This is a genomic window from Rhodomicrobium sp. Az07 (genome assembly GCF_018619475.1).
GTDB lineage: Bacteria > Pseudomonadota > Alphaproteobacteria > Rhizobiales > Rhodomicrobiaceae > Rhodomicrobium.
Window position 1 is genome coordinate 1 of sequence record NZ_JAHFZG010000023.1, and the last position, 41,035, is coordinate 41,035.

40 protein-coding genes, 2 tRNA genes and 2 pseudogenes are annotated in these 41,035 nt (G+C 61.4%); 19 read left to right on the forward strand and 25 right to left on the reverse strand.

Annotation, left to right across the window (positions count from 1 at the left end; genetic code table 11):
- Nucleotides 1-155: 155 nt before the first annotated feature.
- Nucleotides 156-548, reverse strand: a complete 393-nt coding sequence (locus KKP04_RS14050) for a hypothetical protein (protein WP_215032892.1) — start codon at nucleotides 546-548, stop codon at nucleotides 156-158.
- A gap of 251 nt (nucleotides 549-799) precedes the next feature.
- Here KKP04_RS14050 and KKP04_RS14055 point away from each other — a divergent pair.
- Nucleotides 800-873 (forward strand) — tRNA-Gln (locus KKP04_RS14055).
- Between the two features lie 59 nt (nucleotides 874-932).
- On the opposite strand, the gene KKP04_RS15615 is transcribed toward KKP04_RS14055, so the two are convergent.
- Nucleotides 933-1,088, reverse strand: a complete 156-nt coding sequence (locus tag KKP04_RS15615) for a hypothetical protein (RefSeq protein ID WP_251134132.1) — start codon at nucleotides 1,086-1,088, stop codon at nucleotides 933-935.
- Between the two features lie 172 nt (nucleotides 1,089-1,260).
- Nucleotides 1,261-1,665, reverse strand: a complete 405-nt coding sequence (locus KKP04_RS14065) for a helix-turn-helix transcriptional regulator (RefSeq protein ID WP_215032895.1) — start codon at nucleotides 1,663-1,665, stop codon at nucleotides 1,261-1,263.
- A gap of 258 nt (nucleotides 1,666-1,923) precedes the next feature.
- Here KKP04_RS14065 and KKP04_RS14070 point away from each other — a divergent pair, with 258 nt between their 5' ends.
- The 3 genes from KKP04_RS14070 to KKP04_RS14080 all read left to right on the forward strand — a co-directional run bounded on the left by KKP04_RS14070 (nucleotide 1,924) and on the right by KKP04_RS14080 (nucleotide 4,762).
- On the forward strand, nucleotides 1,924-2,811 hold the full coding sequence (locus KKP04_RS14070; protein WP_215032900.1) for an MBL fold metallo-hydrolase: 888 nt from the start codon (nucleotides 1,924-1,926) through the stop codon (nucleotides 2,809-2,811).
- 109 nt (nucleotides 2,812-2,920) lie between these two features.
- A complete protein-coding gene (locus KKP04_RS14075) occupies nucleotides 2,921-3,712 on the forward strand; it encodes a sulfite exporter TauE/SafE family protein (protein WP_215032903.1) in 792 nt (263 codons plus the stop codon).
- Nucleotides 3,713-3,754: 42 nt separating this feature from the next.
- Nucleotides 3,755-4,762, forward strand: coding sequence for a YeiH family protein (locus tag KKP04_RS14080; RefSeq protein ID WP_215032906.1), 1,008 nt, complete (start codon nucleotides 3,755-3,757; stop codon nucleotides 4,760-4,762).
- Between the two features lie 144 nt (nucleotides 4,763-4,906).
- Here KKP04_RS14080 and KKP04_RS14085 read toward each other — a convergent pair whose 3' ends face one another.
- Nucleotides 4,907-5,221: a transporter gene (locus tag KKP04_RS14085; RefSeq protein ID WP_371818818.1), complete on the reverse strand. Its 315-nt coding sequence runs from the start codon at nucleotides 5,219-5,221 to the stop codon at nucleotides 4,907-4,909.
- Nucleotides 5,222-5,349: 128 nt separating this feature from the next.
- A complete protein-coding gene (locus KKP04_RS15990) occupies nucleotides 5,350-5,466 on the reverse strand; it encodes a hypothetical protein (RefSeq protein WP_371818822.1) in 117 nt (38 codons plus the stop codon).
- A 206-nt stretch (nucleotides 5,467-5,672) separates the two neighbouring features.
- On the opposite strand from KKP04_RS15990, the gene KKP04_RS14090 reads away from it, so the two are divergent.
- The gene (locus tag KKP04_RS14090) at nucleotides 5,673-6,206 is read left to right on the forward strand and encodes a Crp/Fnr family transcriptional regulator (RefSeq protein WP_371818823.1); all 534 of its coding nucleotides are present in this window, start codon (nucleotides 5,673-5,675) and stop codon (nucleotides 6,204-6,206) included.
- Nucleotides 6,207-6,234: 28 nt separating this feature from the next.
- On the opposite strand, the gene KKP04_RS14095 is transcribed toward KKP04_RS14090, so the two are convergent.
- From KKP04_RS14095 to dsrA, 14 genes are all read right to left on the reverse strand, one after another.
- A complete protein-coding gene (locus KKP04_RS14095) occupies nucleotides 6,235-6,582 on the reverse strand; it encodes a transporter (protein ID WP_215032915.1) in 348 nt (115 codons plus the stop codon).
- A gap of 52 nt (nucleotides 6,583-6,634) precedes the next feature.
- Complete coding sequence (locus tag KKP04_RS14100; RefSeq protein ID WP_215032918.1) at nucleotides 6,635-8,065, reverse strand: cobyrinate a,c-diamide synthase; 1,431 nt, start codon at nucleotides 8,063-8,065, stop codon at nucleotides 6,635-6,637.
- Nucleotides 8,065-9,258: an NrfD/PsrC family molybdoenzyme membrane anchor subunit gene (nrfD, locus tag KKP04_RS14105; protein ID WP_215032921.1), complete on the reverse strand. Its 1,194-nt coding sequence runs from the start codon at nucleotides 9,256-9,258 to the stop codon at nucleotides 8,065-8,067. The genes KKP04_RS14100 and nrfD overlap by 1 nt, the downstream gene beginning before the upstream one ends.
- A 21-nt stretch (nucleotides 9,259-9,279) precedes the next feature.
- Nucleotides 9,280-10,020: a sulfate reduction electron transfer complex DsrMKJOP subunit DsrO gene (gene dsrO / locus KKP04_RS14110; protein WP_215032923.1), complete on the reverse strand. Its 741-nt coding sequence runs from the start codon at nucleotides 10,018-10,020 to the stop codon at nucleotides 9,280-9,282.
- Complete coding sequence (locus KKP04_RS14115; protein WP_215032926.1) at nucleotides 10,017-10,475, reverse strand: hypothetical protein; 459 nt, start codon at nucleotides 10,473-10,475, stop codon at nucleotides 10,017-10,019. The genes dsrO and KKP04_RS14115 overlap by 4 nt, the downstream gene beginning before the upstream one ends.
- A gap of 6 nt (nucleotides 10,476-10,481) precedes the next feature.
- Nucleotides 10,482-12,437, reverse strand: coding sequence for an NAD(P)-binding protein (locus KKP04_RS14120; protein ID WP_215032928.1), 1,956 nt, complete (start codon nucleotides 12,435-12,437; stop codon nucleotides 10,482-10,484).
- Nucleotides 12,437-14,056: a sulfate reduction electron transfer complex DsrMKJOP subunit DsrK gene (dsrK, locus tag KKP04_RS14125; RefSeq protein ID WP_215032931.1), complete on the reverse strand. Its 1,620-nt coding sequence runs from the start codon at nucleotides 14,054-14,056 to the stop codon at nucleotides 12,437-12,439. Before dsrK ends, KKP04_RS14120 begins: the two co-directional genes overlap by 1 nt.
- A 10-nt stretch (nucleotides 14,057-14,066) precedes the next feature.
- Nucleotides 14,067-14,798, reverse strand: coding sequence for a respiratory nitrate reductase subunit gamma (locus KKP04_RS14130; protein ID WP_215032933.1), 732 nt, complete (start codon nucleotides 14,796-14,798; stop codon nucleotides 14,067-14,069).
- A 239-nt stretch (nucleotides 14,799-15,037) separates the two neighbouring features.
- Entirely contained in the window at nucleotides 15,038-15,376 is a 339-nt protein-coding gene (locus KKP04_RS14135; RefSeq protein WP_215032936.1) for a TusE/DsrC/DsvC family sulfur relay protein, read from the reverse strand.
- 31 nt (nucleotides 15,377-15,407) lie between these two features.
- Nucleotides 15,408-15,716, reverse strand: a complete 309-nt coding sequence (gene tusB, locus KKP04_RS14140; protein ID WP_215032939.1) for a sulfurtransferase complex subunit TusB — start codon at nucleotides 15,714-15,716, stop codon at nucleotides 15,408-15,410.
- A 10-nt stretch (nucleotides 15,717-15,726) separates the two neighbouring features.
- Nucleotides 15,727-16,134, reverse strand: coding sequence for a sulfurtransferase complex subunit TusC (gene tusC / locus KKP04_RS14145; RefSeq protein ID WP_215032942.1), 408 nt, complete (start codon nucleotides 16,132-16,134; stop codon nucleotides 15,727-15,729).
- A gap of 9 nt (nucleotides 16,135-16,143) precedes the next feature.
- Complete coding sequence (gene tusD, locus KKP04_RS14150; protein WP_215032945.1) at nucleotides 16,144-16,536, reverse strand: sulfurtransferase complex subunit TusD; 393 nt, start codon at nucleotides 16,534-16,536, stop codon at nucleotides 16,144-16,146.
- Nucleotides 16,537-16,549: 13 nt separating this feature from the next.
- A complete protein-coding gene (gene dsrB, locus KKP04_RS14155; protein WP_251134133.1) occupies nucleotides 16,550-17,554 on the reverse strand; it encodes a dissimilatory-type sulfite reductase subunit beta in 1,005 nt (334 codons plus the stop codon).
- 143 nt (nucleotides 17,555-17,697) lie between these two features.
- Nucleotides 17,698-18,993 carry a dissimilatory-type sulfite reductase subunit alpha gene (gene dsrA, locus KKP04_RS14160; RefSeq protein ID WP_215032951.1) on the reverse strand — a complete coding sequence of 432 codons (1,296 nt, stop codon included), beginning with the start codon at nucleotides 18,991-18,993 and terminating at the stop codon, nucleotides 17,698-17,700.
- Between the two features lie 276 nt (nucleotides 18,994-19,269).
- On the opposite strand from dsrA, the gene KKP04_RS14165 reads away from it, so the two are divergent.
- From KKP04_RS14165 to KKP04_RS14190, 6 genes are all read left to right on the forward strand, one after another.
- Complete coding sequence (locus tag KKP04_RS14165) at nucleotides 19,270-19,470, forward strand: sulfur relay protein DsrC (RefSeq protein WP_215032954.1); 201 nt, start codon at nucleotides 19,270-19,272, stop codon at nucleotides 19,468-19,470.
- 2 nt (nucleotides 19,471-19,472) lie between these two features.
- The gene (locus tag KKP04_RS14170; RefSeq protein WP_215032957.1) at nucleotides 19,473-19,700 is read left to right on the forward strand and encodes a hypothetical protein; all 228 of its coding nucleotides are present in this window, start codon (nucleotides 19,473-19,475) and stop codon (nucleotides 19,698-19,700) included.
- Nucleotides 19,701-19,703: 3 nt separating this feature from the next.
- Nucleotides 19,704-21,155, forward strand: a complete 1,452-nt coding sequence (gene cysG, locus KKP04_RS14175) for a siroheme synthase CysG (RefSeq protein WP_215032960.1) — start codon at nucleotides 19,704-19,706, stop codon at nucleotides 21,153-21,155.
- 155 nt (nucleotides 21,156-21,310) lie between these two features.
- Nucleotides 21,311-22,588 carry an NAD(P)/FAD-dependent oxidoreductase gene (locus KKP04_RS14180; RefSeq protein ID WP_215032963.1) on the forward strand — a complete coding sequence of 426 codons (1,278 nt, stop codon included), beginning with the start codon at nucleotides 21,311-21,313 and terminating at the stop codon, nucleotides 22,586-22,588.
- 103 nt (nucleotides 22,589-22,691) lie between these two features.
- Entirely contained in the window at nucleotides 22,692-23,210 is a 519-nt protein-coding gene (locus KKP04_RS14185) for a DsrE/DsrF/DrsH-like family protein (protein ID WP_215032966.1), read from the forward strand.
- A gap of 163 nt (nucleotides 23,211-23,373) precedes the next feature.
- Complete coding sequence (locus KKP04_RS14190) at nucleotides 23,374-23,601, forward strand: sulfurtransferase TusA family protein (RefSeq protein ID WP_215032969.1); 228 nt, start codon at nucleotides 23,374-23,376, stop codon at nucleotides 23,599-23,601.
- A 20-nt stretch (nucleotides 23,602-23,621) separates the two neighbouring features.
- Here the strand turns inward: KKP04_RS14190 and KKP04_RS15995 are convergent, their stop codons facing one another.
- Nucleotides 23,622-23,843 carry a hypothetical protein gene (locus KKP04_RS15995; RefSeq protein ID WP_215032972.1) on the reverse strand — a complete coding sequence of 74 codons (222 nt, stop codon included), beginning with the start codon at nucleotides 23,841-23,843 and terminating at the stop codon, nucleotides 23,622-23,624.
- A gap of 127 nt (nucleotides 23,844-23,970) precedes the next feature.
- Here KKP04_RS15995 and KKP04_RS14200 point away from each other — a divergent pair.
- Nucleotides 23,971-24,055 (forward strand) — tRNA-Tyr (locus tag KKP04_RS14200).
- Nucleotides 24,056-24,124: 69 nt separating this feature from the next.
- Here the strand turns inward: KKP04_RS14200 and KKP04_RS14205 are convergent.
- The gene (locus KKP04_RS14205) at nucleotides 24,125-25,324 is read right to left on the reverse strand and encodes an acetyl-CoA C-acyltransferase (RefSeq protein ID WP_215032975.1); all 1,200 of its coding nucleotides are present in this window, start codon (nucleotides 25,322-25,324) and stop codon (nucleotides 24,125-24,127) included.
- A 195-nt stretch (nucleotides 25,325-25,519) separates the two neighbouring features.
- On the opposite strand from KKP04_RS14205, the gene KKP04_RS14210 reads away from it, so the two are divergent.
- The 7 genes and pseudogenes from KKP04_RS14210 (at nucleotide 25,520) to KKP04_RS14240 (ending at nucleotide 33,922) form a co-directional block, all read left to right on the forward strand.
- Entirely contained in the window at nucleotides 25,520-26,188 is a 669-nt protein-coding gene (locus KKP04_RS14210) for a glutathione S-transferase family protein (RefSeq protein ID WP_215032977.1), read from the forward strand.
- Between the two features lie 157 nt (nucleotides 26,189-26,345).
- The gene (locus KKP04_RS14215; RefSeq protein ID WP_215032979.1) at nucleotides 26,346-27,041 is read left to right on the forward strand and encodes a hypothetical protein; all 696 of its coding nucleotides are present in this window, start codon (nucleotides 26,346-26,348) and stop codon (nucleotides 27,039-27,041) included.
- 350 nt (nucleotides 27,042-27,391) lie between these two features.
- Complete coding sequence (locus KKP04_RS14220) at nucleotides 27,392-28,510, forward strand: Hsp70 family protein (protein WP_215032982.1); 1,119 nt, start codon at nucleotides 27,392-27,394, stop codon at nucleotides 28,508-28,510.
- 67 nt (nucleotides 28,511-28,577) lie between these two features.
- Nucleotides 28,578-28,817, forward strand: a pseudogene (locus KKP04_RS14225) (ATP-binding cassette domain-containing protein); the annotation flags it as partial.
- Between the two features lie 43 nt (nucleotides 28,818-28,860).
- Nucleotides 28,861-29,808: a TIR domain-containing protein gene (locus KKP04_RS14230; protein ID WP_215032988.1), complete on the forward strand. Its 948-nt coding sequence runs from the start codon at nucleotides 28,861-28,863 to the stop codon at nucleotides 29,806-29,808.
- Nucleotides 29,809-29,815: 7 nt separating this feature from the next.
- Nucleotides 29,816-32,764: an excinuclease ABC subunit UvrA gene (uvrA, locus tag KKP04_RS14235; RefSeq protein ID WP_215032991.1), complete on the forward strand. Its 2,949-nt coding sequence runs from the start codon at nucleotides 29,816-29,818 to the stop codon at nucleotides 32,762-32,764.
- Between the two features lie 426 nt (nucleotides 32,765-33,190).
- Nucleotides 33,191-33,922, forward strand: a complete 732-nt coding sequence (locus tag KKP04_RS14240; protein WP_371818820.1) for a hypothetical protein — start codon at nucleotides 33,191-33,193, stop codon at nucleotides 33,920-33,922.
- Between the two features lie 33 nt (nucleotides 33,923-33,955).
- Here the strand turns inward: KKP04_RS14240 and KKP04_RS14245 are convergent, their stop codons facing one another.
- The 4 genes and pseudogenes from KKP04_RS14245 to KKP04_RS14260 form a co-directional block, all read right to left on the reverse strand.
- Nucleotides 33,956-35,752 carry a tetratricopeptide repeat protein gene (locus tag KKP04_RS14245; RefSeq protein WP_215032997.1) on the reverse strand — a complete coding sequence of 599 codons (1,797 nt, stop codon included), beginning with the start codon at nucleotides 35,750-35,752 and terminating at the stop codon, nucleotides 33,956-33,958.
- A 5-nt stretch (nucleotides 35,753-35,757) separates the two neighbouring features.
- Nucleotides 35,758-37,164, reverse strand: coding sequence for an HlyD family type I secretion periplasmic adaptor subunit (locus KKP04_RS14250; protein ID WP_215033000.1), 1,407 nt, complete (start codon nucleotides 37,162-37,164; stop codon nucleotides 35,758-35,760).
- Nucleotides 37,127-39,421 (reverse strand): peptidase domain-containing ABC transporter, encoded by a 2,295-nt coding sequence (locus KKP04_RS14255; protein ID WP_215033003.1) that lies wholly within the window; start codon nucleotides 39,419-39,421, stop codon nucleotides 37,127-37,129. The genes KKP04_RS14250 and KKP04_RS14255 overlap by 38 nt, the downstream gene beginning before the upstream one ends.
- 90 nt (nucleotides 39,422-39,511) lie before the next feature.
- Nucleotides 39,512-41,035 (reverse strand): annotated as a pseudogene (locus KKP04_RS14260) (hypothetical protein); the annotation flags it as partial.

Consider the following 41,035-nt stretch of genomic DNA (forward strand, 5'->3'; position numbering starts at 1 on the left):
CTGCTCGCCGCCTGAGACCGAGGAACGACGGCCCGGCAGGGCACACAGCCCCGGAAATTCTCGGAAACGGAAGATCCTTCCCGTCGGCCGACTATTTCAGCGGCCTGTTAGGGATTATCGGTTTTCGACGCCCGGGACGCTTGATCGGTCGATCATCAGTGCTTCGAGAACAGATCCCGAAACTTGCAAAGCGTCGTCGTGATGTCGAAGCGCTGATCCGGCAAGGCCTCGCCCGCAAGGATGCGGTTCAGCGCGGCGGCCGGATCGGTTTCGCCCGTCAGAAGCACATCGGCGCCGCGCTTTTTCATGCGCCGCACGAAGCCATCGCCCGCGCTGCCCGCGACAACCACCTCGACGCCGTCCAGCGGGTGCGGCGCATCATCCTCGAAATAATGCAAGATTTCGCTGTTTGTAAGCTGGATGTGCTTCGGCGCGGGCAGAGGATCGCCCGCCTTCACCGACGAAAGATCGTAAAGCAGCCAGAACCGCGATTGCCCCGCATGTCCGGCGACGCTTTGCCAGTCTTTCGTTGCGATTGCGATTTTCATGCTGCGCCCCCGTCTCCCGAAATATCCCGCGTTGTATATCGCATTATCGGAACGTTGCCCGCATTTTGCAAAGCCAACACGCGTGCGGGTTCTTTCGACATCGCGAGAGGCTTGCGGAGCGAGCGGAAAGGCGGCATCCGGCCGGTCGATCCTGAGCGTTCCTTGGCGGCCGGACGCGCAACAAAGACTTGCGAAGCGGCGAAAACTGCTCCATTGTCCGGCCCTGATCAGCGGACGGTGCCGTCCGCTGTTGGGGAATAGTTTAATGGTAGAACAGCGGACTCTGACTCCGCTAGTCTTGGTTCGAATCCAGGTTCCCCAGCCACTTGATTTTACTACGCTTTTCTCCTTTTAGAGTGAGAACATCACGAGGCGGTCGGGCGCTCAGTCGGGGAAACTCGTTCTCTTTTCGAGCTTCCTGGTAGCGGCTTCGCCCAGCGTAGGATCGCGCGCGAGATAGTGCGAATCGAGGATCGTGCGCACGTCTCGAAGCGAATGCCCGGTGAGAGTCGCAATCTCCGGGACGGACGCGCCAGCCATGGCAAGCGCGTGACAGCGGTCGCGCGAAGGTCATGAAATGTAAGGTCGATAATCCCGGCTTTTTTGACGGCTTTCCTCCATGACGAACGAAAGTGGATCGCGGCGTTCGGCCCGTTCCGGCTCGGCGGACTCGCCGCCATGCCGGTTTGCCTGCGGCCGAGGGTAGCGGCCGCTATTCGCGCCAGTCTCGCGGACTTTTGCGCTCCTGACCGGGGCCTTTGCAAAAAATCTCGTAGAGAAGAGCGATCACGCGCTTTATGTCCTCGTCCGCGATGCTGTAGTAGACCGTTTTCCCGTCCCTCCTCGTGGTCACGAGGCCATCCAGCCTGAGACGCGCGAGCTGTTGGGAAATGGTGGGTTGACGGAGCGACAGCGAATTTTCCAGGTCTGTCACCGAGCGCTCTCCTTCCGTGAGGAGGCAGAGAAGAAGCAGCCTCGTCTCGTGTGAGAGAGCCTTCAGAAAATCGGTGGCGAGACGCGCGTTTCGCATCATGTCGTCGAGCTTGGGCGGACCGTCGGCGCTCTCCCCCAACTTGCCCCCCGAATCGACCGGGATCGTAGCGTCTTCGCTTTTCATGGAATGTGGTCCGCGCTCAATTTTCATCTGTTCTAATCAGCCTGACATAGGTATATATGAATATGATGTCCTTTTGGAACCCTAGTGACCAAAAGGCAATTGCATCCACGAGCGGCTCGTTTCGAGCTTCGCGAGGCACGAAGGCACATCCGCCGCGAATCCGACCATTGGCGATGCCGACCGCAATAGCAATAGGCGCAGCAATATTTGTGCCTGAGCCGCAGAAACGCAAAGCACAAGCAGTCAGGAGGAAAAGGAATGCACTCCTATCCCGTCGACATCACGCAAAAGCCCAGCGTCGAACCTTTCTTCGATGCCGAAACGAATACGATCAGCTATGTCGTTCGCGATCCTGCCTCGAACGACTGCGCCGTCATCGATGCTGTCATGGATTTCGACTACTCTGCGGGGCGGCTCGGCTTCAAATCCGCGGACAGGATCGTCGATTTTATCCGGGCGCAGGGCTTGCGGTTGGAGTGGCTGATCGAAACCCATGCCCACGCCGACCATCTCTCCGCCGCGCCATATATTCAGCAGAAGCTCGGCGGCAAGATCGCCATCGGCGAGAACATCCGCGAAGTCCAGGAGGTGTTCGGCAGGCTCTTCAATGAAGGCGTGGAGTTTCGCCGCGACGGGAGCCAGTTCGACCGCCTCTTCAAGGACGGCGACACTTATAAAATCGGAACGCTCAATGCGTTCGCGATGTCAACGCCGGGGCACACACCGGCCTGCATGACCCATGTGATCGGCGACGCCGCTTTCGTGGGCGACACATTGTTCATGCCGGACGGCGGCACGGCGCGCGCCGATTTTCCCGGTGGCGATCCGAGGCAACTCTTCCGCTCGATCAAGAAGGTGCTCAACCTTCCGCCCGAGATGCGTTTGTTCATGTGCCACGATTATGCCCCGAACGGCCGGGCGATCCGCTGGGAAACAACGGTGGCCGAAGAACGCGCGAAGAATATCCATGTTCGCGACGGTGTCACCGAAGATGAATTCGTCGAGATGCGAACCGCTCGCGACAAGACCCTCGGCATGCCCAAGCTGATCATCCCATCGATCCAGGTCAACATCCGCGGCGGACGTATGCCCGAGCCCCAGGCCGATGGAAAACCCTTCCTGAAGGTACCCATAAACGCGCTCTGAAAAGGTGACTGGCCGAGGTTACAACGCACAAGTTCGGGGATGAAACAGCGGTGAAGACGCAAACCTACGCGGTGACGCCCGCAGGCACCTGCCCGCCGAAGTCGGCATCATGATTTCTGACATTCTGGCCTTTGGATCGGGCGCGCTTGTCGGCTTCGTCCTCGGACTCATCGGCGGCGGCGGGTCGGTGCTGGCTGTGCCGCTGCTCGTCTATGTCGTCGGCGTGAAGTCGCCCCATATCGCCATCGGAACGAGCGCAATTGCGGTTGCGTTGAGCGCCCTCTTCAATCTCGTCCAGCATGCCCGCGCGCGAAACGTGAAATGGCAATGCGCCAGCGTTTTCGCCGTCGCCGGGGTCGCCGGTGCATTTCTCGGCTCAAGCATCGGCAAAGCCTTCGACGGTCAGAAGCTTCTTCTGCTTTTTGGTATCGTCATGATCGTGATCGCCGTCTTCATGGCCGTCAAGAAAGGAACCTTGGGAAACCCCAACGTGAAACTCACGAGCGCGTCGGCACAAAGGCTGCTCCCCCGGCTCTCATCCTATGGTTTTGGCGTTGGAACCGTTTCAGGCTTTTTCGGCATAGGCGGCGGCTTCCTTGTTGTGCCGGGCATCATGGCGGCCACCGATATGCCGATGCTTGTGGCGGTAGGATCTTCGCTTGTGTCGGTAACGGCATTCGGCCTCACGACGGCGGCCAACTACGCGGCCTCCGGCCTGATCGATTGGGCGCTCGCCGCGGTGTTCATCGGTGGCGGGATCGCCGGGGGCTTCTTCGGACGTCGTGCGGCTGTGCGCCTTTCGGGGGAAAAGCAAAAACTGAGGCTCGTCTTCGCGGGAATCGTCGCTGCGGTCGGCGTTTACGTCGTCGCGCGCGGGGTGATGAACATCGCCGACGCATGATGGCTGCACGCGGATTCGAACCTGAAACCTGGGGGGAGAGACATGTTTGGAAAAGCGTGGAACGACGGCCGCGCAGCTTTTGAAATATATGCGCCGGGCCTCATGTTGAGCATCGTTATAGCGATGGCGGCGACCTTCATCTCCATCGGTTATGGCGGCCCGACAATTCTGTTCGCCCTTCTCCTCGGCATGGCTTTCAATTTCGTTTCGCAGGACGCCCGTTATGCGCCCGGGCTACAATTCGCCGCGAAGGAAATCCTGCGCATCGGCGTAGCGCTTCTCGGTGCGCGCATTACCGCCACGCAAATCACGGGGCTTGGGTGGTCAACCCTTGGCGGGGTTACCGCGGCCGTCGTGCTTACCATCATTTTTGGTCTTCTCGCCGCCCCGATCGCGGGCATGACGAGGCGCTTCGGCGTCCTGACCGCAGGGGCGGTTGCCATTTGCGGAGCGTCGGCCGCGGCTGCAATCGCTGCCGTGTTACGTCGCGACGAGAACCACGAGCGCGACATGGCTTTCACCATCATCGCCGTCACGACGCTCAGCACGGTCTGCATGGTGCTTTACCCGCTCATCACGAAATTTCTTCATTTCGACCACGCCGATTCCGGCGTTTTCCTCGGCGGCACGATTCATGACGTGGCCCAGGTTGTCGGCGCGGGCTACAGCGTCTCGCCCGAGACGGGAGACGTGGCAACGATTGTCAAGCTGCTGCGTGTCTCTCTCTTGCTGCCTGTGGTGATTGTCATCACCCTCGTCGAGCGCCAGACCAGCGGAACCGCCGGCGGGGGACGCACCAAGCTGATCCCGAACTTCCTGCTGGTCTTCATCGCGATCGTGACGCTCAACAGCTTCGGACTAGTCCCAAGCTCCGTTCAATCCGAGATGAGCGACGCGTCTCGCTGGTGCATCGTGATTTCCATCGCGGCACTCGGCATCAAGACGTCGCTGGCGGCGCTTGCAGAAGTGGGGCACCGTGCCATCTTCCTTATGGTGCTGGAGACGGCTTTCATCGCTTTCCTGGTGATGGCGCTGGTAAGGCTTGGTTAGGATGAGCCGCTTCTTCGACAACGGCCTGTTGGATCGGTACGAGTGATCTGATTGCATGGCAATCAGATCGATAAAAAGGTCTCTTCTTTGAAGTTTAGAGACGGATTCACCGATCAGGTTGGGTCAACCCGATCGGATCCGGCTCTAGTAGGTAGGCCGCATCGATCCGATAATTCGCATCGCGAAGCCGGGCAAAAGGAATGCGAGCCCCACCATCCAGAAAGGCCTGCTTTTGAATTCGAGCAGCGAGGCCTCCTCGGTGATGCGGGGCTCCAGACCCACAACCATCCACAGCACCTGACAAATGAGAAAAAACGCGCCGAGGACGAGAAGAAGGCGGCCGGAAAAGCGCAACAGGCGCGTCCCCCAGCCTTTGAAAACCCATATTGCCAAACCCAGACAGCCTGAGAGAAGCAACACGCCTCCCATATAGCCCAGCGGCAACAGGAACGGCGTCACATATGACACCGCATCAAGCATGGCTTGCTTCAAAGCGTTTCCTCCGCATTTTTTTTGCTATCGTGCCCAGTAAAATCGCGGAGTGACAACTCTTCTTTCGTTCCACGAGTGTCGGTGGCGAGGCTGTTTCAGCCGTGGTGCGTTTCGTTTGTTGACTGCAAATCCGGTAGTGCAATTATCATCCGCCAGCATTGCGAATGCGCAATCCGGCGGCGGCAAGCGGCATCAGAGCCGCTGAAAAGGATCGTGTGACGCTCGTGGGTTTCGTGACTTGAACCGAATTACATCCGCAGAGGCCTGGACAGGCGTTGCCGATTGCCTGAACTGCAACATTCGGCAGTCGGTTCTCTTTGCGGGCCTGGACGAAGCCGATTTCCGCGACCTTCACCGACCAGTCGACCAACTCCAGTTCGCAGCGGGAGAAATCGTCTACCGCGCAGGCGATGATGGTGTGTCGCTTTTCACCATTCGAACGGGGCTTGTTAAGCTGACGCACTACCTGCCGGACGGCAGCCAGCGCATTGTTCGCCTCCTGAGCAAAACCGATGTCATCGGGTTGGAATGCATGCTCGGCGATGTCTATCAGCATTCGGCCATCGCCTTGCAGGCCACCGAAGTCTGCCGGTTGCCGGTCAGCAGCGTAAAAAGGCTTTCGCTTGGCAACTCACGGCTTTTTCATACCGTGATGGCGCATTGGTATCGCGCCCTCAGTGACGCCGACCGCTGGATTACCGAGCTTTCGACCGGAACGGCGCGGGACCGCGTGATACGGCTTCTGCTTTGGCTTTCGGAACGTGAACCCGGCAATTCGTGCAGTTTGTTCAGCCGGGAAGACCTGGGCGCAGTGCTGGGGCTGACCACCGAAACAGCGAGCCGATCGATGGCGGAACTGAAACGTCAGGGTCTGATCCGCGAACACAGCCTCAACCGGTTTTCGTTCGATATCATCGCGCTTCGCCGTATCGTTGAAACGCGTATGCGGTAGTTCCACCACCGCCGGGGGCGCGGCCCTGTCAGTGGGTCGGCCGAAGCGCTCCGACGAGCCGCATCACGAAGCCGGGGAAGAACAAGACAAGGCCGATCAACCAGAACGGCTTGTTGTTGATCTCGAACCAGGCTTCCCGGAAATCGACGCTGGGGTCCAGCCCAAGAGCCATTGCCGCAATTTGAGAGACCAGGAAAAACACACCGAGCAGGATCAGCAAGCGCCCCGTGAGCCGTAACAAGCCCGTTCCCCTGTGGGTGACGACCCAGATCAGGAAGGCGATGAATCCGACGACGAGCAGAACGCCACCCACATAGGCAACCGGCGTCATGTACTGAATCACTTGTGTCGCTATATCGATCATCGTTTGTTTCATTGCATTCCTCCCGCGTCCTTTTTTGTAAACCAGGCTTTGTATCCGGTTCGAGTCAGGGGTGCATCGGCATCGTTTCCCCCGCATAGTCGGATTTCCAGCGAACCGCCGGTTCGAGCCGGGATCTTGCGAAAGCCACGAACCTCTTGACCCATGGGTTGCTCGGGCTCGATCGCAGATGACTGAAGCTCGCGAGAAGGTTTCCGATCACGATACCGTCGCGGCCGCCGCCTAGTCCCTCGCCCCGCTTCATTCGGTAGGCGAACCGCTGCCCGCTGCTCATGTTTTCGAGGGCGGCATAATGGAACTCATGGCCCGGAATGTTCGCGCGCGGTGAGGCTCCGAGCGGTGTCCAGAGCGCATCGGGCGTCTCATTCAGGATCACCAGGCCGCGCCCCTGAGGGCGGTCATGCATGACGGCGTCGGCCGGGATGACACCCACCATTTCATGCGAGACGCCCTTCCACCGGATGGATCGCGCCAGATACATCATGCCGCCGCATTCCGCATAGGCTGGAAGCCCCGCACGAATGCGGCGCGCGATGTCGGCGCGAAGCTCGGCATTGGCTTCGAGTCCGGCCGCCTGCGTCTCGGGAAAGCCGCCGCCGATGAAGAGGCCGTCCGCATCGGGGAGTCGCCTGTCGGACAGCGTGTCGAAAAAGCAGAGCTTCGCACCGGCGCGCTCGAAAGCCTCCAGATCGTCGGCATAATAGAAGCCGAAAGCGCTGTCTCTGGCGATGGCGATTCGAACGGGCGGCTCCGCCCTTCTTTCGCGCACATCGAGGAAGTTCGCGGGCGACGCGGGCGCGCGCTCTGCAATCGCGATGATCCGGTCCACGTCGACGCCATCTTCGACGGCGGTTCTCAGCCTGGCGATAACGCCGCGAAGTTCCGCGGTCTCGGACGGCGTCATGAGCCCGAGATGGCGCTCGGCGATCGCGAAGTCCTTGTTGCGAGGAAGAGCGCCAAGCACGGGAATATCGGTGTAGTGCTCGATCGCCTGCCGCAGTTTGTCCTGCTGGCGCGCGGTTCCCACCTTGTTGAGAATGACGCCCTCGATGGCCACGGCGCGGTCGAAAGCCTGATAGCCGAGAACAAGCGGCGCCACGCCTCGCGTCATGCCGAGCGCATCGATGACAAGTATGACTGGCGCCGCCAGAAGCTTCGCGAGCGCGGCGCCGCAGTCTTTCCCGTCAAGATCGATGCCGTCATGCAACCCCTTGTTACTCTCGATCAGCGCGAGATCGGAGGCGGACTCGCGGGCCGCGGCAGAGCTGAGGATTTCAGCCGTCGTATGCGTGTTGAAGTCGAGGTTGTAGCAAGGCCTGCCGCTTGCGTGGGCAAGCCACATCGGGTCGATATAGTCGGGCCCCTTCTTGAAGGTCTGAACGGAAAGGCCGCGCGCGGCGAGAGCGGCGGCAAGCCCGACGGAGAGGGTTGTCTTGCCTGACGACTTATGCGCCGCCGCTATGAGAACCCGCGCCATCAGACGCTCGCCGGGCGCGGAAGAAATGGCAAAAGTTTCAGCGCAACGCCGGTCAGAACCATTGCCAGCGAAACCCCGCTCAAGCCGAGCAGCACTTCCGGCAGAGACGGCCAATATTGCGCGACCGCGCCGTCATGGAAGGAGCTTGAAACCTCCATGCCGGGGAAGAGGGAAAGCGGGAAAGCCTGTCCGCCGATGATGGTGAAGTACATTTGCGCCACCCCTCCGATGAGGAAAAGCGGCGCGGCAATGGCGACCGAGCGCCAGGCATGACGCCCCGATCCGAAGACAAGAATGGCGAGCGGCAGGAGAAGGCCGATCCCTATTTGTCCGATCCAGAAGACAAGCGTATAGATGCCGCCGTCACGCAGCAGGAAAGCTTCCACGTCGCGAGTGCCGGGCGCGTAAAGCTTGGTCAGGTGAAGGACCGCCGTGAAATAGAGGACCGAGAGCGCGAAGAGAATGAACAGGCCGCGGAACTTGCCGAGCATGTCCTCGCTGATGAGTTCGTGTCGAACTTCCCGGCTCATGGTCAGAAGAACGAGCACCGTGAACGCCAGCCCATAAAGAAACGACGCCGCGATGAACAGAACCGGCATGATCGCGGACGAATAGGCGTCGCGCGCGATCAGGAAGCCGAAGATGGCGCCGGTTCCCGTTGTCAGGGCAAAGCGCCAGAAGAAGGCGAAACCGCCCACGATCCGTGTGGGCATCGAAAAGCGGGAGACGCGCCGGTCCATCATCACGAAGAGGTAAAGGGCGACCACCGCGATGAAGCCCGTGTACAGATAGATATTCCAGGCGAAGATCGAGCGGAAATTGTATGTGGTCATTGCCACGATCAGGCGATCCGGCCGCCCGAGATCCAGCACCAGCACGGCAAGGCCGCCGAGGAGCAAGGCGACTGCCAGAACGCCGGAAAGCCTGGCATAGGGCTTGTAGGCGAGCTTGTTGAAGACCGACGAGAACGAAGCCACGTTCAGCGCCCCCGAAGCCGCGACGATCAGGAAAACCGCGAAGACGTGCGGAGTGCCCCAGACGATCTGGTTCGACATGCCGGTGACCACGTGGCCGTGATGTTCCATGTAGAGCGCCGCGCCGAGACCCGCCGCGATGACAAGCACGTGCAGGCCAAGCAGCCCCCAGAAGAAGGCGCTGTGATCGGTAAGCTTCTGATATGCGATCTTTGCCATGCCCAACCTTGCCGTGGCTCTTCAGATGTTCGCGTAATAGATGCCGGTGTTGCAGCGCAGATCCTCGCGGATGCGCGTCGTGCGATAGGTCGCGATGCGCTTTGCGATCTCGCTCGACGGATCGCCGAGGTCGCCGAACAGCATCGCCCCGCCTGCCGCCTGACATGCCTCGACACAATGCGGGATACCCCCGGCGTCGATGCGATGGACGCACAGCGTGCAACCCTCGACCGTGCCCTTGCCGCGCGGCGCATCGGGCTTCGGATTCTCGACCGGCTCATGCACGAAGGACCGTGCCTTGTAAGGGCAGGCCATCATGCAATAGCGGCAGCCGATGCAGATGTGACGGTCGACGAGCACAATGCCATCCGCGCGCTTGAAGGACGCGCCCGTGGGGCAAACGTCGACGCATGGCGCGTTCGCGCAGTGCTGGCACATGACGGGGACGGAGAAGCCCGCGCCGGTTTCCGGGTTCTTCGCGGACACCTTGCGGACCCACTGCGGGTCTGTCTCGGGATGACCCGTGTCTTTCCACCCGAATGCCGCCGAGCAGGCGTCTATGCAGGCCGAGCAGCCATCCTTGCATCGGGCGGCATCGATCAGGAGGCCCCAGCGCACTTTTGCCGAAGCGGGCGCGGTTTCGGCGGCCGCCGCGTCGCCCATCGCATAGAGCGTGACGCCGGGCGCGAGCAGCGTCGCCGCCATGCCCGCAGCGCTCCTCAGGAAGGTCCGACGGCTTTCGTCTGTGGCTTTCACGCTCATGGTCGCTCCTTCTGGAAGAAGGCCGCCAGACCGGAAAGGCCGGAACGCGATCCTTCCGCACCCTTGACCTTCTCGTCCGGCCGCGAAGCATGGCACTGGAAGCAGTCGATGGAGACAGCAGCGTAATCGTGGCAGCTTCGGCAGAAGTGCCGGGAATCGCCATGGCTCACCGGTTGGCCATCGGCGCCCTTGACGGCATGACAGCCGACGCATCCCGCAAGGCCGAACGGCTTTCCGCGCACGCCCTCATGCACGGTCTCGTCGCGCTGATGCTTCATCAGGTCCATGTGATTGCGCCGCATGACATCGGTGGACGCTACGCAATGCTCGCCCTTGCCCTTCGGAGGATGCGGCATAAGCCCCTCCGCGAAGGCGGAGCCGCTCACCATGGCGAACAGGAGCAGCGCCAGGACGCATTCCGGGATGACGCGACGGAGAGTGCCGGAAGCGGTCATCGGCGGCTACTCCCCCAGTCCCATTTGAATGTAGCCGGTCGGGCAGACATCCTGGCAGATGTGGCAGCCCACGCATTTCGTGTAATCCGTTGCGACATAGCGGCCGACCGCGCGCTCCTTCTTCGGGACGCGGTCGATTGCCTTCTGCGGGCAGTAGATCAGGCAGGCGTCGCATTCGAAGCAAAGGCCGCAGCTCATGCAGCGCTCGCCTTCGGCCTTCGCCTGCGCCTCGGTAAAGGCAACGATGCGCTCCTCGAAATCTCCGATCACCCCGTCGGCATCGACATGGCGCTCGCTGCGCTTGTTGCGCGGCGAGTTTGCAAAGTGCCCTTTAAATAGCGCTGTGTGCGGGATGACCTGCGTCGCCGAGCGGTCTTCGTAATTGTGGAGCGCGAACTTCGCTTCCGATGTGCCGCGCGTCGCTTTGTGGTCGTAGGGCTGCGGGTCGAGGCCGCGTCCGTGAAGCTCGTTCAGCAAGTTGAAGTGATGCACGTCGACCTTGGGCCGCTTGTCCTGGGGATTGCCCGCAAGGAAGTACGTGATCGTCTCCGCCGCGATGCGCGCGTGCCCGATGGCTGTCGTGAGAAGATTGGGGCGCACGACGTCGCCGCCGGCGAAGTGCTTGTCCGTGCCCTTCACCTTGAAGACGGCGTCGATGGCGATGGCGTTCTTTCCGCTGTTGAGCCGCTCCAGACCCTCGGCAAGGTCGGCCATCTGGCCGATGGCGGAAATCACCATATCGCAGCTGATATCGAACTCCGTGCCTTCGACGGGGATCGGCGTCGTCCCCTTCATGGTGCACTGACACATCCTGATGGCCGTGGCACGCCCCGCTTCATCCGCCAGGATTTCGAGCGGCATGACGCCCCCGCGAATGTCGATGCCTTCCCTCAGCGCATCTTCACGCTCGCGGGCGGCCGCCGTCATCTGATCGAGCGGGAAAAGCGAGGTCAGCACCGCCTGCACGCCCTCGCGCCGGATCGTTCCGGCAACATCGTGCGCGGTGTGTCCCAGCGTCTGCGTTGGCGGAATGTCATGCTCCGCTTGCTGGGTGATATGGCCCAGGCGGCGCGCAACTGACGCCACGTCGATCGAGGTATCGCCGCCGCCGATGACGACGATGCGCCTTGCCGTCGAGAACACCCAGCCGCGATTGAAGGCGTCGAGGAACTCCACGCCGGTCAGGCAATTTTCCGCGCCCCAGCCCGGCACGGGTATTCCGCGCCCCTTCTGCGCGCCAATCGCCCAGAAGATGGCGTCAAAACCGGCTTCCAGCTCGTCGATGCCGATGTCGCGGCCCACCGTCGTCTTGAGCCGAACCTGGACGCCGAGATCGAGAATGCGGCCAATCTCGGCGTCCAGCTTGTCGCGCGGCGTCCGATAGCCGGGGATGCCGTAGCGCATCATGCCGCCAAGCTGATCGTTCGCCTCGAACAGCGTGACCGCGTGGCCATTCCGTCGCAGGAAATAGGCCGCCGACAGACCGGCCGGGCCGCCGCCGATGACGGCAATCTTCTTCCCGGTATCGGGTCCGGCGGCCGGCGCTTTCAAACCGTGCTCGACGGCCCAGTCGCCGACATATTGCTCGACGCCGTTGATGCCGACATAGTCGTCCACCTCGTTGCGGTTGCAGCCGTCCTCGCAGGGCGCCGGGCAGACGCGGCCCATCACGGAAGGAAACGGGTTCGCCTCCATCATCCGCTGGAACGCATATTCCTGCCACGGCATGCCCGCGACCGGCGGCTTGTCCATGCCGCGCGCGATGGCGAGCCAGCCCCTGATGTCGTGCCCGGAGGGGCAACTGCCCTGGCAAGGCGGTGTGCGATGGACATAGGTCGGGCACTTGTAGGTGTGGTCGGCCTGAAAGATTTTTTGCGACAGATCCGGCCAGTTCCACATGCTTTCGCCGGTCTTGAAACGGCGGAACGTCTGCTGTTCCGGGGCTTCATTTCCTCGATCCATCACGCTTCCTCCTGCGCATTTGCTGCTTGTGCGGGTTCGGCGGTTTCCGCTGGCACAGCGACCGCTGGGACCGGCTCGGCTTGTTCATCCGCCTCGTTGGCTTCTTCGTCCTGCTTCGAACCGGTCAGCACGATGGCGTTCGAAACCATCTGATGCACGCTGACGATCGCCTCCATGTCGAAGCCGAACTTCGGGAGCACTTTTGAAAACTGCGCCTTGCAGATGGCGCAAATGGCCGCCATGTGCGTCACGCCATGCTCGTCCGCGACTTCGCGGAGCGCCTTCATGCGAGGCGAGGCGCCCTTTATGCGCAAGTCCATAAGCTCGTCCGTCAACAGTCCGCCGCCACCGCCGCAGCAGAGCGTCGCCTCGCGGATCGTGTCGGGGTCCATGTCGTAGTAGTGATTGCAGGACGCGCGCAGGATCGCGCGCGGAATCTCGAACTGGCCGCCCGGCACATCGCCCATGCGCGAAGCGCGCGCGACATTGCAGCTGTCGTGGAAGGTCAGTCGGATATGATCGTTCTTCGACTTGTCGAGCGTGAGCTTGCCCTGCCGGATCAGATCGTGGGTGAACTCGCAGATGTGCTGCGGAACCGGATAGCGCCGGTCGAGGAAATCGAACGGACCCGCGAGCGTATCGAGAAAATTATACGCGACGCGCCAGGCATGCCCGCATTCGCCGAACACGATCCGCTTCACCTTGAGATCGCGGGCGGCATCTGCGATGCGCTGCGCGACCTTCTGCATGGTCTCGTGAGAGCCGATGAACATGCCGAAATTCGCGGCCTCCGACGCGTGCGAGCTGAACGTCCATGAGACGCCGGACTCGTGCAGCACCTTGGCGTAGCCGATCAGCCCTTCCATGTGCGGCGAGGCGAAGAAGTCGGCGCTCGGAGTCACGAGAAGGATGTCGGCGCCCTCCTCATCGAGCGGCAACCGCACGGGGACGCCCGTGTCCTCCTCAATCTCCTCCTCAAGGCTCGCGAGCGTCGCTTTCAGCGCCTTGGGCGGCAAGCCGAGATTATTTCCGACCTTGAAGACCTTGCCGATGATTTCGTTGCAATATTTCTGTCCCATGCCGATGTGGTCCATGATCTCGCGCGCGGCCATGGAAATTTCGGCGGTGTCGATCCCGAACGGGCAATACACCGAGCAGCGGCGGCATTGGGAGCACTGATGGAAGTAGGTGTACCACTCGTCGAGGACTTCCCGGGTGAGGTCTTCCGCGCCGACGAGCGATGGCGCGATCCTGCCCGAAAGCGTGAAATGACGGCGGTAGACCTTGCGCATCAGGTTCTGGCGCGCGACCGGCATGTTGTTCGGATCGCCGGTGCCGAGGAAGTAGTGGCACTTGTCGGTGCAGGCGCCGCAGCGCACGCAGCCATCGAGATAGAAACGCAGCGCGCGGTTGTTCCTGACGAGGTCGCCAAGCTTCGCAATCGCCTTTTCCTGCCAGTTCTCGACAAGCTCACCGGGAAAGCCGAGCGCTGTCTGATGCGCGGCTGACGCGGGGAAAGGTTTGCTGTTCGCCATCGCTCCGATGGCCAGCGACGGGCACTCCAGCGGGTCTGGATGCAGCGGGCGCTCGGCCGAGTCTTCAGTTGTCAGGCGATCCACGGCGTGCCCCCTAAGCCTTGCTGACTGCGGTTCGATCCGGCGCGACAGGCGCGTAGCGCCGCTCGCGCGGATCATCGGTCTGATTGCGCGACGGGCTGAAGAAAACGCCCGGCGCATGCAGCAGCTTCGAAAATGGAAAGACGATCATCAGCACAGCGGCGAGCGCGAGATGCGCGAGCAGAAGCGGATCCGACGGGAGCGGGCTCGGCTCAAAGGACATGAGCCCGAGGAAGAAGCCTTTCACCAACACGATGTCGGTGTGCTCGACGAACTTCATCCCGAGCCCGGTCGCACCAAGGGCAAGAAGCAGAAGCAGGATCAGGTGGTCGAAGGCGTCGCTGATATAGCGCATGCGAGCGATGGCGACGCGGCGGACCCACAACGCGAAAAGCGCGGCGACCATGGCGAACCCGGCATAGACGCCGAAGGGCTGGAGGAGCGCGACCGGCGGCCAGACGGGTTCCATGAAATAGCGCAGGTGACGAAGCAGAACGAGAGCCAGCGAAACGTGAAAGACCCAGCCGAATAACCAGATCCACTTGCTGGATTTGAAGAGGCTCTCGAAGACCGTCACCTCTCGCAGCACGCGGAACGCCGCTCCCGCTCGCGTGACGGGCGCGGGCGTCGTGGGAACTTTCAACGGAACGGGCGTCCTGGCGTATTGCCAAAGGCGCAGAGCGAGCCCACCGGCGAAAATCGCCGCCGCACTGTAAAACAAGACCGCGTAGATCGTGGTTTGCACGCCAATCCGTCCCCGGTTCCCAGCTTCATGGCTGGTTATCTACTGTCCTTGTCGGCGCAGTTCATCGTTATGGCCGAGCTTGCCCGGCCACCCGTTTGAGTGTGCGCCCCTTGTTCGATGAGGTGCCGCCTCGATGGCGGCCATGGCAAAAGCTCCACTCGCTTCAGTAAGGTGCTAGTGGTCCTTTGCTTCCGTCATTTGCCCATGAGGGCAGGTAAGCCAATGACGGAATCGGAACACTAGATGCAGCCCGTGGGCTTCGGCAGGCCGCCGATCTTGCATGCCTGTTTCGCCGGGCCGTAAGGAAAAAGCTCGTAGAGGTATTTCTGGTCGCCCTTGTCGGGACCGAACTTCTTCTTCATTTCCTTGACGAGGATGCGAATGGCGGGCGCGATCTGGTATTCCTCGTAGTATTCACGCAGGAAATCGATGACTTCCCAGTGCTCGGGAGTCAGTTCGATATTCTCGGTTTTCGCGATAAGCAGCGCGAGATCCCTGTTCCAGACGGTAATGTCCGTGAGATAACCTTCCTCGTCGTGGTCCGCGACGATGTCGCCAACTTTGTATTGCATGCTCATGAGCTTCTCCGTTCAATTATCGGGTTCGGGTTCAAAGCCAGGCGACGGTGCGCGCGTGCTGTGCGACGAGGTCGACAAAGCCGCCGTAATCGACGCGCTGAATGCCTTCGATCATGTCCTCCGGCCTTATGCCGCGGGCGTCCAGATCGGACGCGAGCGCATAGACGCCGCCGCTGGCGAGCGCCGCCTGCACCATGGCCGTCGCGGACGATCCCTTCCGTGCCCCGACGACGCCGTCCTCGATCATCAGCAAGGCATCGCCGGGTGAGAGATGGCCGACGCAGCTTTGCAGCGCGTTCCGCTCGAAGGGAGTTTTGTTCACCGTGTGCAGTGTGGACATCAGTTCCCCCTCAGAAGCTCAAGACGACGTCTTGCTGGGCGATAAGGGCCGCCATCTCGGCGCGGCTTACTGGAATGATCGAGGGCTTTTCGGCGTAGTCCTCGGCCTCGTCTTCGTAGGTGATGGGCATGAGATCCTCGACCGTGAGCCCGCGCTCCGCCAGCGATTCGCGCTCGACATAAAACTTGCGGACGTCATAATCGCCGAGCGCCTTGAATGTGCGCGAGAAGTTCTTCATGCTGGCGGCGGCCGTATCCTGCCCCGCCATCAGTTGGAACACGCCGTCATCGAGGAAGGCGAGGCTGACATCCTGCTCGAAGGCTGCGCCGATCAGCACGACCTCAAGCGCCTCCAGCGCGTAGATTGTCCCGTAGGGCGCCTTGCGGTTGACGTAGAGAAACTTCTTTTTCTGGGCCATGGCGTCCCCCTAATCCCCGAACACGACGAGACGGTCGGCCTCGATGCCTGCTTCGATCAACTGACCGAGCCCCGAAATGCGAAATCCCGGCGCGAGGTTGCTCGCGTCCTTGCCGTGCCGCCTGGCCTCGTCCGCGTCGAGAATGCCGCGCCGCTGTGCCGCCGCGATGCAGACCACCAGATCGAGCCCGTGCTTCTCGCCAAGCTCGCTCCAAAGCTTCTGCAAATTCCGGTCGTCTTGCGGCGGTACGGTCAGCCGCGTGCCGTTATTGACGCCGTCGTGGTAGAAGAAGACGCGGGTGATCCCGTGCCCCTTTTCCAGCGCGGCCTTCGTGAAATGGTAGGCCGTGTCAGACGCCTGATGCGTGTACGGGCCTTCGTTGACGACGATTGCAAGCTGCACGTTACTCTCCCGCCTAGAAATGCACGTGGGCTGACATGTTCATGGTCTTGCGGGAGCCGGTCCACGTGTCGAGGTGGTGCTTCGTGAAAGCGAAGCCCGTCAGCTCGAAGAAGCGCGGCCAGCCGATGCGGTCGATCCACTCGCCCATGCGCTCCCAATCCTTCGCGTTGTCCTTGTACGCGTAGAGGATCTTGCGAACGACTTCGGCAACCTCGGGCCAGCGAGGCGCGTTGTTCGGAAGGTTCGCGACGACGAGCTTGTGAAAGCTGGGTTTCGAGCGGGCGTTGGAATGCTTGCCGCCAACCCACACCGCGATCTTGGTGGAGTCCGCGCCGTTGATCTGCATGGGCGGGCAAGGCGGATAACAGGCGCCGCAGCACACGCATTTCTGCTCATCGACTTCGAGCGAGGGCTTGCCGTTGACCATGGCCGGGCGGATGGCCGCCACGGGGCAGCGCGCGACCACAGCCGGGCGCTCGCAAATCTTCGAAACCAGATCGTGATTGATCTTCGGAGGCTTCGTGTACTGCACGTTGATGGAGATGTCGCCCTGACCGCCGCAGTTGATCTGGCAGCAGGAGGTCGTGATCTTCACGCGGTTCGGCATTTCCTCGCGGATGAACTCCTCATACATCATGTCCATCAGGCTCTTTACGACGCCGGATGCATCGGTGCCGGGGATGTCGCAATGAAGCCAGCCCTGCGTATGCGAGATCATCGAGACTGAGTTGCCGGTGCCGCCCACGGGAAAGCCCGCCGCAGTCAGCGCTTCGATCAGCGGCTCGACCTTATCCGCTGAACTGACCATGAACTCGATGTTGCTGCGCGTCGTGAAGCGCACATAGCCCTCCGCGAAGGTGTCGGCTATTTCGCACAGCTTGCGGACGCTGAAGACGTCCATCTGGCGCTGGGTTCCCGCCTTCACGGTCCAGATTTCGTCGCCGCTCCAGGCCACATGACGAAGGACGCCTGGGCGCGGCCGGTCGTGCCAGGACCAGTTGCCGTAGTTTTTTTTCATGACCGGATGCATGAAGGGAAACGGATCCGGTACGCCCGATTCGACGGGGCGGCGAGGTTGTGCAGGGGCATTCATCGACGAAGTCTCCGCGAAATCAAATTTAGCCTGTGGAAGCGCGCGTTGCTTTACGCCGCGCTTGCCGCTTACTCAGCCGCGACGGTCAAACCGGCTTCTTTCGCCTTGCGCTCGAAATACTTCTCGGCTTCGTCGGTGAAGTCGTCCGTGCGCACGTAGCAGGACGTGCGCGGGTGATTGACCATGTTCGGATCGGGGTCGACGCCGATGGCTTCGAGGAACGCGGGCAGCCCGATGCGGTCCATGCATTCGCCGATGCGCTCATGTTCGAGCGCATTTTCCATGAAGAAGTCGATCAGTCGGCGGCCGAACTCGACAAGCTTCTCGAAGTCCTCATCCGCCTCCAGCTTCATGAACGGAACGATCATGGTGCCCATGAGGTCGCCGACCTTCAGCGCGCGCTTGCCGCCGATCAGGATCGACACGCCGCGGTCGTCGCCGGGATGCAGCGCCTTCGTCATCACGTTCAGGCAGTGCATGCAGCGCACGCAGGACTTGTTGTCGACATCGAGCGTGTCGTCGTCGTTCAGGCTCAGGGCGCGCGTGGGACACATGGCGATGACGCTGTCGATGACGTATTTGCGGCCGTGGCCGACCACGAAGGCTTTCACCTCGTCCTGATTCACCTTCATGGCGTCGCGCCAGGTTCCGATAACGGCGAAATCGGAACGGTGGATGGCATTCACGCAATCGTTCGCGCAACCTGAGAACTTGAACTTGAACTTATAGGGCAAGGCGGGCCGGTGCATCTCGTCGAGGAACTCGTTGATGACCGAGCGATGCGCCTTCACTTCGTCGTAGCAGGACTTTTCGCAGCGCGCATGACCGACGCAGCTCATCGAGGTGCGAAGCGCCGGGCCTGCGCCGCCGAGGTCGAGCCCCATCTCGTTGAATTCGTCGAACGCTTTCTGTGTGTTTTCGGTCGAGCACCCCTGAAACATGATGTCGCCGCTCTGCCCGTGGAAGGCGATGAGGCCCGAACCGTGCTTCTCCCAGACGTCGCACATCTGACGAAGGAGGTCGGTCGTGTAGTGGTAGCCCGCTGGAGGCTGAATGCGGAGCGTGTGAAACTCTTTCGAGGCCGGAAACTTTTCGGCCACTTCCGAAAAGCGGGGAATGACGCCGCCGCCATAGCCGAAAACCGAAACGGTTCCGCCCTTCCAGAAGCCCATGCGCTTTTCGTAGGAATGTTCGAGCTGCCCGAGAAGGTCGTTCATCATGGGAGCGTAGGATTTGCCCTCCGCATCACGCAAGCGCTTCAGGCCGGTCACAAAACTCGGCCACGGGCCCGTTTCAAGCTCGTCCAGAAGCGGCGTCGCGTGCTTTTCGGGCTCCGCTGCCTTCGGCGCATCGTTGCTCGTCATTCAGCCTCCCATTTCAATCTGTCAGGCGCGGATCGACGGGTTTTTGCCCGCCCTTGCCTGCGATCGGTTGTTTTGTTCCAAAAACTGGTCTTTGGAGCGAATTTTTATCAAGCTAGCATACTCATTCTGTAATGACAATAATTCATATCTGTGAATACGATGATATGTTCGTGGAGTTAGCCGGCTCCCACTGGGCGGGAAGCGAGCCCACCGAGCGCAAACGGCACGGGAGTGGCTTCGGCCCGTCGGCGCTCTTTGAGAGAAAGGCAGCAAGACATGATTCAAATCAGCGACCTGATCATCGCGCATCCCGAAATCGCGTCTTTCGGCGAGCTTGAGGAGCTTGTGAAAGACGCGGCGCGCCAGGGCACCATCCACCTCGCCTTCGACCTCAAGCCGGAATATCCGGACACGCCCCGGAACTGGCAGGACCGGCTCGAAGCGGCGTTCCTGTCGATTGTCGGCAGCGGGAGATAGCGATGCAGGGCGAAACGAAAGAACGTCTCGAAACGCTCTCGGCGCCCTACGGCCGAGAGGTGCGCCTCGACGACGTGCGCTTCGAAAGCGGCATGCGCCTGTTGCGCGTGACCATCCGGGAAGGGACGCGAATCACCGTCCTCGATCTCGATCCGGGTACGGCGCTTGCGTGGGCAGGCGCCATGGCGCAGTGGGCCGCACACGCAACCGGCCCCAAAGAGAAAGCTTAAGCCGTGGAACAGCTTCCGATTTTCCTTCAGATCAAAGGCAGGTCCGTCGCCGTCGCTGGCGGTGGAACGGTCGCGGCGCGGCGCGCGGAACTGGCGCTGAGGGCCGGGGCACAAGTCAGCGTCTACAGTGAAAGCCTTGGCGACGATTTTCGCGCAATCGGTTTTCACGAGGGCTTGAGGCATGTCGCCCACGCCCCCACGCTTTCCGACATCGAGGACTGCGTCCTGATGTTTGCCGCGACTGGCGATGCAGCAGCGGACCGCGAGGCTGGCCGGCTTGCCAGGCAAGCGCGCATCCCCGTCAATGTCGCGGACGCGCCGGACCTGTGCGATTTCATCATGCCGTCGATCGTCGACCGCGACCCTTTGGTGATTGCCATCTCGACAGGCGGCGCTTCGCCGGTTTTTGCCCGCATGATCCGGGCCCGGCTCGAAAGCGTGATCCCCTCCGCCTATGGCCGCCTTGTCTCGCTCGTGGGGGCTTACCGGGACAAGCTTGGCGCCGCACTCAAGGAGCCCGCCGAGCGCCGCCGTTTCTGGGAACGCGTGCTCGAAGGCCGCGTGGCCGATCGATTTCTCGCCGGTCAAGAAGCCGAGGCCCGGGTCGAGCTTGAGCGCGCATTGGCGGCTGTCGCCGATTGCGCATCAAGCCGGCAAATGGGCGAGGTCTACATCGTGGGTGCCGGACCAGGCGACCCCGACCTTCTAACCTTTCGCGCCCTTCGTCTCATGCAACGCGCCGATGTCGTGCTTTATGACCGCCTTCTGCCACACGGGATCCTCAATCTCGTGCGCCGGGAGGCCGAACATATTTATGTCGGCAAGCTTCCGGACGATCACATCATTCCTCAAGAAGAGATCACGGCCCGGCTTATAGACTTCGCCAGACAGGGCAAGCGCGTGCTGCGCCTGAAAGGCGGCGACCCATTCATGTTCGGGCGCGGTGGGGAAGAAGTCGAGGTGCTGGCGGCGGCGGGTATTCCGGTTCAGGTCGTGCCCGGCGTCACCGCCGCTACCGGCTGCGCGGCCTATGCCGGAATACCGCTGACCCATCGCGACCATGCCCAGGCCTGCGTTTTCCTCACCGGCCACTCACGGGGCGACGGCGTCAGCCTCGATTGGAGCGCGCTCGTCCAACCAAGGCAGACGGTTGTCATTTTCATGGGGTTGGGGAAGCTGGACAACTTGATGAAGGAATTCGTGGCGAAGGGAGGCGATCCACAACTGCCCGCCGCTATCGTCGATAACGGAACGCGACCCAACCAGCGAGTCGTCACCGGAACCGTTGAAACGATCGCGGGTCTGGCGGTGCAGGCTGAACTGCAAGGCCCGGCGATCATCATCCTCGGCACAGTCGTCACGTTGCGTGACAAGCTTGCCTCGGAAACTGCTCCGGGCGCCTCTGGCTCATTTGCGTACGAAGCGGGGCTTTCGTCCATTCAATCGCCGGTTTGACACCGCACTCTGACAGGCGAGCCGATTTTTGGACATAGCCGATTTGTGCTCTTTCCAAAGCCAACCTTTTAGATCATGATCTATGAATATTACGAAGTGTTCAAAAAAAGAGCACGTGAATAAGCGACTCAAAGGAAACGACAAGGGATTCTCAAATGGCACACATCGTCGTGCTGGGCGCCGGGCTCGGCGGCGTCATCATGGCCTATGAAATGCGCGACAGGTTGCGCAAGGGCGACAAGCTCACCGTCATTACCAAGGAGCCGAAATACCATTTCGTTCCGTCCAACCCTTGGGTAGCCGTGAACTGGCGGAGCCGCGATGATGTGGAAATCGATCTCACGCGGACATTCGCGAAGCGCAAGATCGACTTCATCCCTGTCGCGGCCAAACGGGTCCATCCCGCCGACAATTGTATCGAGCTGGAAGACGGCAGGAGCGTAACTTACGATTTTCTGATCATTTCGACTGGCCCCGAGCTTGCCTTCGACGAGATTGAAGGGCTCGGCCCAACCGGGCATACGCATTCGATCTGTCACGTCGACCATGCGCAAGCCGCTTCCGAAGCCTTCAAGCAGTTCTGCCGGAACCCTGGGCCCATCGTCGTCGGCGCGGTGCAAGGCGCATCCTGTTTCGGGCCCGCCTACGAATACACGTTCATTCTGGAGACTGAACTGCGGCGGCTGAAGATCCGCGATCGTGTCCCCATGACCTTCGTGACCTCGGAGCCTTACATCGGGCATCTCGGCCTCGACGGCGTGGGCAACACCAAGGGCATTCTCGAAGGCGAAATGCGCGATCATCACATCAAGTGGATCACCAACGCGCGTGTCCAGAAGGTGGAGCCGGGCAAGATGACCGTCGAGGAGCTTACCGAGGAAGGTGCGCTCAAGAAGGTCCATGAACTGCCGTTCGCCTACTCGATGATGCTTCCCGCTTTTCGCGGCATAGAGGCCGTGTGCGGCGTCGAGGGTCTGGTAAACCCGCGCGGTTTCATCCTGATCGACAAGACCCAGCGCAATCCGACCTTCCGCAATATATTCTCTGTCGGCGTCTGTGTCGCAATTCCGCCGATAGCACCGACGCCGGTTCCGTGCGGGGTGCCCAAGACCGGCTTCATGATCGAGTCGATGGTAACGGCAACCGCGCTCAATATCGGCGAGTTGCTTCGCGGGAAGTCGGCGCTGCACGAGGCGACCTGGAACGCTGTCTGTCTCGCCGATTTCGGCGATTCGGGCGTGGCCTTCGTCGCCCAACCGCAAATCCCGCCGCGCAATGTGAACTGGTCCTACTCCGGCAGGCTGGTGCACCGGGCAAAAATCGCGTTCGAAACCTACTTTCTGCGCAAGATGCGTCGCGGCGAGAGCGAGCCTTTTTACGAAAAGGCCGCCTTGCAAGCGCTGGGCATTGGCAAGCTGAAGCGCGTCACCTGATACACACGAAGCGATGTCAACGATGAGAGGCCGCTCAGGGTTGACATCGCTTTGTTAAATAGAGATATTCGAATATGTACTTCAATCGAGGAGATAATTCGGCATGACCGAAGGGAACGGTACCGTCACGAACGGTGCACCCAATCAGAAGTCGATGACGATCATCGTCACCAAAGGCACGCTTGATTGGGCCTATCCGCCGTTCATTCTCGCGACCACGGCGGCGGCGATGGGCGTCAACACCACGATGTTCTTCACGTTTTACGGCCTCCCGCTGCTGTTGAAGAAGCTTGATCTGAAGATCTCGCCCCTTGGCAACCCGGCGATGAAAATGCCGATGATGGGCATGCACATGGCAATGCCGAACTGGGTTGCGACGATCCCGGGCGTGGACTCGGGCGCGACGGGGATGATGAAGAACATGATCAAGAAGAAGGGCGTCGCTTCCATCGATGAGCTGCGCGACATGGCTCTCGAAGCCGAGGTCAAGATGATCGCCTGCCAGATGACGATGGACCTCTTCGAATACAAGGAAGAGGACATGATCGAAGGAATGACGCTCGGCGGCGCGGCGACATACCTGGAGCAGGCTTTGAAGTCCGACGTGAACCTGTTCGTCTAGAGCCCGTTCCGATCTGATTGAATCGCAGTCAGATCGGTAAAACGGTCTCTTCTTCGAAGTTTAGAGACGGAATCACCGATCAGGTCGGGTCAACCTGATCGGATCCGACTCTAGCATGAAGAATTATCACCGCCCCAATCCATTGACTTCCAACGGAGAAAACATGCCCGACAAGACGCTCGACGCGAAAGGTCTCAACTGTCCGCTGCCGATCTTGAGAACGAAAAAAATGCTGAATGAAGTCCCGGCCGGCGGCACGCTGGAGGTGCTCGCCACCGACCCCGGCTCCGTCGCCGATATGGCTTCCTTCTGCCGGACGACCGGAAACGAGCTTGTGGAGTCGACGAAGGACGGCGACGTGTTCCGTTTCCTGATCAAGCACACGGGCTGACATTCGGCGCTTCATCGCCCTCAGTGTTCGTCGCAAGCGGTGGCTCCGCAAACCGCTTGCGGCATTTTTACGACCTGCGCGGCACGGCCGTAACCGTGCTCGCGGAGGATGGATGCACCGACATGCAAGCTGCGTCGATCACCGGCCACAGTCTGAAACAGGTTGGGGCCATCCTCGAAAAATACCTGGCCCGCACCCGTGCGCTCAACGTCGCCGCCACCAAAAAAAAATGGCGGAAACATGGATTGCCAAACTCGCAATCGGCTGATAGAGAATGCGCCACCAAGTGTCTAACACGGTGTCCAGCTTCCCGGCATTTACGGTTTTTTCACTTGGCTACGCCAGCTAAGACACTGATCTTTCTGGCATGGAGGGGTGCCCGAGTGGCTAAAGGGGACGGACTGTAAATCCGTTGGCTAAGCCTACGTTGGTTCGAATCCAACCCCCTCCACCATCACCCGCCTCGGCGCGGCAGCTACGGCAGCACCACGTTGCGCCGATGAGCGAAGGCGCGCCAACCGCCTCAGGCGAGTTCGACGGCCATCGCCACGGCTTCGCCGCCACCGATGCAGAGGCTCGCGACGCCTCGCTTTGCTCGCGCCCGCCGCAGCGCGCCGATCAGCGTCACCAGCACGCGCGCGCCCGATGCGCCGATGGGATGGCCGAGCGCGCACGCGCCGCCGTGGATGTTGACCTTGTCGTGGGGAAGGCCGAGGTCGCGCATCGCCGCCATGGCGACGACGGCAAACGCCTCGTTAATTTCATACAGGTCGACGTCGCCTGCCTCCCAGCCGAGTTTGCTCAGGAGCGCTCGGATCGCGTGGACGGGCGCGTTCGGAAACAGGCGCGGCTCCCCGGCATAGGTCGCGTGGCCGAGGATCGTTGCCAGCGGCGCGACGCCTTTCGCCTCCGCCGTCGAGCGGCGCATCAAGGTGACGGCGGCCGCGCCATCCGAGATCGAGCTGGAATTCGCGGCCGTCACGGAGCCACCCTCACGGAAGGCAGGCTTCAGCGTGGGAATTTTCGCGATGTCGATGCGGCCCGGCGTCTCGTCGCGCTCCACCTTCAACGCGCCCTTGCGGCCTTCGACCGTGACAGGCGCCGTCTCCCAATCGAACGCGCCGCCCTCGACTGCCGCGCGCGCCCTTGTCGCCGATGCCACGGCGTAAGCATCCTGCGCCTCCCGCGTGAAGCCGTATGCGCCCGCGCAGTCCTCCGCGAAGGTGCCCATCAGCCGCCCCTTGGTTTCAGGCGCGTAGGCATCCTCCAGGCCGTCGAAGACCATCGCGTCGAGAATGCGGTCGTGGCCGAGACGCTGGCCGCCGCGCGCCTTTGGCAGAAGATACGGCGCGTTCGTCATAGACTCCATGCCGCCAGCGGCGACCACGCGCGCGCTGCCCGCAGCGATAAGATCGTGGCCGAGCATCACCGCCTTTAGGCCCGAGCCGCACACCTTGTTGATCGTGGTACAGCCAGCCGAAACCGACAGTCCGGCGCGAAGCGAGGCTTGCCGCGCGGGTGCCTGTCCGACGCCCGCGCCGAGCACGCAGCCCATGACGACCTCATCGATTTCGGATGCGGGCAACCCTGCGCGCTCCACCGCCGCACGAAGCGCCGCCGCGCCGAGTTCGGGCGCGGCGAGGCTCGCGAACGCGCCCTGAAACGCGCCGATGGGCGTCCGCACGGCGGATGCGATGACGATGGCGTCGGTGCTTTCGTTCATGGTTCCCCCTTGGCGCTTTGTTCCGTTCGTGGGCGCGGATCGTTTGCCTTTCCCTTGATGCTATCTCAAAGCGCTACCCCGAGCCATGCCGCGCCGAAGCCGTCGCGATCTCGCATCGTTGACCTGCAATAGGGGAACTCCGACGCAGGCTGACTGTTGCACATCGAACGACCGGCAGCGGAGAGGTGCCCAGACATGGCGACAAGCGACAAGCCAGACCTCGAAATCATCGGCGCGCCGTGGGGCAATTTCGTCCGCAGCGTCTGCATGGCCGCCCGCGAAAAGGGCGTTCCTTACACCCAGACCGTTGTGCGGCCGACGGATCCCGAAGTGGCCGCGATCCACCCTTTCAGCCTCGTGCCATGCGCGCGTCACGGCGACCTCGTGCTGTTCGAGAGCCGCGCGATCTGCACCTATATCGATGGCGCGTTCGACGGTCCGCCGCTCGTGCCGCGCGACGCTCGCGGCGCGGCGATCACCGAGCAATGGATCGCTCTTGTCATGACCACCATCGATCCGGTGCTTGCGCGGCAATATATCAGCGCCTACCTCGCCGCGCCGGACGGCAACCCCGACGCCGCCACCATCGAGGCACTTCTGCCGAAGATGCGCAAATGCTTTGCGGTGCTCGACGAGCGCCTTGCGACAAGCCGCTATCTCTCGGGCGATGCGTTCAACCTCTCCGACATGATGCTTTTTCCGGTGATGTGGTTCATGCGGCTTAAGCCGGAAAGCGCGGCGCTGCTGGAGGCGTCGCCGCATATTCTCGACTGGTATGCCCGCGTCGCCGAGAGACCGAGCGCGCGCGATACCGAGCCGCCCGCCGTCACCGGACCCGCGGTGGCATGCGGTGCGTTCGGCTAGATCCAGGACTTTTGCGCGTTCGTCGCCAGAGCGGCCAGACTTCCTTGGCGGCGGCGGATGGCTTGCACGCCCCTCTTTCCGTGGCTACGCTGAAGCCCTCGACAATTCTTCCAGGTAGTGCTTAATTATCTCCATGGCAGAGAAAGCTCTTACGCCCGTGGAACGCGGCGTCCTCGTTATTTTGATGGCGCAGGGCAAGCCTGTGACGCAGACCGAATTTAAGAAGGCACACGGACTGACCGCTGAAAAGCGGCACCGTGATAAGCTGCACTCTCTCGGGCTGATCGAGGTCGACTGGAACCCGATTACATACTCGCTCACTTCGGCGGGGTGGGAGTGGCTCGGGGAGTATACCGCAGGAGCAAAGCCAAGAGGTGCTGCTGACGCTCCGCTTTACGCGGCGCTTGGCGCGATTGGCCGCCTGGCGAAGCGGCTCGGGCTTCCGCTTGAGGAGGCTTTGACGGGGGACGGCCACCCACCCATTGGCCCGCGCCCAACAGACTGGCTCGAAGCGGACGAATATATTGCACGCTCTCTACAGGATATGCCGGTATTCGATCGCTCTCTTTCGCGGTTGCGAACCGCTGCTAACGGCAGCTTAGGCGATGAGGTCGAGAACGCCGAACTCTCCGCAGAGCTTATTTTTCAGGCTATCCGCCTCGCCGGACGCAAACGCGCGCTTGTCCTCGAAGGAGAGGTGGGCGCGCTGACCGCTTTCGACCCGGTCTTTCATCTCACCGACGACGACCTGTCGCCCGGCGATCCCGTGAGAGTTCGAAAATCTATCGTCATACGCAGACAGGGACAGGAAAATATTGTCGTACAGCCGGGCTTCGTAGAGCAGATTTATTAAGTTATTGATTATGTGAGGAACTCATGACGCTTCTTCATTGCCCTCGCGATGAGAGTTGGATCGGATGCGTCGATTTCGGAACTTCGTATTCGAAATTCGCGATGGTTCGGGCAGTGGACCGCGACGATTTGAAGAGCGAGGATATCCGCCCGCTAGCCATCGGATACGGCCAGTCGAGCGCACGGGAATGGTTGCTTCCGTCGGTTCTTTACGTCACCGACAAGGCGGTCCTGTTCGGAGCAGAGGCGGAGCGCGAAGCGTTGCGCGCGCTGGGAACTGCGCGCGACGCTTTCCGGTCGCCGAAGGAATATCTCAGTACCTGCGACATCGACGATTACGATGCACGCCTTTTGAAAGAAATCGATCCGACCGGTTTTTTCAGCGCGCGAACGCTGCTTCGTCTTTTCATCGCATACCTCTTGCATCGGGCCGCCGAGCAGGCCCATGCGGAGTGCCTTCCGTGGCCGATTCCGCTGCGCGTCGCTCGTCCCGCCTGGGAGCCCAAACGGGCTAGGGACGGAGAAATCCTGCTTCGCGACCTTGTGGAGCACGGTTTTGCCATAGCGGACATCGTCGGATCGGCTATTTCCGACAGCGGGGGCCTCGACTTGAACAGCGCATTGGCCGCCCTTGAGCAGGCGAACGAGAACGTCAGGCAGGCAAAAAAGAACAAAACCATCAGCTCGAACATGTTCGTCGTCGGGCGATACAACCGGATTTCGGTTCCGGAAGCCACCGCTGTCGCAGCGAATACAAATCGCAGACCTGGCCGGCGTCTTGTCGTCGTGGCGGATATCGGGGGCGGCACGTCCGATTTCGGCGCATTCATGACCCCTGTGCAAGGGCAAAAAACAATGGCGGAGGTTAACGGCGGGTCGCACATCCTTACGCGAGCTGGCGACTTCCTCGATATGCAACTGATCCGTTTCATCCTGTCGGAAGCCGGTTATCTCGAAGGGCATCAGACATCTCGCGGCATCACAAGGAGACTGACAAATCAGGGCCGCCAGAATAAGGAAATACTTTTTGCCGAAAGAACCCTGAAGCTTGAAATCGACGACCGTCTATTGAATATCTCGCTCGACAAGTTCTTGAGCCGTCCAGAGGTACAGAATTTTGCGGAAATCCTGCGTGAACGGTTCAGACAGAGCCTTCTGAAAGCGAAGCAATGCGCGCAAGCCTATCGGTCTGCAAACGGCCTCGAACCGCCAATCGAAATCATGCTGACCGGGGGCGGAAATTCGCTACCCATGGTGCGGGCTCTCTTGGCCGATCCCGGCTTGCCCGGGAATTACGTAGCGCGTGCTCCAGAGATTATCGAAGACGAAGACACCTTCGAGTTCGACACCATTCGCCCGCAACTTGCCGTTGCCATCGGAGGTGCGCTGAAGGATCTCCCAAGCACCACGAACCTCATAGTCGATCGAAACATTGATGCGGTAGCGGTGAACCAGCCCACTCCCCTTTAAATTCCGCGCGACCGGGCCGAGTTAAGGCGCTATAACCTGCGGCAGAACGCGCAGGGACAGGAATTCCTTGACACAGACACATATCGCGATACGCGGCGCGCGCGAGCATAACCTCAAGAACGTCTCGCTCGACATTCCGCGCGAAAAGCTCGTGGTCATCACGGGCCTGTCCGGCTCCGGCAAATCGAGCCTCGCCTTCGACACGATCTATGCCGAGGGCCAGCGCCGCTATGTCGAAAGCCTGTCGGCCTATGCGCGCCAATTCCTTGAAATGATGCAGAAGCCGGGTATCAATCGAATTTCTGGAGCTAACAATGAAGGTATACATATCGTATAGTCGTAAAGATCTCATGATTGCAAAACTGATTTACAGTCGCTTGCAAAGACATGGCATTAAAGTTTTCATGGACATAGACCTTCGAGCAGGACAAAATTTCGTTGAGGAAATTACAAATAATATAAAATCTTCGGACGCGATTGTCGCTATCGTTTCCAATAATTCAATTCACTCTGATTTTATCACCCTAGAATTAGAAGCCGTGTCAGAATTGGGCATACCCATATTCCCAATCTTCTACGACGTCGACCTTTCAACTCTTCCCCCCCCTGTGCGGGATAGACACGGCATACAGCTATCTTCGGACAAGCCAACCGAAATCGAAAAAGTCATTGCGCATATAGTTTCAGTGCTGCTGCGTGCAAAAGAGCAAAAAACCAATCCTGCGGCTTTGAGCGAATTTGCTGACCGAGTGTCTGAAGCTAAAGCGAAGGAACTGCGACAGCTTGGCAACAACGAAACCGACAGTAACTCCGTATTCGTGGTGCATGGCCGCGATGAGAGTGCCTTAAACGAGGTTGAGGTGTATTTGAAATCAATTGGCATCAATCCCGTGATCATGACGAGAATGGGAGGAGACGATACGTCCTTGATGCAGCGATTTTTTAAACATGCGAATGAAGCCAATTTCGCAGTAGTGCTGATAACGGGAGACGATTACGGCAGTTTTTGTGATCAATATCATGCTGACGGTGTTGGCGAGAAATCTCTACAATTTCGGGCTCGCCAAAATGTCATACTCGAGCTAGGATTTTTCTATGGAAAACTTGGCTGGGAAGATGTTTTTGTTCTATACAAACCCCCTTCTAAGATTTTTCCAAACTTTGAAAGACCATCGGATCTTGAAGGAGTTATTTTTAACAATATGTCTAACGCAAATTGGAAAGAGTTACTGAAAACTAGACTTTATAAGAAGCGCAAAGCTGTCTGTGCCAATCACGGCGCAAGCACTTCATTATAAGATTAGCATGACACAGACACATATCGCGATACGCGGCGCGCGCGAGCATAACCTCAAGAACGTCTCGCTCGACATTCCGCGCGAAAAGCTCGTGGTCATCACGGGCCTGTCCGGCTCCGGCAAATCGAGCCTCGCCTTCGACACCATCTATGCCGAGGGCCAGCGCCGCTATGTCGAAAGCCTGTCGGCTTATGCGCGCCAGTTCCTGGAGATGATGCAGAAGCCGGACGTCGATCTGATTGATGGCCTGTCGCCCGCCATCTCCATCGAGCAGAAGACGACGAGCCGCAACCCGCGCTCCACCGTCGGCACCGTCACGGAAATCTACGATTACATGCGCCTTTTGTGGGCGCGCGTCGGCGTGCCGTATTCGCCCGCGACCGGGCTTCCCATCGAGAGCCAGACCGTCAGCCAGATGGTGGACCGCGTGCTGGAATTGCCCGAGGGCACGCGGCTTTACCTGCTCGCGCCGATGATCCGCGGCCGCAAGGGCGAATATCGCAAGGAACTCGCCGACCTCCAGAAGCGCGGCTTCCAGCGCGTGAAGATCGATGGCACGTTCTACGAAATCCCGGACGCGCCGGCGCTCGACAAGAAATTCAAGCACGACATCGACGTGGTCGTGGACCGCATCGTGGTGCGCGGCGACATCGGCGCACGGCTTGCGGACAGCTTCGAAACGGCGCTGGAACTCGCGGACGGCATTGCCATCGTGGAATTCGCGGACGCGCCCAAGGCGGAGCCGGAAGCGGGCGGCGGCAAGAAGAAGAAATCCGCGCCGAAAGCGGATGAGCCGCGCCGCATCACCTTCTCGCAGCGCTTTGCCTGCCCGGTCTCGGGCTTCACCATCGACGAGATCGAGCCGCGCCTCTTCTCGTTCAACAACCCGTTCGGCGCCTGCCCGAAATGCGACGGCCTCGGCACGGAGCTGAAATTCGAGCCGCAACTCGTCGTGCCGGATCAGTCGCTCTCCTTGCGCAAGGGCGCCGTCGTGCCATGGGCGCGCACCGGCAACACCTCGCCCTATTACACGCAGACGCTCGACGCCATCGCCGCACACTTCAACGTCTCCATGGAAACGCCGTGGAGCAAGCTGCCGAAAAAGGTGCAGGACACGATTCTGTTCGGCTCGGGCGGCGAGGTGATCGCGTTCACCTATGACGACGGCATGCGCACCTACACCACGCGCAAAGCCTTCGAGGGCGTCGTCACGAATATCGAACGGCGCTGGAAGGAAACGGACAGCCAATGGGTGCGCGAGGAGCTTTCGCGCTACCAGTCGAACCAGCCCTGCGAGGAATGCAACGGCTTCCGCCTGAAGCCGCAGGCGCTCGCGGTGAAGATCGATCGCCTGCATATCGGCGAAGCGTCGCGCCTGTCGATCAAGGCGGCGAACGACTGGTTCGCGACGCTCTCCGGCAAGCTCACGGCGAAGCAGAACGAGATCGCGACGCGCATCCTGAAGGAAATCCGCGAGCGGCTGCGCTTCCTGAACGATGTCGGCCTCGATTACCTCGCGCTGTCGCGCAACTCGGGCACGCTGTCGGGCGGCGAAAGCCAGCGCATCCGGCTCGCCTCGCAGATCGGCTCCGGGCTGACGGGCGTGCTCTATGTGCTCGACGAGCCGTCCATCGGCCTCCATCAGCGCGACAATGCGCGGCTGCTCGATACGCTGAAGCACCTGCGCGACCTCGGCAATTCGGTGATCGTGGTCGAGCATGACGAGGACGCGATCCTCACCGCCGACCATGTTGTCGACATCGGCCCCGGCGCCGGCGTCCATGGCGGGCGCGTGATCGCGGAAGGTACGCCCGCCGACATCAAGGCGCACCCCGAAAGCCTCACCGGGCAATATCTCACCGGCCAGCGCCAGGTGCCGCTGCCGACGGCGCGCCGCAAGATCGACAAGCGCCGCATGCTGACGGTGCGGGGCGCGCGCGGCAACAATCTGAAAGACGTCACGGCCTCGATCCCGCTCGGCTGCTTCACGGCGGTCACGGGCGTCTCGGGCGGCGGCAAGTCCACGCTCCTTATCGAGACGATCCAGAAGGCGGCGTCGCGGCGGCTCAACGGCGGCGGCGAGACGCCGGAACCGTTCGACGCGCTCGACGGCATCGAATTCCTCGACAAGGTCATCGACATCGACCAGTCGCCCATCGGCCGCACGCCGCGCTCGAACCCGGCCACCTACACCGGCGCGTTCGGCCCGATCCGCGACTGGTTCGCGAACCTGCCGGAAGCGAAGGCGCGCGGCTATCTGCCAGGCCGCTTCTCGTTCAACGTGAAGGGCGGGCGCTGCGAGGCGTGCCAAGGCGACGGCGTCATCAAGATCGAGATGCACTTCCTGCCGGACGTCTATGTAACGTGCGACGTCTGCAAGGGCCACCGCTACAATCGCGAGACGCTCGACATCAAGTTCAAGGGCAAGTCCATCGCCGATGTGCTCGACATGACGGTGGACGAAGCGGCCGAGTTCTTCAAGGCGGTGCCGTCCGTGCGCGACAAGATGGAGACGCTGCAACGCGTCGGCCTCGGCTACATCAAGGTCGGCCAGCAGGCGACGACGCTATCCGGCGGCGAGGCGCAGCGCGTGAAGCTGTCGAAGGAGCTGTCGCGGCGCGCGACCGGCAAGACGCTGTACATCCTCGACGAGCCGACCACGGGCTTGCATTTCCACGACGTTGCGAAGCTGCTCGAAGTGCTGCACCAGCTTGTGGACGCCGGCAACACGGTGGCGGTGATCGAACACAATCTCGAAGTGATCAAGACCGCCGACTGGGTGATCGACCTCGGCCCCGAGGGCGGCGACGGCGGCGGCCGCATCGTGGCGGAGGGCCGCCCGGAGGACATCGCCGAGGCGGGGGCGAGCTATACGGGGCAATTCCTGAAGGAACTGCTCAGGCGCCGCCCCGCGCCGAAGGGCAAGGCGAAGGTGGCGGCGCGGGCTGCGGAGTGACCTGTTACCGTAGATTCTGTCGACGCTTGTAACGCATTCTCTTAAAAGAAGCCTGTTGCTGAAATGCGACCAATATGGAGGCGGCCTTTCGTTTTTCGCGTCAGACGTCTTTCCGGTGTGATAGGCCGCACGCTGTCGAGGAACGCCGGATTCCGGGCGCCGTGTTCTTGACGATCATGTTCAAACAAATTATCTGGTTTTTGTTTTTCATTGCAATCTTCGGTGGAGCGCACTGGCGGCGATTCAGCCGAAGTTGAGTGAGGTGCAAATGCCCATCACCGGCCGATCATGAGACGGCGACACTTTCTCTTCCTGCTCGGGGGCAGCCTGCTGCTGCCGTTGAAAACCGCCCCGGCATGGTCCATTTGCAACAGTGTGTCTGTTCTCGATGCGCCGTTGGAACTTGGAGGCAAGTGGGGTGGGTCCGTGCCGACGGACGCGGCGGCGGTGCTGGAGCGCATGCGCAGGGCCTGTCTGGCGGGCGTTGCCTTGGTCTCTGATCGTCAGCCGGAAAGACTCCGGGTCGACAACCATGCCGGAACGCTGCCCTCGATATGGCTTCACACCAACCCGCCGCGGACCGGCTGGATCATCGTCAGTGTCGGCACCCGCGACTGGTGCAAACTCGCCTATCAATTCGGCCATGAGCTCGGGCATGTGCTCTGCAACAGTTGGCAGCCGGATGCAAAGCCCAGAAACCCCTGCCAATGGATCGAGGAGGCTCTGGTCGAGGCGTTCTCCCTGCGTGGCCTCGGGCTCCTTGCGGATGCTTGGGCGCATGCGCCTCCTTTCCCGAACGACGCCGCATTCGCTGACTCCATCCGAGACTACCGGGAGAAGATGATTGTCAACTATCGTGTTGCGTTGCAGGGGGAAGGCGAGACGGCTTCGCTGCGCACCTGGTTCGAGAGCCATGAAGCTTCCCTCCATGTGGACGGCGGTGTTATAGCCGCCGCAGGCGCGGTCTATACCATGCTTGATCTGCTGCAGAGCGACGCCACCATGATCGCGGATATGGGTGCGCTGAACCGTTGGCCGGGACGGAGCGGGGTTCCCCTCCACCACTACCTCAATCTATGGGAGAAAAGCTGTGCGGAGCTGAAGGCCCCCGGCCGATTGCCCGTGCGACTCCGTAATATGCTCGCTAACCGCCCGTGAATACCAACTCGCTGCTCGACCGATGGCGAGAGATCACGCCATCAATTCAGTATCCACCTCCGTTTCAGCTTCCTCAGCCGGCTTGAGGTCGAGCGCGGCGAGTTCCTCTGCTGCGTCCGGCGCGCCATAAGACGCTGCATGTTCGTACCAGCAGCGCGCGGCTTCGATATCCTTTGGGCCGCCCAGCCCTTGCGCCGCATATCGTGCGAGCATCAGGGCCGCGAGGGGATGTTTGTTCTCTGCCGCGCGGGCAAACCAGCGCCGTGCCTCGTCCTGGTCTGTTTCGATGTCGGCTCCGTCGCTGTGCATGGTGCCGAGGGCGAACATTGCGCCCGAGTGTCCCGACTGCGCCGCAGAGCGAAACCAGGTCAACGCGGCTTCCGGATCGCGCGGGACGCCGCGGCCCTGGAGATAAAACTCGGCGAGCGCAACCTGCGCATCCGCCAAGCCGGCTTCGGCGGCGGTTTCGAACCAGACGGCCGCTTCGCCATCGTTCCGGTCCAGTCCACGGCCATCGGCAAGCATGCGGCCATACCAATATTGCGCGCTCACCACCTCGTCGGCCGCCTGCTTCAGCCAGAACGCGGCGCGTGCGTCGTTGCGCGGCACACCGATGCCCTCGGCCAGGCAGACCGCGTAGTTGAACGCGCCGATAAGATCTCCTTGTTCAGCGGCACGCTCGAACCATTGATGCATGGGCAGGCTCCCGCTTTCGATGGTCGAAACGCCACCGGCCTGCAACAGCGCCGCCAGGTCTGCCTGAGCGCCGGTGTCCCCGGCCTCGGCGGCACGCTTGAACCAGGCCGCAGCCTCGTCGGGGTCGCGGGCCACGCTCGCCCCTGTGAGGTAAAGTGTGCCGAGCGCCCTGGCAGCGGCCCGGTGACCGCGTTCGGCCGCAGTGCGGAACCAGTGCGCCGCCTCGATATAATTCGGCGGCAGCGTGCCACCACGCGCATAAAGCTCACCGAGGTGCATTGCCGCGTCGCTTTCGCCTGCGACGGCGGCCCGGCGCAGCCAGCTTTCACCATTCAAGGTATCGACCTGTCCGCCTCGACCTTCGAGCAGCATCAGGCCAAGCTTCAGTTGTGCGGCGGTGAGATGAGCTTCGGCTGCGAGCGTGTACCGTCTCCGCGCCTCCGCTTCATCGAGCGCCGTCCCAATTCCGCCCTCCGCAGCCGCGCCCAGCAAGTAATGCGCGGTGGGTAGCCCCGCATCCGAAGCGCGCAGGAGTTCATCGCGTGCGAGAAGTGCATTGTCTGCGATATCGGCGCGAAGCATGAGCGCGATGGCGTAGCCAAGCCGGCCCTGCGGACAATCCTGTTCGGCGGATTTGCGGTACCATTCGAACGCCGCATCAGGATCGCGCAGGTCTTCGGGGCCGGAGGAGAGAATGAAAGCCAGCATGGCCTGAGCATCCGGCGCACCGGCCTCGGCAGCTTTCTTCGCCCAGACCATGGCGGCATGATAATCGGGCGCCTCCGACTCCGTAGGCTCGAACAGCCTCGCACCGGCCTCGACGGCGGCTTCAGGCACGCCGAACAGATGAAGGGCGGCGAGGCGGCATTGCGCCCCGACATGCCCGGCTTCGGCAGCCAATTGATACCATCGCGCCGCCGAGACGGGATGCTGTAGCGCCCCCTTGCCCTCAAGATAGTGCTCGCCGACAATAAAAGCCGCTTCGCTGTCGCGCGCTTCGGCTGCGGCTATAAAGAGCGCAAGTGCGCGTTCCGGAGCCACCTTCGAAAGGCGTTCGGCGCGCGCCTTCGCCCGTTTCGGTGAGCGTGCAAAGAGGCGGTCCAGCGCCTTATGCAGGATACTCAGTTCGATCATGCTGGTCAGGCTCCCGGCTCGCGCATGCTTTCGTGGGCAATCGGAAGAATCTTGGAGACGAAATATGTGAGTATGGAGCGTGTGCCGACCTTGACATCCGCAGTGAGTGGCATTCCAGGCATCAGCCGGAAGCCGGGCGGCGTGTCGTGCAGCATCATTTCGGTGAGAGAAATGTAGCCCTTGTAATAGAGGGTGCGGGGGCGGTTCGGAAGCGTGGAGCCACCTTCCTGAGGCAGCGCTTCAGGACTGAAGCTGTCCGCGCTGATCAAACGAACGGTGCCGCGCGCGCTGCCGTATTGCAGGAAGGGCAGCGTGTCGAACTTGATCGTTACCTCGTCCCCGGGGCGAACATAGCCGCTGTCTATGCCGGAAATGTCCGCCTCGACCGACAGCGGCGCGTCGAGCGGCACAAGCTGCATCAGCGGTTCGGCACTTGTGACGACCGAGCCGACCGAGATCTTCGCCACCGACAACACGACCGCGTCGCGCGGTGCGGTCAGCACCACCAGCTGATTATGCAAATTGGCCTTGGTGAAGTCCTGGCGTGCCTGCGCCAGCTTGCGGCGCGTATCGGCGAGTTCCTGCGAGAGCTGGGCATTCCAGCGATTTACGTAGGCTTCCCGTTCAGCTTCCTCGGCGGCGAGTTTCCGGCCCGCTTGCGCGCTTTCCGACTCCGTCTGGGAAAGCGCAACCGCCATGTTCAGTCTGGCGTCCGTGGCCAGGATCGTATTCAGCCTGCTGCCGACCTGGAGGTTCTGAAGCTCCTGGCGCATGCCCTCGACATTTGCTGCGAGGCCGAGGCGCTTGCGATAGTGATCGGCCTGCGCACTGCTGCCGTCCATTTCGGTACGATACTGATTGATCTTCTGATCGTGCGCTTCGAGCGAGGATTTGTACGCTCGAAATTGCTGATAGAAGATCGCGGCTTGCAACGTGGAGTGAGAGTTGGCCGGATCGGGCACGTAATCCTTGCCCGCAGTCTGTGCTTCGAGCCGCGCTGCCTTGGCGGTGAGCGAATCGAGCTGATCCTTCATCGAAGTGAGGTCGGCCGCGCTGATCGTCGGGTTAAGGCGGGCGAGCAACTGGCCCTTGCGAACGATATCGCCCTTTCGCACATTGATGCTCTCGACGATGGAATGATCGAAGGGCTGGACGACGATATTCGGCGCGTCGGCGACCAGCTTGCCGCTGGCCGACACGATCTTGTCGATCTGTATCAGTCCGCTGGCAGTGACCGTGGAGACCACCAGCAGGAAGACGAAAAGGTTCGTCGCGCGCGACAGCCTTGGAATCGGCTTCGCGATGATCGCGGCCGAGGGGCTCTCGAATTCGAGGGCAGCAAGCGGCAGCGGGCTCCTTTCGGCCCGCTTTGCCTTAGCCGACTTGGATAAACGAGGGAGCAGGAGCGGCATGGGCTTTTCCTTGGTAATCGGTGTGGCGGTTCTGTTGAAGCCAGAGGTGGCGGTAGATGGCGCAGCGCTCTACCAACTCGCGATGCGGACCGATATCGACGACCTTCCCGCGGTCGAGGACGAGGGTCTTGTCACACTCGACAAGCGACGAGAGACGGTGGGAAATGATCACCATCGTACGGCCACGAGCCATGCGCTGAAGGTTGGCGTTGATGAGCGCCTCGCTTTCCGGATCGAGCGCGGAAGTTGCCTCGTCGAGGATCAGCAGCTTCGGATCGGCGATCAGTGCCCTGGCGATGGCGAGACGCTGGCGCTGGCCGCCGGAGAGGTTGGTGGAACCCTCCTGGATCCAGGTCTCATAACCCTGTGGCAGGCGCTCGATGAACTCCTCGGCACCGGCAAGCCTCGCCGCGCGCACGGCGTCTTCGAAGCTCAGACCGGGCCGCCCGGCCAGAATGTTGTCTTTCACCGAGCCGCGGAACAGGAAGTTGTCCTGCAGCACCGCCCCGAAGCTCTGGCGCAGATGACGGAGGTTGATGTCCCGCAGTTCGATTCCATCGATCTTGATCGCGCCGGAATATTCAGGGCTGATGCCCATGAGCAGGCGGGTGACGGTGGATTTGCCCGACCCCGAACGCCCCACCACACCCAGCATCATGCCGGGCTCTATGGAAAAGCTGATGTTGTCGAGTGCGGGCGATTTGCTTCCCTCATATTTGAAGCTCACCTCATCGAAGCTGATCGCGCCTTCGAGTTTCGGACGCAATCCGTGAGTAAGCGCCCGCTTCTCGGTCGGCCGGTTGAGAACCCACCCCACCTGATACAGCGCTTGCCGCGCTTCCTGGACGTCCTGAAGCAGACGCGCCAGATTAACCAGCGGGCCGGCGACGCGGCCGCCAAGCATCATGAAGCCGATCAGCCCGCCGAGAGACAACGGGTTGTTCGATGTCATCGCGAGATACGCGCCGAGCGCCAGCACGCCCGCCTGTGTGTATTTCTCGAACGGCATCACGAGCACCATGGGCCAGTTACTGAGCTTGCCCATCCGCATGTTGAGATCGCCGACCGTCGCGATTCGCTGATCCCATTCCGCGGCACGGGTGGATTCGAGGCACAGCGACTTGACTGTGCGGATGCCGTAGATGCTCTCGACCAGCGTGGAGCCCTTGTCCGACTCTGCCTGGATGATCTTGCCCGTCAGATCCGCGAGCGGCCGGAGAAAGGCCCATATGATTAGGGTGATGCAGCTCGCCGCCGCCAACACTGTCCAGGCGAGCGTTGCTTCCATGTAGAAAAGCACGGGCAGCAACAGCAGAACCATGGCAACGTCGATGAACGTCGTAATCATGCGGCCGGTGAGGAACTCGCGAACGCGATAGAGCTGGCTCACCTTGTAGGAAAGCTCGCCGGCCTGATTGCGCTCGAAGAAGTCGATGGGCAGCGTCATCAGCCGGCTGAATATCGCAAGGTTTAGCCTCGTATCGAGCCGGGTGGCGAGTGTGACGAGCAGCATTCGCCGAGACCAGGCGATCAGCATTTCGAAACCGAGCGCGATCAGAAGCACGACGACGATCAGCGTGAGCGTATTCATGCTCTGATACATGACGACCGTGTTCAGCGTCGTCATGATCATCAGGACGGGGAGCACGCTGAGGATGGTGATGGTAATGGAGCCGATCGCCACGTCGCGCAAAATGGATTTCTCACCCCAGACCATACGAGTGAGCAAGCCGAGATCGAATGGCCTCTCATCCTCGCTCTCGCCGCGGGAGGCGCGCACGAGCAGCGTAGCCCCATCCCAAACCTGCTTGAGCCGGAGTTCGTCGATCGGCGTAGGCGGCTTCGTCGAAGGTGCCAGCGGATCGCGCACCAGAAGGACGCCGTGCTCATGATTGCGACCGACAACGACAGCGGCGCCGCCGTCAGAGAGCAGCAGCAAGATCGGTGCCGGGTTGTCGATTTTCATCAACTGACCGAAGCTGAGGCGGACGGCGCGAGCCCAAAGGCCGTATTGGCGGAGCCATTCCACAAGCGCAGCCGATGAGGGAGCGGCACTGTCAGCATTGGGCCTTACCCCTGTGGGGTCGGGATCGATGCCGTGATAGCGCGCGACATGAGTGGCGGCGACTATCCGAGCATGCAGAGCATTGGTGCCCTGCCCGTTGGAAGCGGCCTTCCCGCCAGGCTCGCCAGCGGAAGCGACGTGCAACAGCTGATTGGCCGCGGGCAGAATATTGGCAGGTGGCACGAAATTCATCTCGATCACTCTGTGAGCTGTTCAAGGAGAAACGCTTCTGGTCATGCAAATGAGGAGATCGGCCGGATGGCCGATCTCCTCTCTTTTGTATTAGTGCTTGGGCAAGGACAGCTGATGTGTCTGGTTATTCAGGCTGATCGGGTTAAACGAACCTGAATTGCCGTTGTCCTTGAAGAAGCCACCCGCTTTGATGTCTGAGCCGTTCTTGTGGTTACCAAGCAACGACGCGACACTCTTCGGTGCGACATCCGTGGGCCGCAGAGACGCGTTTGCCTGTTTCGCGATGCTCTGAAGGTGGTTGTCGCCACCGGCGCCGCCCTTGGCGGTTTCTCCAGCGCCTCCATAAGATTTGGCCGAGCCCGAGATAAAGGTCGGGCGGTCGCTCGTGGAGACGTGCTTGAAGGGCGATTGCTCCTGCTTGCCGAACCCGTGATCATTGCCTTTCGAGCTGTGACCATGATCGGGTTTGCCGTGATCGGGTTTGCCGTGACCGGGTTTGCCGTGATCGGGCTTGCAGTGATCGGGCTTGCCGTGATCGGGCTTGCAGTGATCGGGCTTGCAATGCTTGCCGGGCTTGCCCGTAGCGCCGGTAGCACCCGTTGCGCCGGTAGCACCCGTAGCACCGCCGGTAGCACCCGTAGCACCGGTAGCGCCTGTGGCACCGGTAGCACCCGTAGCGCCGGTTGCACCGGTCGCGCCGGTAGCACCCGTTGCACCGGTAGCACCCGTAGCACCCGTTGCGCCGGTAGCGCCAGTAGCACCTGTGGCACCCGTAGCACCCGTAGCGCCCGTAGCGCCGGTAGCACCCGTTGCGCCTGTAGCGCCCGTTGCACCGGTAGCACCCGTAGCACCCGTAGCGCCCGTGGCACCGGTAGCACCCGTTGCGCCAGTAGCACCTGTCGCGCCAGTGCCTGTCGCGCCCGTTGCGCCTGTAGCACCCGTGTCGCCGGTAGCGCCCGTAGCACCGGTAGCACCCGTTGCGCCCGTGGCACCGGTAGCACCCGTGTCGCCGGTTGCGCCCGTAGCACCCGTCGCGCCGGTAGCACCCGTGTCGCCGGTAGCACCCGTCGCGCCAGTAGCACCCGTGTCGCCGGTTGCGCCCGTTGCACCGGTAGCGCCCGTTGCGCCGGTAGCACCCGTCTCGCCGGTAGCGCCGGTAGCGCCGGTTGCACCCGCCTCGCCGGTAGCGCCCGTAGCGCCAGTAGCACCCGTGGCACCCGTCTCGCCGGCAGCACCCGTTGCGCCAGTAGCACCCGTTGCGCCGGTAGCGCCGGTTGCACCGGTCGCGCCGGTAGCACCCGTTGCGCCTGTGGTACCCGTCGCGCCAGTTGCGCCAGTTGCGCCTGTAGCACCCGTGGCACCCGTCGCGCCTGTGGTACCCGTCGCGCCAGTTGCGCCTGTAGCACCGGTTGCGCCCGTGGCACCGGTAGCACCCGTTGCGCCGGTAGCACCCGTTGCGCCCGTCGCGCCTGTGGCACCGGTAGCGCCAGTCACCCCGACATCTAGCAGGCTGCTGAAATACTCCTGTCTCGACAGCGGTTTGAGAACATGATTCACCCTCAGCACGGTAACGGCGGGGGTGATGATGCGCGGGATGGACGAGACGAGCGGATC

Bases quoted from the DNA above. Each gene is read 5' to 3' on its own strand.
- KKP04_RS14050 (WP_215032892.1), bottom strand. From the start codon at position 548: ATGAAAATCGCAATCGCAACGAAAGACTGGCAAAGCGTCGCCGGACAT.
- KKP04_RS15615 (WP_251134132.1), bottom strand. From the start codon at position 1,088: ATGGCTGGCGCGTCCGTCCCGGAGATTGCGACTCTCACCGGGCATTCG.
- KKP04_RS14065 (WP_215032895.1), bottom strand. From the start codon at position 1,665: ATGAAAAGCGAAGACGCTACGATCCCGGTCGATTCGGGGGGCAAGTTG.
- KKP04_RS14070 (WP_215032900.1), top strand. From the start codon at position 1,924: ATGCACTCCTATCCCGTCGACATCACGCAAAAGCCCAGCGTCGAACCT.
- KKP04_RS14075 (WP_215032903.1), top strand. From the start codon at position 2,921: ATGATTTCTGACATTCTGGCCTTTGGATCGGGCGCGCTTGTCGGCTTC.
- KKP04_RS14080 (WP_215032906.1), top strand. From the start codon at position 3,755: ATGTTTGGAAAAGCGTGGAACGACGGCCGCGCAGCTTTTGAAATATAT.
- KKP04_RS14095 (WP_215032915.1), bottom strand. From the start codon at position 6,582: ATGAAACAAACGATGATCGATATAGCGACACAAGTGATTCAGTACATG.
- KKP04_RS14100 (WP_215032918.1), bottom strand. From the start codon at position 8,065: ATGGCGCGGGTTCTCATAGCGGCGGCGCATAAGTCGTCAGGCAAGACA.
- nrfD (WP_215032921.1), bottom strand. From the start codon at position 9,258: ATGGCAAAGATCGCATATCAGAAGCTTACCGATCACAGCGCCTTCTTC.
- dsrO (WP_215032923.1), bottom strand. From the start codon at position 10,020: ATGAGCGTGAAAGCCACAGACGAAAGCCGTCGGACCTTCCTGAGGAGC.
- KKP04_RS14115 (WP_215032926.1), bottom strand. From the start codon at position 10,475: ATGACCGCTTCCGGCACTCTCCGTCGCGTCATCCCGGAATGCGTCCTG.
- KKP04_RS14120 (WP_215032928.1), bottom strand. From the start codon at position 12,437: ATGGATCGAGGAAATGAAGCCCCGGAACAGCAGACGTTCCGCCGTTTC.
- KKP04_RS14135 (WP_215032936.1), bottom strand. From the start codon at position 15,376: ATGAGCATGCAATACAAAGTTGGCGACATCGTCGCGGACCACGACGAG.
- tusB (WP_215032939.1), bottom strand. From the start codon at position 15,716: ATGTCCACACTGCACACGGTGAACAAAACTCCCTTCGAGCGGAACGCG.
- tusC (WP_215032942.1), bottom strand. From the start codon at position 16,134: ATGGCCCAGAAAAAGAAGTTTCTCTACGTCAACCGCAAGGCGCCCTAC.
- dsrB (WP_251134133.1), bottom strand. From the start codon at position 17,554: ATGAAAAAAAACTACGGCAACTGGTCCTGGCACGACCGGCCGCGCCCA.
- dsrA (WP_215032951.1), bottom strand. From the start codon at position 18,993: ATGACGAGCAACGATGCGCCGAAGGCAGCGGAGCCCGAAAAGCACGCG.
- KKP04_RS14165 (WP_215032954.1), top strand. From the start codon at position 19,270: ATGATTCAAATCAGCGACCTGATCATCGCGCATCCCGAAATCGCGTCT.
- KKP04_RS14170 (WP_215032957.1), top strand. From the start codon at position 19,473: ATGCAGGGCGAAACGAAAGAACGTCTCGAAACGCTCTCGGCGCCCTAC.
- KKP04_RS14180 (WP_215032963.1), top strand. From the start codon at position 21,311: ATGGCACACATCGTCGTGCTGGGCGCCGGGCTCGGCGGCGTCATCATG.
- KKP04_RS14185 (WP_215032966.1), top strand. From the start codon at position 22,692: ATGACCGAAGGGAACGGTACCGTCACGAACGGTGCACCCAATCAGAAG.
- KKP04_RS14190 (WP_215032969.1), top strand. From the start codon at position 23,374: ATGCCCGACAAGACGCTCGACGCGAAAGGTCTCAACTGTCCGCTGCCG.
- KKP04_RS15995 (WP_215032972.1), bottom strand. From the start codon at position 23,843: ATGTTTCCGCCATTTTTTTTTGGTGGCGGCGACGTTGAGCGCACGGGT.
- KKP04_RS14205 (WP_215032975.1), bottom strand. From the start codon at position 25,324: ATGAACGAAAGCACCGACGCCATCGTCATCGCATCCGCCGTGCGGACG.
- KKP04_RS14210 (WP_215032977.1), top strand. From the start codon at position 25,520: ATGGCGACAAGCGACAAGCCAGACCTCGAAATCATCGGCGCGCCGTGG.
- KKP04_RS14230 (WP_215032988.1), top strand. From the start codon at position 28,861: ATGATTGCAAAACTGATTTACAGTCGCTTGCAAAGACATGGCATTAAA.
- uvrA (WP_215032991.1), top strand. From the start codon at position 29,816: ATGACACAGACACATATCGCGATACGCGGCGCGCGCGAGCATAACCTC.
- KKP04_RS14245 (WP_215032997.1), bottom strand. From the start codon at position 35,752: ATGATCGAACTGAGTATCCTGCATAAGGCGCTGGACCGCCTCTTTGCA.
- KKP04_RS14250 (WP_215033000.1), bottom strand. From the start codon at position 37,164: ATGCCGCTCCTGCTCCCTCGTTTATCCAAGTCGGCTAAGGCAAAGCGG.
- KKP04_RS14255 (WP_215033003.1), bottom strand. From the start codon at position 39,421: ATGAATTTCGTGCCACCTGCCAATATTCTGCCCGCGGCCAATCAGCTG.